Source organism: Leptonema illini DSM 21528, assembly GCF_000243335.1.
GTDB classification, from domain to species: domain Bacteria; phylum Spirochaetota; class Leptospiria; order Leptospirales; family Leptonemataceae; genus Leptonema; species Leptonema illini.
The window spans coordinates 4,253-61,284 of the sequence record NZ_JH597773.1; the positions used below are offsets into that span (position 1 = coordinate 4,253).

The 57,032-nt window shown below is 52.4% G+C and carries 59 protein-coding genes and 1 pseudogene (1 of these 60 cut by a window edge); 33 read left to right on the plus strand and 27 right to left on the minus strand.

Annotation, left to right across the window (positions count from 1 at the left end):
* Positions 1-85: 85 nt before the first annotated feature.
* Positions 86-370: a transposase gene (locus LEPIL_RS00030; RefSeq protein ID WP_002768699.1), complete on the minus strand. Its 285-nt coding sequence runs from the start codon at positions 368-370 to the stop codon at positions 86-88.
* 119 nt (positions 371-489) lie between these two features.
* Here LEPIL_RS00030 and LEPIL_RS24135 point away from each other — a divergent pair, with 119 nt between their 5' ends.
* Entirely contained in the window at positions 490-837 is a 348-nt protein-coding gene (locus LEPIL_RS24135) for an integrase core domain-containing protein (RefSeq protein WP_425528184.1), read from the plus strand.
* Here the strand turns inward: LEPIL_RS24135 and tnpC are convergent.
* The 6 genes from tnpC to LEPIL_RS00055 form a co-directional block, all read right to left on the minus strand.
* A complete protein-coding gene (gene tnpC / locus LEPIL_RS00035) occupies positions 738-2,330 on the minus strand; it encodes an IS66 family transposase (RefSeq protein ID WP_002768700.1) in 1,593 nt (530 codons plus the stop codon). The genes LEPIL_RS24135 and tnpC overlap by 100 nt on opposite strands.
* A gap of 39 nt (positions 2,331-2,369) precedes the next feature.
* Positions 2,370-2,720, minus strand: coding sequence for an IS66 family insertion sequence element accessory protein TnpB (tnpB, locus tag LEPIL_RS00040; protein WP_002768703.1), 351 nt, complete (start codon positions 2,718-2,720; stop codon positions 2,370-2,372).
* Positions 2,717-2,983, minus strand: coding sequence for an IS66 family insertion sequence element accessory protein TnpA (tnpA, locus tag LEPIL_RS24140; protein WP_425528183.1), 267 nt, complete (start codon positions 2,981-2,983; stop codon positions 2,717-2,719). The genes tnpB and tnpA overlap by 4 nt, the downstream gene beginning before the upstream one ends.
* Entirely contained in the window at positions 2,889-3,986 is a 1,098-nt protein-coding gene (locus tag LEPIL_RS21370; protein WP_002768705.1) for a hypothetical protein, read from the minus strand. The genes tnpA and LEPIL_RS21370 overlap by 95 nt, the downstream gene beginning before the upstream one ends.
* An 88-nt stretch (positions 3,987-4,074) precedes the next feature.
* On the minus strand, positions 4,075-4,875 hold the full coding sequence (locus LEPIL_RS00050) for a methyltransferase domain-containing protein (protein ID WP_002768707.1): 801 nt from the start codon (positions 4,873-4,875) through the stop codon (positions 4,075-4,077).
* Between the two features lie 52 nt (positions 4,876-4,927).
* Complete coding sequence (locus LEPIL_RS00055; RefSeq protein ID WP_002768709.1) at positions 4,928-6,232, minus strand: tetratricopeptide repeat protein; 1,305 nt, start codon at positions 6,230-6,232, stop codon at positions 4,928-4,930.
* 214 nt (positions 6,233-6,446) lie between these two features.
* On the opposite strand from LEPIL_RS00055, the gene LEPIL_RS00060 reads away from it, so the two are divergent.
* The 3 genes from LEPIL_RS00060 (at position 6,447) to LEPIL_RS00070 (ending at position 7,777) form a co-directional block, all read left to right on the plus strand.
* The gene (locus LEPIL_RS00060) at positions 6,447-6,803 is read left to right on the plus strand and encodes an ArsR/SmtB family transcription factor (protein ID WP_002768710.1); all 357 of its coding nucleotides are present in this window, start codon (positions 6,447-6,449) and stop codon (positions 6,801-6,803) included.
* Positions 6,796-7,242 (plus strand): SRPBCC family protein, encoded by a 447-nt coding sequence (locus LEPIL_RS00065; RefSeq protein WP_002768712.1) that lies wholly within the window; start codon positions 6,796-6,798, stop codon positions 7,240-7,242. The genes LEPIL_RS00060 and LEPIL_RS00065 overlap by 8 nt, the downstream gene beginning before the upstream one ends.
* Before the next feature lie 67 nt (positions 7,243-7,309).
* The gene (locus LEPIL_RS00070; RefSeq protein WP_002768714.1) at positions 7,310-7,777 is read left to right on the plus strand and encodes an SRPBCC family protein; all 468 of its coding nucleotides are present in this window, start codon (positions 7,310-7,312) and stop codon (positions 7,775-7,777) included.
* An 83-nt stretch (positions 7,778-7,860) separates the two neighbouring features.
* Here LEPIL_RS00070 and LEPIL_RS00075 read toward each other — a convergent pair whose 3' ends face one another.
* Both LEPIL_RS00075 and mfd read right to left on the minus strand, forming a co-directional pair.
* Positions 7,861-8,601 carry a hypothetical protein gene (locus tag LEPIL_RS00075; RefSeq protein ID WP_002768716.1) on the minus strand — a complete coding sequence of 247 codons (741 nt, stop codon included), beginning with the start codon at positions 8,599-8,601 and terminating at the stop codon, positions 7,861-7,863.
* Between the two features lie 139 nt (positions 8,602-8,740).
* Positions 8,741-12,310, minus strand: coding sequence for a transcription-repair coupling factor (gene mfd / locus LEPIL_RS00080; protein ID WP_157135000.1), 3,570 nt, complete (start codon positions 12,308-12,310; stop codon positions 8,741-8,743).
* A 198-nt stretch (positions 12,311-12,508) separates the two neighbouring features.
* On the opposite strand from mfd, the gene LEPIL_RS00085 reads away from it, so the two are divergent.
* Positions 12,509-14,224: a P83/100 family protein gene (locus LEPIL_RS00085; RefSeq protein ID WP_002768720.1), complete on the plus strand. Its 1,716-nt coding sequence runs from the start codon at positions 12,509-12,511 to the stop codon at positions 14,222-14,224.
* 150 nt (positions 14,225-14,374) lie between these two features.
* Here LEPIL_RS00085 and LEPIL_RS23845 read toward each other — a convergent pair whose 3' ends face one another.
* Both LEPIL_RS23845 and LEPIL_RS24085 read right to left on the minus strand, forming a co-directional pair.
* Positions 14,375-15,076 (minus strand): transposase, encoded by a 702-nt coding sequence (locus LEPIL_RS23845; RefSeq protein ID WP_343287599.1) that lies wholly within the window; start codon positions 15,074-15,076, stop codon positions 14,375-14,377.
* Positions 15,077-15,678: 602 nt separating this feature from the next.
* Positions 15,679-15,951 (minus strand): annotated as a pseudogene (locus LEPIL_RS24085) (transposase); the annotation flags it as partial.
* A 174-nt stretch (positions 15,952-16,125) separates the two neighbouring features.
* Here LEPIL_RS24085 and LEPIL_RS00095 point away from each other — a divergent pair.
* From LEPIL_RS00095 to LEPIL_RS00140, 9 genes are all read left to right on the plus strand, one after another.
* A complete protein-coding gene (locus tag LEPIL_RS00095; RefSeq protein WP_002768722.1) occupies positions 16,126-16,344 on the plus strand; it encodes an addiction module protein in 219 nt (72 codons plus the stop codon).
* Positions 16,345-16,833: 489 nt separating this feature from the next.
* The gene (locus tag LEPIL_RS00100) at positions 16,834-17,223 is read left to right on the plus strand and encodes a potassium channel family protein (RefSeq protein WP_040917984.1); all 390 of its coding nucleotides are present in this window, start codon (positions 16,834-16,836) and stop codon (positions 17,221-17,223) included.
* A 21-nt stretch (positions 17,224-17,244) separates the two neighbouring features.
* Complete coding sequence (locus LEPIL_RS00105) at positions 17,245-17,943, plus strand: hypothetical protein (RefSeq protein WP_002768726.1); 699 nt, start codon at positions 17,245-17,247, stop codon at positions 17,941-17,943.
* A 201-nt stretch (positions 17,944-18,144) separates the two neighbouring features.
* Complete coding sequence (locus LEPIL_RS00110; RefSeq protein WP_002768727.1) at positions 18,145-18,660, plus strand: SRPBCC family protein; 516 nt, start codon at positions 18,145-18,147, stop codon at positions 18,658-18,660.
* 274 nt (positions 18,661-18,934) lie between these two features.
* A complete protein-coding gene (locus tag LEPIL_RS00115; RefSeq protein ID WP_169314783.1) occupies positions 18,935-19,999 on the plus strand; it encodes a tyrosine-type recombinase/integrase in 1,065 nt (354 codons plus the stop codon).
* Positions 20,000-20,259: 260 nt separating this feature from the next.
* Positions 20,260-20,832 carry a hypothetical protein gene (locus LEPIL_RS00120; RefSeq protein ID WP_002768730.1) on the plus strand — a complete coding sequence of 191 codons (573 nt, stop codon included), beginning with the start codon at positions 20,260-20,262 and terminating at the stop codon, positions 20,830-20,832.
* A 203-nt stretch (positions 20,833-21,035) separates the two neighbouring features.
* Complete coding sequence (locus LEPIL_RS00130) at positions 21,036-22,775, plus strand: hypothetical protein (RefSeq protein WP_002768732.1); 1,740 nt, start codon at positions 21,036-21,038, stop codon at positions 22,773-22,775.
* 519 nt (positions 22,776-23,294) lie between these two features.
* Positions 23,295-23,858: a hypothetical protein gene (locus LEPIL_RS00135; protein WP_002768733.1), complete on the plus strand. Its 564-nt coding sequence runs from the start codon at positions 23,295-23,297 to the stop codon at positions 23,856-23,858.
* Between the two features lie 320 nt (positions 23,859-24,178).
* Positions 24,179-24,619, plus strand: coding sequence for a hypothetical protein (locus LEPIL_RS00140; protein ID WP_002768736.1), 441 nt, complete (start codon positions 24,179-24,181; stop codon positions 24,617-24,619).
* On the opposite strand, the gene LEPIL_RS22735 is transcribed toward LEPIL_RS00140, so the two are convergent.
* Positions 24,606-25,378, minus strand: a protein-coding gene (locus LEPIL_RS22735; protein ID WP_086004574.1) for an IS5 family transposase whose coding sequence is annotated in 2 segments (ribosomal slippage) — positions 24,606-25,030 and positions 25,030-25,378 — 774 coding nt in all. Because the reading frame shifts where the segments join, the coding sequence is not laid out codon by codon here. The genes LEPIL_RS00140 and LEPIL_RS22735 overlap by 14 nt on opposite strands.
* Before the next feature lie 260 nt (positions 25,379-25,638).
* Here LEPIL_RS22735 and LEPIL_RS00150 point away from each other — a divergent pair.
* From LEPIL_RS00150 to LEPIL_RS00220, 14 genes are all read left to right on the plus strand, one after another.
* Positions 25,639-26,217 (plus strand): hypothetical protein, encoded by a 579-nt coding sequence (locus tag LEPIL_RS00150; protein ID WP_002768742.1) that lies wholly within the window; start codon positions 25,639-25,641, stop codon positions 26,215-26,217.
* A gap of 146 nt (positions 26,218-26,363) precedes the next feature.
* Complete coding sequence (locus LEPIL_RS00155; protein ID WP_002768743.1) at positions 26,364-26,684, plus strand: low molecular weight protein tyrosine phosphatase family protein; 321 nt, start codon at positions 26,364-26,366, stop codon at positions 26,682-26,684.
* Between the two features lie 219 nt (positions 26,685-26,903).
* The gene (locus tag LEPIL_RS00160) at positions 26,904-27,269 is read left to right on the plus strand and encodes a cupin domain-containing protein (RefSeq protein ID WP_002768744.1); all 366 of its coding nucleotides are present in this window, start codon (positions 26,904-26,906) and stop codon (positions 27,267-27,269) included.
* A gap of 34 nt (positions 27,270-27,303) precedes the next feature.
* The gene (locus LEPIL_RS00165; RefSeq protein ID WP_002768745.1) at positions 27,304-27,828 is read left to right on the plus strand and encodes a GyrI-like domain-containing protein; all 525 of its coding nucleotides are present in this window, start codon (positions 27,304-27,306) and stop codon (positions 27,826-27,828) included.
* Between the two features lie 788 nt (positions 27,829-28,616).
* Positions 28,617-29,234 carry a peptide-methionine (S)-S-oxide reductase MsrA gene (gene msrA / locus LEPIL_RS00175; RefSeq protein ID WP_002768747.1) on the plus strand — a complete coding sequence of 206 codons (618 nt, stop codon included), beginning with the start codon at positions 28,617-28,619 and terminating at the stop codon, positions 29,232-29,234.
* A gap of 82 nt (positions 29,235-29,316) precedes the next feature.
* Positions 29,317-29,712: a hypothetical protein gene (locus LEPIL_RS00180; RefSeq protein ID WP_002768748.1), complete on the plus strand. Its 396-nt coding sequence runs from the start codon at positions 29,317-29,319 to the stop codon at positions 29,710-29,712.
* Positions 29,713-29,739: 27 nt separating this feature from the next.
* Positions 29,740-30,408, plus strand: a complete 669-nt coding sequence (locus LEPIL_RS00185) for an LIC13411 family adhesin (protein WP_002768750.1) — start codon at positions 29,740-29,742, stop codon at positions 30,406-30,408.
* A 149-nt stretch (positions 30,409-30,557) separates the two neighbouring features.
* Positions 30,558-31,658, plus strand: a complete 1,101-nt coding sequence (locus tag LEPIL_RS00190) for a TRAP transporter substrate-binding protein (RefSeq protein WP_002768752.1) — start codon at positions 30,558-30,560, stop codon at positions 31,656-31,658.
* Between the two features lie 10 nt (positions 31,659-31,668).
* Entirely contained in the window at positions 31,669-32,229 is a 561-nt protein-coding gene (locus LEPIL_RS00195) for a TRAP transporter small permease subunit (protein ID WP_002768761.1), read from the plus strand.
* Between the two features lie 30 nt (positions 32,230-32,259).
* Complete coding sequence (locus LEPIL_RS00200) at positions 32,260-33,579, plus strand: TRAP transporter large permease (RefSeq protein WP_002768763.1); 1,320 nt, start codon at positions 32,260-32,262, stop codon at positions 33,577-33,579.
* Positions 33,580-33,676: 97 nt separating this feature from the next.
* Positions 33,677-35,146, plus strand: a complete 1,470-nt coding sequence (locus tag LEPIL_RS00205) for an NADP-dependent isocitrate dehydrogenase (RefSeq protein WP_002768765.1) — start codon at positions 33,677-33,679, stop codon at positions 35,144-35,146.
* Between the two features lie 242 nt (positions 35,147-35,388).
* Positions 35,389-36,849 carry an NAD(P)/FAD-dependent oxidoreductase gene (locus LEPIL_RS00210; RefSeq protein WP_002768767.1) on the plus strand — a complete coding sequence of 487 codons (1,461 nt, stop codon included), beginning with the start codon at positions 35,389-35,391 and terminating at the stop codon, positions 36,847-36,849.
* 120 nt (positions 36,850-36,969) lie between these two features.
* The gene (locus LEPIL_RS00215; protein ID WP_002768769.1) at positions 36,970-37,158 is read left to right on the plus strand and encodes a hypothetical protein; all 189 of its coding nucleotides are present in this window, start codon (positions 36,970-36,972) and stop codon (positions 37,156-37,158) included.
* 164 nt (positions 37,159-37,322) lie between these two features.
* Positions 37,323-38,315: an SDR family oxidoreductase gene (locus LEPIL_RS00220; protein ID WP_002768770.1), complete on the plus strand. Its 993-nt coding sequence runs from the start codon at positions 37,323-37,325 to the stop codon at positions 38,313-38,315.
* Positions 38,316-38,420: 105 nt separating this feature from the next.
* Here the strand turns inward: LEPIL_RS00220 and fliF are convergent, their stop codons facing one another.
* The 4 genes from fliF to flgB form a co-directional block, all read right to left on the minus strand.
* On the minus strand, positions 38,421-40,109 hold the full coding sequence (gene fliF / locus LEPIL_RS00225) for a flagellar basal-body MS-ring/collar protein FliF (RefSeq protein ID WP_002768772.1): 1,689 nt from the start codon (positions 40,107-40,109) through the stop codon (positions 38,421-38,423).
* 195 nt (positions 40,110-40,304) lie between these two features.
* On the minus strand, positions 40,305-40,673 hold the full coding sequence (gene fliE, locus LEPIL_RS00230) for a flagellar hook-basal body complex protein FliE (RefSeq protein WP_002768774.1): 369 nt from the start codon (positions 40,671-40,673) through the stop codon (positions 40,305-40,307).
* 66 nt (positions 40,674-40,739) lie between these two features.
* Positions 40,740-41,204, minus strand: a complete 465-nt coding sequence (gene flgC / locus LEPIL_RS00235) for a flagellar basal body rod protein FlgC (RefSeq protein ID WP_002768775.1) — start codon at positions 41,202-41,204, stop codon at positions 40,740-40,742.
* Positions 41,205-41,220: 16 nt separating this feature from the next.
* On the minus strand, positions 41,221-41,604 hold the full coding sequence (gene flgB, locus LEPIL_RS00240; protein WP_245826895.1) for a flagellar basal body rod protein FlgB: 384 nt from the start codon (positions 41,602-41,604) through the stop codon (positions 41,221-41,223).
* 105 nt (positions 41,605-41,709) lie between these two features.
* On the opposite strand from flgB, the gene LEPIL_RS00245 reads away from it, so the two are divergent.
* From LEPIL_RS00245 to LEPIL_RS00255, 3 genes are read left to right on the plus strand one after another with little or no spacing between them, the layout of a single operon-like run.
* Positions 41,710-42,282: a hypothetical protein gene (locus LEPIL_RS00245; protein WP_002768779.1), complete on the plus strand. Its 573-nt coding sequence runs from the start codon at positions 41,710-41,712 to the stop codon at positions 42,280-42,282.
* Positions 42,279-42,680, plus strand: a complete 402-nt coding sequence (locus LEPIL_RS00250) for a hypothetical protein (protein WP_002768781.1) — start codon at positions 42,279-42,281, stop codon at positions 42,678-42,680. The genes LEPIL_RS00245 and LEPIL_RS00250 overlap by 4 nt, the downstream gene beginning before the upstream one ends.
* The gene (locus LEPIL_RS00255) at positions 42,677-43,669 is read left to right on the plus strand and encodes a hypothetical protein (RefSeq protein WP_002768783.1); all 993 of its coding nucleotides are present in this window, start codon (positions 42,677-42,679) and stop codon (positions 43,667-43,669) included. The genes LEPIL_RS00250 and LEPIL_RS00255 overlap by 4 nt, the downstream gene beginning before the upstream one ends.
* 316 nt (positions 43,670-43,985) lie before the next feature.
* On the opposite strand, the gene LEPIL_RS00260 is transcribed toward LEPIL_RS00255, so the two are convergent.
* Genes LEPIL_RS00260 through LEPIL_RS00295 form a run of 8 tightly spaced genes read right to left on the minus strand, consistent with a single transcriptional unit; the run spans position 43,986 to position 52,445 of the window.
* Entirely contained in the window at positions 43,986-45,434 is a 1,449-nt protein-coding gene (locus LEPIL_RS00260; protein ID WP_002768786.1) for an MBOAT family O-acyltransferase, read from the minus strand.
* Positions 45,434-46,675, minus strand: coding sequence for an LA_2490 family SGNH/GDSL-type esterase (locus tag LEPIL_RS00265; protein WP_002768787.1), 1,242 nt, complete (start codon positions 46,673-46,675; stop codon positions 45,434-45,436). The genes LEPIL_RS00260 and LEPIL_RS00265 overlap by 1 nt, the downstream gene beginning before the upstream one ends.
* Position 46,676: 1 nt before the next feature.
* Positions 46,677-47,657 (minus strand): polyprenyl synthetase family protein, encoded by a 981-nt coding sequence (locus LEPIL_RS00270; protein ID WP_002768789.1) that lies wholly within the window; start codon positions 47,655-47,657, stop codon positions 46,677-46,679.
* The gene (locus LEPIL_RS00275) at positions 47,654-48,535 is read right to left on the minus strand and encodes a transglutaminase-like domain-containing protein (protein WP_002768797.1); all 882 of its coding nucleotides are present in this window, start codon (positions 48,533-48,535) and stop codon (positions 47,654-47,656) included. Before LEPIL_RS00275 ends, LEPIL_RS00270 begins: the two co-directional genes overlap by 4 nt.
* Positions 48,536-48,540: 5 nt before the next feature.
* Positions 48,541-49,899, minus strand: coding sequence for a hypothetical protein (locus tag LEPIL_RS00280; RefSeq protein WP_002768799.1), 1,359 nt, complete (start codon positions 49,897-49,899; stop codon positions 48,541-48,543).
* Positions 49,900-49,940: 41 nt separating this feature from the next.
* Positions 49,941-50,333, minus strand: a complete 393-nt coding sequence (locus tag LEPIL_RS00285; RefSeq protein ID WP_040918002.1) for a DUF420 domain-containing protein — start codon at positions 50,331-50,333, stop codon at positions 49,941-49,943.
* A 52-nt stretch (positions 50,334-50,385) separates the two neighbouring features.
* Positions 50,386-51,414, minus strand: coding sequence for a flagellar motor switch protein FliM (gene fliM, locus LEPIL_RS00290; protein WP_002768803.1), 1,029 nt, complete (start codon positions 51,412-51,414; stop codon positions 50,386-50,388).
* Between the two features lie 47 nt (positions 51,415-51,461).
* Entirely contained in the window at positions 51,462-52,445 is a 984-nt protein-coding gene (locus LEPIL_RS00295) for a hypothetical protein (protein ID WP_143464764.1), read from the minus strand.
* Between the two features lie 160 nt (positions 52,446-52,605).
* Here LEPIL_RS00295 and LEPIL_RS00300 point away from each other — a divergent pair, with 160 nt between their 5' ends.
* The gene (locus LEPIL_RS00300; RefSeq protein WP_002768807.1) at positions 52,606-53,166 is read left to right on the plus strand and encodes a Uma2 family endonuclease; all 561 of its coding nucleotides are present in this window, start codon (positions 52,606-52,608) and stop codon (positions 53,164-53,166) included.
* A gap of 76 nt (positions 53,167-53,242) precedes the next feature.
* On the opposite strand, the gene miaB is transcribed toward LEPIL_RS00300, so the two are convergent.
* Complete coding sequence (gene miaB, locus LEPIL_RS00305) at positions 53,243-54,625, minus strand: tRNA (N6-isopentenyl adenosine(37)-C2)-methylthiotransferase MiaB (RefSeq protein WP_245826897.1); 1,383 nt, start codon at positions 54,623-54,625, stop codon at positions 53,243-53,245.
* 97 nt (positions 54,626-54,722) lie between these two features.
* Here miaB and LEPIL_RS00310 point away from each other — a divergent pair, with 97 nt between their 5' ends.
* A complete protein-coding gene (locus tag LEPIL_RS00310) occupies positions 54,723-55,382 on the plus strand; it encodes a hypothetical protein (protein WP_002768811.1) in 660 nt (219 codons plus the stop codon).
* Positions 55,383-55,491: 109 nt separating this feature from the next.
* Here the strand turns inward: LEPIL_RS00310 and LEPIL_RS00315 are convergent, their stop codons facing one another.
* Positions 55,492-56,445 carry a Gfo/Idh/MocA family protein gene (locus LEPIL_RS00315; RefSeq protein WP_002768818.1) on the minus strand — a complete coding sequence of 318 codons (954 nt, stop codon included), beginning with the start codon at positions 56,443-56,445 and terminating at the stop codon, positions 55,492-55,494.
* A gap of 126 nt (positions 56,446-56,571) precedes the next feature.
* A protein-coding gene (gene dnaJ, locus LEPIL_RS00320) for a molecular chaperone DnaJ (RefSeq protein ID WP_002768820.1) crosses the window boundary here: on the minus strand, positions 56,572-57,032 show its 3' end. 646 nt of this gene lie beyond the right edge of the window; only the last 461 of its 1,107 coding nucleotides appear in the window; its start codon lies beyond the right edge, outside the window; its stop codon occupies positions 56,572-56,574.

Sequence of the window (57,032 nt, forward strand, 5' to 3'; positions counted from 1 at the left end):
AAAACGGATTTAGAGACGCCTAACAGGGCTGCCATGCGATTCACTGAAAAGTCCTTTCTCCACGCCTTCATGAAGGCAAACTTCTTCAGTCGTCCCGGGAAAGCATGGCTGCATACTTTTTTAGGATCGTATTGTCCATTCGGAGGCTTGCAACCTCCGCTCGGAGGCGCTTCAATTCTTCCTCGGCACTACTCTTCTTGCGAGTTTCCGGTTCATTCTTCTGGGATTCCAGATACTCCCGACGCCAATCCTGAAGGGTCCAGTAGCTGATTCCGAGACCGGCTGCGATGTCCTTGATCGACTCGTCGCCGGTAAGGGTCTGTTTTACAGCCCGTTCCCGGAATTCTGGCGAGTGTTTACGTTTCCTCATGGTAACCTCATAGTATTAAGTTACCCTTCTGGGGTGTCCACTTTTTCCGGTACCGGTCAAAATACTCCGATCTACAGAACGAAGCTCTTGCCAAGTTCGCACATGCCCATGTTGGAACGATTCGTCGAGAACTAACCGACCATGTTATCCCTCTCTCGGAAAACCATCTGAGAAGTCTCGTCAGAGAATACATACGCTATTATAATGAAGATCGCACACATTCTTCGCTCGGAAGAGATTCACCGCACGGGCGACTCAGGGCAGAAATGCCTCCCGATCGACCGCTGATCTCCGTTCCGCGAGTCCGTGGACTCCATCACAGATACTTTCCAATGGAGAAAGTGGGTAAGCGGAGCAATAACCGCCTCTACTCAGCCAACAGGAAATCCCTGTCTTTCAATTTCAATGGCAAAAGCGCCGCCCAGTCGGATTCAGTTACGGCGACGGGAGCGTTCTTGAGCAAGTAATGCATATAGAGGGATGGATTCAGTCCGGCGGCTTTTGCTCCTTCGATCAACGTATAGAAAAGAGCGCTGGCATGGGCACCACTTGTGGTAACGGCGAACAGCCAATTTTTCCTGCCTACCACAAATGGTCGAATGCCATTTTCTACCTGGTTGTTATCGATAGGGATCTCTGGATTATCAAGGAAAGCCGTTAGCTGCGGCCATATATTCAGGGTATACTTTACGGCGTTCCCGTAACGACCGGATGGGTTATATGATGCATCCTGTTTACTGATAATATTTTTCAACTCAACCATGAGCGGCCTTGTTTCCTTGTCTCTGAGTCGCGCCAGCTCCTTGAGATCCGGATGACTTTCACGCCAGTCCGATTCAATTTTATAGACTTGCCTGTACAATTCCAGAACCGTATCGATGTCGGCATTACCTTTTACGACCTTGCCCGCCTCGATAAATTTTCTACGTGCATGAGCATTGCAACCTGCATGAACGATTTCGCTCCGGGATTGAAGAACGCCATAACCGCTGTAGCCATCTGTAATGATCGCTCCTTTATAATCGGATAAGATTTCCGTAAGAAACGCAGAGCTGCGATTGGAACGATAAAAGAAAAGAGGAACCGGGCCTTCGCGAGTATGAGCAAGAATATGCCACAGATAAGAAAGCTGATCCGCTCTTTTGTTGGGTTCCTTCAACACCTGAAACACCGTCTCATCGATTCCTATCACGGATGCTTCATTGATCTGTCTGTAAAGCAGAGACTGTAGCGGCAACAGAGCTTGCGCTACGCGAATGGCCGTCATTGCCATCGTTTTACGACTGATTTCAATACCGGCTCTTCTGAAAATCACCTCCTGCCTGTAGAAAGGAAGGCTGTCGGCAAACTTCGACACGATCATGTGCCCGAAGATCCCTTCTGACAGAATAGACTTGCCGAGCAGAGAAGGTTTTACGGGGGCGATTGCTACAGGTTGGCCTTCATCATCTGCTCCATAGCATTGCCGACAGGCATATTTGGGGCGGATAATTTTTCTGACAAAGACTTCGGCCGGTATATACTCGATTTTCTCGCAGACCTCTTCGCCGATCCTTGCTTTTTCTGACCCACAGCTACAGAGCTTTTCCGTTTCAGGGATATCGATGATTTCTTCTCTGCGTTCCAGATCGTCCGGGATTCTTTTCTTCCGTTTCTTGTTGCGCTGAGGCGAGGTTACAATGACCGGCTCCTCATCGAGCGCTAATTCCGGATGACTGTCGTGAAGCGTTTCTATTTCGTTGAACAAAAGAGCCTGTCGTTGTTCGATCGGTCCCAGCTTTTCTGATTTCTTTGAGAAGAGGCGCGATTGAAGAAGCGTAACTTTCTCTTTGAGGATCTTCACCTCAATACTATAGTCGCGAAGCGCCGCATTCCTCTCTTCCAGAAGGTTATTCTGGTTAGCAATAATGCGCTTCAGTTCTTCGATATCATCAGGAAGGCTTCCAGAATCGAAAGACATAACAATCCGATATTACAGACAGAGATACAGATCAAGCATTTATCCGAATTTTGTGTAATGAAGCGTTGAATGTGCTCGCCTGAAGTCGATCCCGTTGAGAAGCCAGTTTAACTGATCCGAAGTGATTTCCATAACCGCCTGTTCATCCTGAGGCCACGGAAATCGATCTCGCTCCAGACGCTTCTGCCACAGGCAGAATCCGTTTCGATCCCAGTACAGTATCTTCACCAGATCCTTCCTGCGGTTTCCAAAAACAAAAAGACTCTGCTCGTAGGGGTTCAGTCTCAGGTCATTCTGCACGATGCCGCCTAAACCATTTATGGATTTTCGCATATCCGTAGCTCCAGGCCTCAGAAAGATGCGGACACTTTGCGATAGAGTCGGAATCACAACCTTCTTCCAAAGATCAGATTGAGCCGCAGTCTGATCGAGAACGGCACCTGAAAGTGAACTTCAAGCAAAGGAGGCTTTTCAATACTGAGCTGCGGCATCGGAAAAGGGAGTTCTATCAGAGATCTGCTCTTTCCTTGACTCCGTGATTTCTCGTAAAAAGAATACCTATTCACCCGATTTTGCCGGCAATACTCTGCCTTGCTGAGTCCGGACGCTTGCCAGTCCTTGATATGCTTCTGCCAGTCGATCTTCGCCTTCATTAATTCCTCCTGATGGAGGAAATTTCGGCAAATCTATGATGCCACCGCAGAGGCGGTTAATGCTCCGCTTACCCTCTTTCACGTTCAGATCGACGAGGGCCGAGACGACAAAGCTCAGATTCCGTTTATGTTCGCCGTCTTGCAGATAGGCAAGCGGACCGTTCCGATCGCCTGTCAGGTACCAGAGCGCATAACGCGCACGCAGCACAAACTCATCGTCCGTATAATTCTCGCTGTAGTTGTCGATATACTGTCGGATGGAATCCAGCGGGCCGTCATAAGCAAAGGCCGTTATCGATTGCGCAAGATGCGAGGCTGCGACGTTCATCTCGTAGTTGCGTTCGTCGTCGCCGGCAAAGATAAAGGCCCGGTAGAGGACCCCGGCCGCCGACGGATCGCTCAGCTCGATCAACGAATGACCGAGCTGCACAAATACCATGTCGTTCACAAGTCCTTCTCCGTCATAGCCTTCGAGAGCGAGATCAAAGCCCGAAAGCAGTTCGGATCGGGCACGCTCCTGATATGCCTCCGTAGCGGCAAGATAGTGCATGCCCCGGAATACGGTAACATCGATGGGTTCATCGACATCAAGTTTCAGCTGTTTGCGATATTCAGCGAATACGTACTCTGCCATGTCATGGCTGAAAGGCGAAAGCCTTGCGATCATATCCCACCGCGGAGCATAACCGTATTTATCCATCAGTCCTTTAAACGGAGCGAGAAAGAACTCATACAATTCCGGCACATCCCCTGCATTGTGCCTCAAGCGATCGATGCGGCGCAGGAAGAGCTCATCCATTGCGCGGTCGATCATTCGGTATGTGGGCAGGAAGGCGTACCAGTCGAACTTTGCATCGGCCTTCTCAAAGGCCTCGCGGCGGCTGTGGCGAAACTGTTCAAGGGCAAATAGATCCTGGGTTTCAGGAGCAGTCTGGATGCGCAAGATCTGCCTTACGATCGTTTCGGTTTCTTTATGAAAGGCCTGTAGCTCCGCAGGGGTCATAAGCGAACAGGCTGCACAGAGCACAGTCTCTGTCAATCCGCGCAGATTCGAAAAAGCGAATCCTGACGGCGATTATCTCAAAATTATCCTATAGAGGGGACTCTCTTATGGTTCCTGACACCGGCTTTGATCTTCCCTTTACACAGAAGGTCATGTCGCTGATATAGACGACGCCAGGCCGCAGCTCCTGAACCATACGTTCTGTGAGATTGTCGATATCGATCTCGGCCTCCGTCGCAACCTCTGCTTTCACGATACGGGGCACCATCATGCGAACAAGATCGGCCAGCAGAAACTGCGTGCCCTGACCCTGTACGATGGCCTCGGCCGATACACCCTCAACGGAATAACCGGCGGCAAGATAAACAGACGGCAGATCGAATCCCATGTGAATGTTTGCACCTTCGTTTCGAAGGGTCTCGCGCAGCCACTCCATACACCGGTCGTGAAGCGGTAGAGATTCCTTGCTTCCGGGCACCATCGTCGTATCACTTTCCTCAAAGACTACAAGGCCCTGCGGCCGCAGCAGCGGCTTCAGGCGGCGTAGCACAGCTGCAGGATCGGGCAGATACATCAAAACACGTCGCCCGACAAGGGCGTCAAACTCATATTCCGCCAGTCCAGACAGGTCAGAAGACTCGGTTAACTCATTCACGTCGCGCTGCAAGAAGCTTACCGCTGTCAATCCGGCAGCATCGAGTCTATTTCGCGCCGCAACAAGCGGAGCCTCGGAGCGATCGACGGCAAGCACCGTCCCTGACGGGCCGACCAGAGAGGCAAGCACGGATGTTACCTCACCGTTCCCGCAACCGATCTCGAGTATCTTCATTCCCTCGTTGATACCGGCTTCGCGTAGAAAACGCGTCGTAATCGTATTGCTTCTCTGCATTCCAGCTCCTGCGCCTACGCCTGCGATAAAGGCCTCGTGATCGGGCGTACGGCTATTTCGATTCGATCGTTCTCATAATACGGCGCAGTTCAACAAGCAAACTCTCGCGGCGATCGTCGTTCAGTTTTTCCGTAAGATGAATCCCTTTTTCAAGTGCAAGCCGGGCTTCGACTCTTTTTCCCAGTTCGATCTGTGCGAGACTGATGGAGCGATACAACAAAACCCGCTTCAGTAAGTCAAGCTTCGCGTCCTCGGCTAACGGAGTGACCGCCGAAACAAAGGCGTCATGCCTGTCCAGATCGGCATAGGCCCGACGGATCAAATCGATTGCGACAGGTGGAATCTCACGATGCCGCTTCATGGCCTCCTGCAATTCCTTTGCAGCCCGGGCCGTGTTATCAGCGAACAGAAGAGCCGTGATCTGCCCTTCAAGATACCGCGGATTCGTCGCGTCGTATGTAACCGCCTTCCTATACAGCTCGGCCGAGCGTGCGTAGTCTTCGGTTTCAAAGGCAACGCTTGCAGCGAAACTCAGGGCCTGCGCTGCTCGCTTGCGGTCTTTATTCTTCTCGGCCGAACGCATGGCCTGAGAAATCGCCTCTTTCGGATGGCGCAGGCGATACTGATACAGGGCATCGTAAAGCAGTAGATCGGCATCGGCAGGCCACTCTTTCAGGCATTGCCGCAGCTGTGGCTCTTCACGTCTGGAATACTCGGGCGACGCTGATTTCAAAAAGCTCAGGTAACGCACGCAGCTCTGCGGCTTCGCCTCTTCCCTCAGGAGACGCGTATACAGACGATCGGCCTTCGCACATGCCATGCTGCGATTCAGATCGGGCCACGATTCTTTCGAAGCGCAGACAAGAGAATAATAGTCGGCTGCAAGACCAGTGAAGACGGCATCCGATGCAATCGAAGCTTCATGCCGCTCAAGCGTCGCATGCACGGGCCAGGCGAACGAGACAACGCCTTGTGGGAGATGCGCGCTTGCCGCCTCCCCTTCTTTGCGGTCGACGAAGCCGAACCGATCGCCTGCTTCGGGCAATTTCACGCTGCAATTCAAAGAGAGATCCAGCAAACGCCTCACCATCGCCGGATCTTTGAGCTCCGGATCAAGGCCTGTGATCTGTGAGAGGGCCGAGGCGCATTGTCCGCGCCGCATGAGATCGTCGATACGCTCAAAGGAGCCGTCGGGCCCGGCTGTAAGAGCTGCGGGCACCGTAATAAGAATCGCGATGACCAGCCGACGGGCGACGTCAGAGAGGCGCTTCTCGAATCCGACATCGCGTATCAGAAAGGCGGTCACGTCAACCGCCCTGCCCTTGATTTCCTCCGCTGTGAGACCTGTTCGAGGCATGAATCAGGATAGGAAATCCCGAAGAAACAGTCATGTCAAGGCGACTACACAGCACAGCCGCGCCTATCGGGACGGTATGCGAACGGTAGGCGTGTCGGCATAGCGTTCCAGCGCCGTCCGGAACGCTGGGTGACAGAAAAATTTTATTAAACCAGTTGGTTTTACAATTGACGATTATCAATCTTTACATTTACTAAACCAGAAGGTTGAATAAATGACATCCGCTAAAAAGAAGGAACAGAAGCTTGACCGAGTCTTTGCTGCTCTCGCCGACAGCTCACGTCGGCAGATGCTCGTACAGCTGCGCAAGCGTCCATTGACGATCTCTGAGCTGGCCGGGCAATACTCCATCTCCTTTGCCGGAGTCGCCAAACACGTCCATGTGCTCGAAGAGGCCGGTCTCGTGCACAAGGTTCGCGATTCCGAAGACGGACGCAAGACGCGCCTTCAGCTTGCGAATCAAACCCTGAATGAAGCGACGGCCTGGCTCGAATATCATCAGAAATTCTGGACCGACAAACTCAATCAACTGGAGGCCTACATTATGCAAAACGGAGCAGATCATGAATAGCGCCACATTGATCGTTGAGAAAAAGATAAGGGCCTCGCGTGAAAGGCTTTTCAGGGCATGGATAACGGAGCGCGATTTCGCAAGATGGTTTATCTCGGGAGACGGAGTGAGCATCGAGTCCGTTTCGCTGGATGCTCGCCCCGGAGGCAGGTTCTCTATCGTTATGCAGCTCGACGGACAATCACTGCCTCATGAGGGGGAATATCTCGTTATCGACGAGCCCGAGAAGCTCGTCTTCACATGGCGATCACATATGACGGCCGGAGAGTCCACGCTTGTGACCGTGCTATTTGAGGCTCTCGAAAGAGACGCATCGGGAGCGGCACAAACCCTGATTACGCTGACGCATGAGAAACTCGCAGAATCCGTCATCGAAGCGCACAGAGGCGGATGGACGAGTATCCTTTCAGGACTGGGCGCCTTTCATGGGGATGAATAACGAAGCCTGCTCCAGATGATAAGGAATATTTCTTGAACATCTATCAATATAAAAAGGGGAAACAACAATGAATGGGATATACCACAAAATAGGAATAAAGGCCGATGAAACGTCGGTCAGAAATGCGTTAACCACGCAGAAAGGCTTATCCGGATGGTGGACGACGCAGGTGTCGGGGCCTTTTGCAGACGGAACATCCAGTCCGGGAGAATCGATCCGCTTCGATTTTGGAATCGCCGCCTTCGATATGAAGGTCGTGAAACAGGAAAGCCGTTCGGTCGTATGGCAGTGCACCTCAGGCCCCGAAGATTGGGTCGGCTCTCTGATCGATTTCGAGCTCAGCGAGGCGAAGTCTCCGGCAGGAGAGCCCATGACACTCGTCTATTTTCGTCATAAGGACTGGAAGGCAGAAAGCGAATTCACGGCTCATTGCAGTATGAAATGGGCCGTATTTCTGCTCAGCCTTCGAAGCCTCGTCGAAACGGGCAAGGGGCAACCGGCTCCGCATGACCTGAAAATCGATGATATGAATTGATATTACGCCGTTCGACAACAAAAAAGGCAGGCTATGCAGCCTGCCTTTGCTTCATCTGGCTTTTCTTTCAGCCATCGCTCAGGTTACTTGCCCGGTGCGGGCGCAACGGGCGTCTGGTTCGCAGAAGGCTCGTCTACACATCCGCCGGTCTTGCGGATGTCGTTATAAAGCTTCATATCGTTTTTCAGGAAGTTATCACGATCGAAATCGTTGTTCTTCTTGATCTGAACGGATTCCTTGATGCCTTCGATGATCTTCGGATACTCACGCTGCACGATCTCCATCTTGAGGAAGCGCTCGGCAACCTTCAGGCACTGATCGAGAGTCAGTCCTGCCATCTGATCGGGACGTTCTTTACGCAGGTCGTTGCACTTCTGCTCTTTTTCGGTTTCAGAGATCTTGATCCTCTCCTGGATCTTCTCCTGAACGTAGAGATTCACGAGGGTTTCCATGTAAACCTGTTCGAGGATTTCCTTGATGACCGGACGATCCTGAAAGCTTTCACTGAGCGCCGCCTGCTCGATGATTTTCATGTCGCGGAACTTCTCGTAGTTATTCTCGGGAATAAGCCCTCCGATCAGCTCACGAATGGCCGGATCAGGCGGAATCTGATCGGGGTTACACATCAGCTTGTAAAGGGTTTCTTTATCGGCATTGGCAAGACGGGATGCCTTTTCGATATAGGTGGAATAATAGCTCTCGAATTTGTCGGTCGTGATGGTGTCTTTTCCGATCGTCTCAATAACCTTACCGCGATCTTTACAGGCGACCAGGCCTGCAACGACGGCGAAAAGCAGGATCGAAAGTCGCTTGAATACGAACATGCAGTTCTCCTGAAATGGTATTGGAACCGCTGCTGCGGATTCCGGGTGCTCAGAACGGTTTCTTTCTATTTAGCGGGAACGGTCAAGCTATTTTGCCGATGGGATTTTTCGGTGCCCTTGAGGCAGAGGACTCAGGCCGCTAACCGGCCTTTGCTGCCAGCTGCTCCTGTAGCGGAGCCGTCAGGGCCCGCATGGCGACCAGCAGCGACTGCAGAATGGCGTCATGAGATACAGGCTGCTTCGAGGCACCCTTCTGCGATGCCTGCAGAGCCTTAAAATACAGCACATTGTTCTTCCCGTCCCGCACAAAGAAGCCCAGGTTCTTCTTGAGAATCTCAATCATATGCTGAATGGGCACGCGGAAGCTCTCCCCGGCCTTGAAGTGGATCAGCTCGCCCTCTTCGTAGATATTCTCGAATCCGCAGAGCGAGCCAAGCGTACGGATGCGCTCCACAAGCACAAAGACCTCGCCGGCCTTATCGGGCGGCCCGAACCGATCCTTCATCTCGTCGGCAAGAGCGGCGACCTCTTCTTCGGTGCGAGCGGCCTCGAAACGCTTGTAAAACTCGATGCGCTGCCGCGTATCCTCGATGTATTCCTCTGAGAGAAAGAAGTCCGTATTCAGGTTCACCGTGCAGCGAACCTCGATCTCAAGCTCTTCGCCCTTCAGCCGTTTGACGGCGTTATCCAGAAGCTTGATATACAGCTCATAGCCGACCTGTATAATATCGCCCGACTGTTCTTTACCGAGAACGTTGCCCGCACCGCGGATCTCGAGATCGCGCATGGCCACCTTGAAGCCTGAACCGAGCTCCTGATATTCAAGCAGCGTGTTCAGGCGTTTCATCGCCTGCTCGGTCAGTACCTTGCTGCCCTGGTGAAAGAAATAAGCATAGGCCTGGCGGCTCGATCGCCCCACCCGTCCGCGAATCTGATAGAGCTGCGAGAGGCCAAACTGATCGGCGCGGTCGACGATGAGGGTGTTTACGTTGGGGATGTCGATTCCGTTCTCGATGATGGCCGTCGTTAACAGAAGATCGAACTTGCGCTCGGTGAAATCGAGCAGGATCTGTTCGATATCGTCTTCATGCATCTGGCCGTGCAGCGTCGTGAAACGCAGCTCGGGCAGCAGCATGCGCAGTCGCGCACCGACCATGTCGAGACTCTGGATGCGATTATGCAGATAAAAGATCTGACCGCCTCGCTCCAGTTCACGATGCACCGCTTCGATGAGCGCTGCGTCGGAATCCTCGAGCACGAAGGTCTGCACGGGCTTGCGATCGCGCGGAGGCGTCTGAATCACCGAAAGATCGCGGATGCCGGTTAACGAAAGATGCAGCGTTCGCGGAATGGGAGTGGCCGAGAGCGTGAGCACGTCGACCTGCGTTTTCAGCTTCTTCAAGGCCTCTTTATGCACGACGCCGAAGCGCTGCTCTTCGTCGATGACAAGAAGCCCCAGATTGCGGATCTTCACGTCCTTTGCAAGCAGCGCGTGCGTTCCGATGACGACGTCGACCTCGCCCGAAGCGAGAGACTCTTTGATGCGACGTATCTCGCCGGGCGTGCGAAACCGCGAAACCCAGTCGACACGCACGGGAAAATTCGCGAACCGCTCCCTGAAGTTCTTGAAATGCTGCAGGGCCAGGATCGTCGTCGGGCAGATCACGACGGCCTGCTTACCGCCCATCACGGCCTTGAAAACGGTGCGGATGGCCACCTCGGTCTTGCCGTAGCCCACGTCGCCGCAGATCAGGCGGTCCATCGGCCGCGGCGCCTCCATATCCTCTTTCGCCGCCTGAATGGCCATCAGCTGGTCGGGCGTCTCATCAAAAGGAAACTCCGCCTCGAACTCTTCCTGCCATACCGTATCGGCGGGAAAGGCATAACCCTGCTTCTTCGCGCGAGCCGCATAGATCTGTATGAGCTCTTCGGCGAAGGCCTCGATGTTCTTCTCGACCTTCTCGCGGATCTTCTTGAACGAGGCGCGGCCCAGATGATCGAGCTGCGGATTCGACTCGGGTGCCACATACTTCTGCACCATCGAGATCTGGTCGAGTGGCACAAAAAGGCGATCCTGCTCGGCGTATTCGAGCACGAGAAAGTCTCTTTCACGACCGGCCGCCTTCATGCGTTCGAGCTTCACAAAACGACCGACGCCGTGATTGATATGAACGATGACGTCGCCTTCGCGCAGATCGAGATACGAGTCGATGGGCGCCGATCCCGTCTTCTTGAAGCGCATCCGCTTCTTATAAGAGCGCCCGAAGATATCAGAATCGGTCCAGAGATACAACCGCTCTTCGGGAAGCTCGAATCCGGTTTCGCGAAGAGACTGCACAAGCACGATGCGCGAAGAGCCGCCCGAAGAAGCGACCTTTGTATCCGGTCCGCTCCATTCAACGGCCTCATGCGGCACCGATTCGGATTTCAGAATCCCCGAGATGCGCTGGATCTGCGCCGTATATGGAGACGTGATGATAACGGAGCCGCCGCCTTCAAGGATCTCAAGGGCGCGTTTGCGAAACTCCGTCATGCGGCCCGAAAAGGTCGACGGCTCGCGAATGGGAATGTCGGACGCCGCCACCTCGCCCGTATCAAGATCCGTATGATGACTGTGAAAGACGATGCGCTGTATATCCTCTTCGCTGGCCGCGTCGTTATCCCGATCGAGCAGGATGGCCGCGTCCCGAAACAGAAGATCATCGGGCGAAACGGTTATGCGAACCTCGCTTTCCCGTTCGTATAACGTGTCGTATTCGCGCTCCACGCGAAGAGCCCTGTCCAGGGCGGCGCCATCCGAATCGAAGGTTAACACCGGCGCAACGGAAAAGAGATCGATCACCGATCTGTACGGGCTGATCAGCGGAAGCAGCTCTTCAAGCCCCGCCTGGTCGCGACCGTTCGCCGCCTTTATCCCGCCATGCTCATCGTTCAGCCAGTCCGGACGACGCAGATCATCGGCGAACTTCGCCTTTGCAATCGCCTGTTTCAGTTTAGCAAGGCCTTTCTCATCGGCGATGGCCTCAGAGGCCGGCAGGATCTTCACACTATCGACGGGCTTCAGACTGCGCTGTGATTCTGGATCAAACTCGCGCAGCGACTCCACCTCGATATCGAAAAAGTCGACGCGCACCGGCCGATCGGATTGCACGGCGTAAACGTCGAGCAGCGAGCCTTTCAGACAGAACTCGCCAGGCCCTTCCACTCGTTCAGAGCGATGATAGCCTATGGCGACAAGCTGCTCCATAAGAAGGCGCGGCTCGATGGTCTGCCCTTTTTTCAGAATAACGGTTCGGCTCTGCCAGAGCTGCGGATCGGGCAGCCTGCGCAAAAACGCCCCGGCCGGAACGATGAGCAGAATCGGATCAGACGACAGAAGACGATCCAGCGCTCTAATACGTCGGCCTGACAGCACCATATCGTGCCGCGACCATTCATAGGGGATGCCGTCCATCTCGGGCAGCACGACGATCCGCGCCGGATCAATAAAAAGCGACGCCTCTGAGGCCAGCGTATCGGCCTCGGGCGTTCCCGTCGTCACGTAGACCACAGAACGGCCCGACGCCTGAGAAAGCTTTAATAGAGAGGCAAGGGCCAGGCTGCGGGAGCCGGGCAGGATACCAAAAAGCGTAGTAATCTCGGCCGGTCGCGCAAGCAGCGGGGCCAGATGGCGGGAGGCAAAACGATCGACAACGGGAGAAAGAGACACCCGGTTCCTGTTTTTTATGAACCGGAGATCGGTAAATACCTTTTCAGGGAGCTGAATCATCCGCTCACCCCGAAAAACCAGAAATCCCCTTGAATTTCAGCCTGTAAAGAAACGATAATAGAGACAGCGTCATCTCTGTGAAATTGAATTGACCGATCACGCAATTCTTCTATTAAAAGAGATCGAAAGGAGAATCGAATGTCCCGTCTGAGAATCATAGCCTCGTTGATGGCAGTCATGCTGTTTGCCGGCATCACCGGCCCCGTTTTCTCGCAGGAGAAGCCCAGCATCGCCGAAGAGGCGCTTACCGCTCCGACCGTGCGCTTTGAAAACCGCACCAATCGTCGGGCCACACCGGCCGCCCGTCAGTATGAACGCAACCTTGGCATCCGCATCGCCGAGAACGCCATTAACGACCGCACCGCCCCCGTCGCCGATATTCAGATCTTTCGCGTCTTCGACGCAAACAAAGAGAAGTACGGCGCCGACGTCATCGTGCTCGGTCCAAAAACCGATTTCGGTCATATCCTGGCAATCCAGCGCGTCATCGCCGGCTATCTCGAACGAGCCTTCGAGTTCAAGCCCGAGCAGGCCGAAACGATGTCTCTTTTCATCATCTACTACAATGCCGAGATCCGCTCGCGTCCCGAGCTGATCGAGAAGAGCTTCTCAGATGCCGTCATCGCAAAGCTTGATGCGAAGAAGGCCGGTATCGATCGTTCGTATAAGAACTGGCCCGGCAAGACGATGATTCTGATTCCGCTGCGCAAGAACGTGGTGCGCCCCGATAAGGCCGACATCGATCGCGAAGAGATCAAGAAAGAAACCGAAGACAACAAAGACGTAAAAAAAGACGAGAAAGACGCCCTTGATAAGGTCGACGCCGAGCGTACGAAAGACGATCAGACGAAACTCGATCAGAAGAAAAGCGAGCTTGATATAAAGCAAGAGCAGATCGACCAGCAGAAGAAAGATCTCGAAAAGGAAGAACAGGAATTCAAAAAGGATCTCGTCGACACAGGCAAGAAGCTCGAAGAACTGCGTAAAGATCCGGTCAAAAACGCCGTAGAGATCAAGAAAGAAGAGCAGAAGCAGCAAGATCTCGCGAAGAAGCAAGAAGAAGTCAAGAAGCAACAGGAAGAGGTCAAGAAGCAAGAGCAGACCGTAACGCAGGAGAAGAAAGAGGTTCAGGAACAGAAAACCGATACTCCCTCGCGTCAGGAAGAGAAGAAGGATCAATCCACTTCAACCACCGACACCACAAAGACTGAAGAACAGAAGAAAGAAGAAGTAAAGAAAGACGAAACGATAGCGAATCTGCAGAAAGAGAAAGAAGAGCTGCAAAAAGAGATCGAGAAGAAAGAAGAGCTGAGTGAGAACGTCGTGCTCGAAAAGATTCTCTTCATGCGAGTTCAGTCTATTGAGAAAGGCCATTACTCGAACGAACTGTGGTACGTAGACACAAACAAAGACGATACGCTCTTCAGAAGCCCGTTCACCAAGATCTGCAGCCGTGACTTCGTCGCCGTTCCCGATCAGGGTGTGATGGTCGCCGGTTATGCAGGCGACAGCCATGAGCAGAGCGACCACTTCCTCGTGCTGCTCGACCCCGAAAACCTCGAGTTCAAAAAGCAGAGCAACGAATCGGTGTTCTGGAATACTCCGATGATCCTGCGTGACGGAAAGATCTACGCCGTCGAAAGCTTCAACGGACAGTATTTCCTCTCTCGCTTCAATCCTGACCTGACGCTCGATGCCCGCTCTTCAGAAGGCATGAGCCCACATTCCGAGATCACATTCTTCAAAGACAAGATCTACGTAACGGGTCAGGATAAAGACGGACGACCGACGACCATTCAGGTCTTCAATCGATCCGATCTGAAGCTTCTCAAGACGATTACTCCCCCCAAATAAGGGCGCATCACTCCCATTCCCGAAAAACCACCTGCATCACGCAGGTGGTTTTTTTGTCTATTTGAGCACCAGGCGGGGTTCGGGTGGAGTCTGTCGAAAAACCTATCTCGTTAAGCGCGTGAGCTCCCGGTCGCCCGACCGGGCTCTTGCTCAGATATTGTCAGCCGCAATCGGATTTACCCGGACAAACCCGATCATTCGGGCAAGGTTATGGGCAATGCACCGCTCAGACCATTCAACTTGAACCCTTTCTCTTGTTCGCCGCAAGAACTGCCAGCCATTACGAGCACTTTTCATCACACCAAAGACGCCCTCGACAGATGGAAATCGGCGAGCATAGGTTTTCTTCCCATCTGGAGTTGCCAGCTTCTCTCTCATGAGAAGGGTAAGGGGATTGGAAATAGACCGCATCCCCGTTTTCTTTTTTTTGCTTCCATGATGGGGAGGTAAACTACGGACTTGTAAATCGGGAATATGTTTGGTCTGAATCCAGAGCTCTTTGCGCTTGCCTTCCGGGCCAATACATTGCTCTTTCATAGAGCACCGGGAACAGCCATAACGTCGATAGTGCCGGTAGAGGACTCCCTGTAGATTTCTCTCGCGCTGGAAGGTGAGGATTTCGCCGGCCGGACACTGAAAGCAATCGTTGTCTCGGTCGTAGTGGAATTGCAACAAGGCATGGCTGCTCTCAATCAGAGGCGGTTCAGCGGCAGCCTCATTTCTTTCCTCCGGCTTGATCTTACCGCCGGTCTTCTTGTGTGCCAGTTCCCGGTCTGGCATATAGAGGTCATGCCCTGTAAGCTCTTTGAGAATATTCTCGCTCGCATATCCACAATCGAGAACGTATTTGATTTCGTCTGTTTTTTGGGAAGGAACTCCGCCTTTACGCCCTCAACTCTGTTCACAAGCGAACTGGTGAATGTACTGTCGCTCTGTCCCGTAACAATTTCCTGATAAACAATCATGCCACTCTGGAAATCCACTGCATTCTGGGCCGAATAACCCACGATGAAGCTGTTGGATCCGTCTTTGTGCCAGTCTGCATCTGGATCTGTAAGATGAACTCGCTTTCGGTCAGGTCTGGATTTCAAGAACTCCAGCCCCAGAGACAGCTTCTCTTTCTGGACCTCCAGTTGTTGGATTTTCTTTGCCAGTAATTCCTGTTCTGCATCGTTCTGTGATGCCTCCCATTCATCGTAGCGTTTCTTACAGACAGATTCAAGATGCTCGTAACGCCTTTCAAGTTCCTCGCGAGTGCCTATATCCCGTCTGTTTGCACTGGCCTTGATCTTTGTGCTGTCAATGCTGACGGTATCCAGATCGATGAATCCCGATTCGATACCGAGGAACACTGTCTGCGTGAACAATTCCTGAATTGCTGCCGCATGCCTCAGCCGGAACTTTCCGAGGGTTGAATGATCCATCTCCATCCCACCGGACAGATACATCAAATCTGCACGCTGTCCGAGATCTCGCTCAAGGGCTCGCATGGAAAGGTTTCCATACAACAATGAATAGATGATGATAGCCAGAACTCGGTCGGGCGGCATGGCCGGGCGACCTCCCTGCTTCGAATCATTCCTGTAACTCGCATCAAAGCGGCTGAGATCTAGCCGCCGGACCGTCTCAAGCAGGCGGGAGATGGGATGATCCTCCGGAAACAACTCCGAGAAATTCAAGATAACGATCTGGCTCTGATCAGAGTCAGGCTGTTTGTAGCGTGCCATGCTCCCCGATAATCTACCCGGCCGGTAATTTCCAGGGGAATTCAGAATTGATTCAGGTTTTTCGACAGACTCGGTGGGCGAAGGTGTGGCGCAGCGGGCCACAGAGGGTGCGAGCGGGCCGAAAAGGACTGGACGGATGAGAGAGAAGATACAAGTTTATGAAGAGGGATAGCCATGGGCAAACTGACACTGGACGAAGTAAGAAACGCGATAAAAGAGCTGACTCCTGAAGAACAGGAGATCCTGTCGGCTGATCTTGCCCGGACGAAAGAAACACACCCAGACGTACTCGCCGCATGGACTGCCGAAAGTGAAAGGCGACTTGATGAATTCCTGGCGGGCCGGCAGGATGCATACTCTATCGACGAAGTGCTCGCTCGCTATAAGAAATGAAGCCTGTTCGATTGCTTGCAGGTGCCAGGAAAGAACTATATGCAGCTGTCAGTCAGCGGATCCGCTGCGCATCAACGGAGAGTTTTCCATATAACCTGTTCTATTCTGTCCTGAGCGACGAAATCCTCGTTATCTCGATCGCCCATCAGCGTCGTCGCCCCCGACGATGGGACGATCCCTCGCCTCACTGATATCCCAGTTACTCCCCTTCCAGCCCGCTCGCTCCCCCTGTGCAGCGAAGCAGGAGTGCGCAACGGCGGGGTTCGGGTGTGTGCACGTTTGACAGACTGGTTAGACGAAAAGTCCACTCGCAGCACCGGTATTCCATTTGCCCGAACTCCAGCCCCTCCGCTCTCGTCCGAAAGCGTGCCACGGATGGCTGAGCGGCCCGACCTGGCGTAGGAGGACGCCATCGTCGGGTGAGGACGAGAGCGGAGGGGCCATTGCTTTTTTACTTGCAGGTCTGCTGCCTGACCGAAGCCTGATCGGATGCTGCCCGACGTGAAGCAGGAGACTCGTGTTCACCGACTCCTTCCAGGCTATGGCTCTCTTATCAGGGCGGTGATTGTCTACTTCACTTTAATCGTTCTTTTTGCGATCGCCTATAATGCCCTTCTACCGGCTGTGACCGGCGAAGAGGCCCTTATCTTCAGCCAGAGCGGGCGCGGGTCGACGACGTTTTTGCATGCGCTCTATTTCAGCGTCGTTACACAGACCACCGTCGGTATCGGCGATATCATCCCGCAGGGGAATCTGGCAAAGGCGCTTGTTGCTCTGCAGTCGCTCACGGGTTACGGATTTATCATTCTTTTCGTGTCGTTGATCGTGCACCGTCGCATGCAGATACGATTCCGATTGAACGGCCCGTACTCAAATTAGGCGCCTGCGTGAGGGCTCTGTGTGGATATGAACAGAGGCCAGCTCTGCAACGACCGTATAACGCTGGCGGCCATATCGGCCTTCGCACTATTCTGCTCGACCATCGTGCTTCTTATCGATCCTGAGTCCTTCGAACGATTTCTCGGGTCGCTGCATCCACTTCTGGCATTCCTGGCCGCATCGTTCCTTGCTTTTTTCTGTTACGGGTTCTTTCTCAAGAGAGGATGGCTTGTGGTGATAAGACCGGTACCGGCCCGGTTGATCGGCGTACTGGTCGGATTAGCCGTTCTGTTCGCCGCGATGGCTATCGCCGTCGACGTTATCACTCCCTTTCCAGAAGAGATGAACGTTGCCTTTCCTGTTTCTCTGTTTTATTATCCCGCTATGGCATTCCTGGCCGAGACGGTCTTCCATCTTGTGCCGCTTGTCGTCCTGCTCCTTCTGTTGGGTAGGATGTCGGGCGACGGCCGATGGATCTGGCCTGCTTTACTGCTGGCCGCTATGATCGAGCCGGCCTTTCAGGTGGTCATTGCAGCTCCCGAGAACGCCGACCTCTCCCTGCGTGATATCTGGGTCGGATTTCACGTGCTGGCCATCAACCTCGTTCTGGTCATTCTGTTGAACCGGTTCGGATTTCTCGTTGCCTACTCCTTCCGAGTTGGCTACTATCTGCTGTGGCATGTCGCCTGGGGATTTCTCAGAATACAGGTGCTTTTTTGAGAGAGATTCGCTGAACCTCGCCCCCGAAACAATCGGGAAAAATCTACCGTCCCTCTGCAGAACCCATTGAAAATGATTGACGGCCGCCACACATAACCATTTAGTTATATAAGCAAATCTGCATAATATCGATACGGCCGTTGAAGCCCCCGGCGTACCGTGACCGAAGAACGGTCGCCGCCGCAACTACAAGGAGACACCATGAGAACCGACGAAAAAGAAGTAAAGATCGAACTCCGAGGCGAAACCGAAGCGGTGATCACCCGCTATTTTAACGCTCCGCGACCGCTTGTCTTTGATTGTTTTACGAAGCCCGACCTGATGCGACGGTGGCTGATCGGTCCGGAAGGCTGGTCCCTTGATTCCTGCGAGTTAGACCTGACCGCCGGCGGTAAATACCTCTATGTCTACGCCGATTCTCAAGGAAGTCGGATGGGCGTTTACGGAACATTCACCGAAGTTCGCGCTCCTGAGATCGTGGCCAATACCGAGAACTTCGCCATGGATATGTCGACCTTTGATCCCGATGCTCCAGAGGATCCTGCTGCGACGGTCGAGTCGCGGGTCTTCACCGAGGCAGGCAAGAAAACGCTCATGACGCATCATTACCGATTTGCCTCGCCCGAGATCCGCAAGATGGTGTTCGAATCGGGCGCCGACGAAGGCATGGAAGCCTGCTACAGAGAACTCGACAGGATTCTTTTGCAGATGCGCTGACCCGAGACAAAACGTAGAGCAAGGTCCCTGCTCGCTCACGGCAGGGGCAACCGGGCGTCAAGGAACGTTCCGTTCATCCAGAAATAACATTTGACAGAATCCGGCCTGGACTGTAGATCCGATTTGAATGGCTACAGTGCGACCAGATTTTCCAGTCTATTCAGGTCGCTTGGTACGAGCCTGGTCCTCAAAACGTCCTAAAATCGCAGCCTCTACCGCAATAAAAACGAAGAAAAAAAGCAGTCATTCCGCTGAAAACCGACCCTGTCTTTCCGTGAATGCCTATTTTGAATACCTGATCAGCACGCCCGATGGCGAGGTTCTGTCTATCCTCAACGAAAGCTCCCATCTCAAGATTTACACGCGTCGTTTCGGTCCTGAAACGGTCGCAAAAATCCGATCCATCCCCGGACGCCGGTGGGATGCAGAGCAAAGATGCTGGATGATTCCCTGTTCCCCGGAGCGGCTGAGGGAGATCCTGCATCTTTTTCGGGCAACGCCCTACTACCTCTCCGGGCAGATCGCTGCTCGACTGGATCAGGAGATGACGCTACAGGCAATGGGTAGAAACTCGCGCCGCGCCTACATGTTCTGGATTCAGGATTTCCTGTATTTTCTAAACCGTCCGCCCGGATCGGACGATGCAGAGGCAATCCACGATTACCTTGCGATTAAGGGAAAGTCGAGCCGCGTCAATACCGTGCTGTTGATCCGCGCCGCTCTGCGGTTCCTGTATAATAGAGCGCTGCGCACCGCCTTTCCTGATATTCCGGGATTGAAAAAGGACAGGATCCTCCCCACAATCATGTCAAAGCAAGAGGTGCTGCGAATCCTGAAGGAATGCCGGAATCCAAAGCACCGACTTCTCTTGATGCTTGTCTATTCGGCCGGACTTCGCGTAAGTGAAGCCGTGTCGCTACGTTCCATCGATATACAGATGGATCGCAATCTGATCCATATTCGCCGGGCAAAAGGAAGAAAGGACCGCTATGTTCTGCTTTCGAGAATCGTTCTGGATGATCTGAAGCGGGTATTTCCATCGCTTGAAGGAGATTTCTGGATTTTCCCGGGCCAGAAAAACGGGCGACATCTGTCGATCCGGAGCGCGCAACAGGTATTCAAGAATGCACTTGAAAAGGCGAAGATTCACCGAAACATTTCCATTCACGGTTTACGACATGCCTTTGCCACGCACCTGCTTGAAAACGGCACGGATATACGCGTGATTCAAAAGCTGCTCGGTCATTCCAGTCTGCAAACGACACAGATCTATACGCATGTAACGAAGCAGCATATCCATAAAATCATAAGCCCACTCGATCAGATGAACGAGCCGTGAGCTGCCACAGGGAGAAGAGGAATGCATGAATTCTACGAAGAATTTTGCCGGCTGTTGGAGGTTCGGGGGCTTCCAGGATTATACGCATGCGGGTAACGGGCGGCAGGGGCGGATTTTATGCATGCGGGAAACGGACGGGGATGGGCGGATTATATGCATGCGGGTAACAGACCGGATGGGCGGATTATATGCATGCGGATAACACGAGATTAAACGAATGCGTATAGAACAAGTTATGTGCAATTATCAAAGAGATTGTTATGACTATTCAATTTAGCGATAGCATTCAGTACGAATCCCACCTATACCATTTGTCGAGAAGCGTCCCATTGCTCTCTGCACCGGAAGCTGCATTTCCATTCTCACCAGTCTCTCATAGTTCTGCGAATGTAAAAGGATACTTGGCCGAATATGCAATACTTGATGGTCGACTAACGCTGTCCAATCTGAACATATCAGCAACCTATCTCGATTATCTTCGGAGTAAAATCAAACAGACCCATGGAAAAAACCATAAACAGTATATTGTTGAGAATGAAGACCGAAGCATTACATGCAAAAATCTGGGAACTTTTATCGACTATACGGGAATATTAATTATCGCCAGAACAACTTCAGATGCCACATTTGAATTAAAGGCCACGAGCCCAAGAGATGTATGGTCCGATCTTCTATTAATCGAATTTAAAGCTGGTTTAATAAATTCCGTCAAAGACTGCCTCTCAATGAGTATTGAACTGCCCGAAGTGGAGAAATTCGATTCCCTCCTCGTCGGGGCTCGAAGCAAGAGGTATATCGACCGCATTATAGAAACCCATGATAGCGGCACATAACTCAAAGATTACCCGCTCCGCTCAGGTCGCCAAAGGCGCCTTCGCTCCGGTCTTTGCGCTCCCCACTCCGTGGGGTCCGGATGTGCGCCAATTTGGAAGATTCAAATGGCGCACACCGGAACGCGCCGCAGACAAATTGCCCTGCGGGCAACTTCGGGTAATCCAGAACGTTATGCGTCATTTTCTAAAATATGAGATAAGAGATGAATAAATTACAAACAATACAAAATCAAATATATACATCTAGACTGGTCTATGGTATTGATTTTCTAATTTTCTTGTTATTTTCATTTCTATTACTAGGGCTTTACCATTCATCAAATAATGAGAATCTTTTTGCTCATCTTTCAGCATGGGGAACACTTGGAAGTCTAGTATTTGCTTCATATCAACACGTATTGCAAAGAATAGACAGAAGAAAAGTCATAGAATACTTCAAGACGGAATCAGAGTCACTTATAAAACCGATTGAGCTAATTATTGAAAAGCATTACCCTGAAATTGATCCCACGATCTTTACAAAATGTGAGGAATTAACCCTATCAGCTTGCCTTTCCGAATTTAGTCGAACAATGAATATTCAAAGTATTGAATATCAGTTTATTTCATCTTATATTGATTATTTACAGCTAAAAACAAAAATTTCTACCGCAGAACTTATATTCATTAAATACCGTATTATAACTTCTTTTTTCCAAAATAATTTCCCAAAATTCAAAATTGACCATATTGACTTAGGCACATTAAGGGACAATCCAGAGCTTGTTCGGTTTGGAAAGCTAATTTCCCTGTTTGAAGAAAACAGTTTATTATGTGCTCCATTTGATTTTGACTCTGTCTCTGACTCTGATGGTGAAGATTCACTTTTTAATTATTTTGAGTTGAGCAGTGCAAAAGTTAAAAAACTATTAGAAGATAACGAGAAAAGGAAAAAAGCAGAAATACTTCTAAGCAAGGCAATTGATAACGCCTATACCAATTTAAATCTGTTAAATATTTCCAAACTAGAGGAAAAGATACCAGCTCTATTTAAATACGACGAAAAGTACTCTGCCACCAAAACAAAATGGAAAGCTGAAGTAGAAACACATCTAAGAAAAAAAAATAAAATTCAAAGAAATGCTTCTGAAGAAGAAATATCAGACCATGAAAAATTCATTACGGAAGAATCGGAACGAATTCTTACCGATATTGATACGATTTTAGGAAGACAACCTTTTAGCAAGGCACTTTACTCATTCAAAAAAGAGATAAAGCAACTCGGAAAAGATTTTTTCTGGTATATAATATTCCCTGAGAATTTTTCTAACGAAGCTAGGGGGTGGACCCCTGAAAAATTTATCAAGGAGAAAGTTATAAAAAAAGCGCGAGAACTTCAATCAGAATTCAATGTTGAAATATTGAAAAAATATCCCTTCCTGAAGGGAAAGCTAAAAAGAAAATTAGATGCAAATTACTATATTATATATATAGATCCAACAACATTAAAAATCAATGCTGATTTGAGTACAACACCCAAACCTCTTAAAGAAGCATTAACAAAATCATTTTTTAGTTCAGAAGACCGAGAAGAAAATTTTCAATCACAATTAATTTATCTTAAGCAGGTTATAAATAGCTTGTCCTTATCAGGATTGCTTTTTACAGAGCCTTTCGAAATCCAAGATAAGTATGCAAAGATTGAAAAAAGAATTATTACACAGAGTGAAAAATTAGGACTAAACATTCGAAATGTGAATTCAATTGCTGAATTGGGAAATAAAAAAGATGAGTTGGTGAAAATTGTATACAAGATAATTCACAAAAAAAATCCACCGACCTCAAAAAGATCAATTCATCTAAAGACTATTAATTCAGAGGTAGAAAAGATTATTCAGAATGCAATTGATTTGGTTCAAATTATAAGTCAAATGCGTTCCAAGAAAAAAGAAAACGACGCATAACTGTTTTTTTCGCGCTACGTCCTCCCGTTCGGTCGTCCTTGGTCCTCGCCGGGTATGCTCCCATTCGGTCGCCCGGCTTCGGACAAAGCCAGCGGAGCTGGCCTTCGCGAAAAAGTATTCGTTAAGTGAAATCGCCCCGGTGATGAAGAAAGAAAGAAAAAATCAGAGTAAGAGAAGAATGGAAAAGAAAGGTTTCAAGAAAGGATTTGTGGTACTCCCTACTCTGGGTCGCTATAATATCTGGGATTGCCGAACGAAGATACAGAACTGGAATTAACCATTTGGACCATACATTCATTGTCACAAGAAGAAGTAGAATTATATGATAGCAAAAGCAAAGAGGGCGACTTCACTTAACAGCCGATTTCACGCGGCGGCTCCACTGGCGTGGCGCCTTGGTCTTCGCTCGGCGGTCGCTCCATTCGTCGCTGCTCGCTCAGACACATGCTCCTGTCGTCGCACGTCGTGAAATCTTTTACGTTAGCCAAAATGGCATGAATAGGAGATGTGAAATAATTTATGGATACGTTTACTAAATTTGGGCTTTATCACTTCAACGTTATCTCGATCTTTCTTTTTGCATTGTTTACTCAATGTAAAATCGAAAAAGATGTGGCCAATACCACAGGCCTCCAGACAAATAAATCCGGTGACCCCGGAAATATAGATGGGGTCATTCTATCTAAACATACTTTCAACTTCAACGATACTGTCCTGGGAAATATTAAATTCATACCGACTCAAGGGAACGATTATACGGGCTTGCATATCTACATTAAAGAAAATGAAAATCTCATCGAGCTTCCCCGTCCAAATATTGGCCAAAGGTTCGAAAATCTAAAGGCCGTAGCTTTCCGGGACATAAACGGCGACGGTTTAACTGATATTATTATTGTAGCAGAATATACTTCTGCGATAGGCCCGACTGGAAACATTCCCTTCTCCATGCCTCTTTTCTACATCCGGACAAAGAAAGACTGGCTTTTTGACGACAAGCAATCAATCTCTGTAAAAGAAACCTATAAAGAAGAAAATGTGACAATCGACAACGGCATTGAAAAGTTCAAAGCCCTATATCATTAATCATTCAGAGAAAGTTTCAATACATATGCCACTTCGGCTACCTCAAAGATTACCCGCTCCGCTCAGGTCGCCGCGGGCGCCTTCGCTCCGGTCTTTGCGCTCCCCTCTTTGTGGGGGGCCGGATGTGCGCCAATTTGGAAGATTCAAATGGCGCACACCGGAACGCGCGGTAGACAAATTGTCCGGCCATCCGGCCGGCCAATTTCGGGTAATCCAGAACGTTAGGCGAATTCCAATGCGATGCAGCTACGAATATTGCGCTTTCCGGCTCCCGCGCTCATAATGATTGACAGAATTCGCCCCGACGGGAGACTTAACCCATGACCTTCAGATATCGACAGCTCGTTCTTCTAATATGCTTCCCCCTTGCCGGTTGTTTTCCTACGCTATACCTTAAGGTCCCTGAATCATCGGCTGACGCCGATGTCGTACGCATCCCGCGTGGACAGGCGCGGCAGGTGCAAATACTGTCGATCGATGACCACCAATTTGACGGAATCAACAATGACTTCATTATCATCGCACCCGGAAGGCATGAGTTCCGGTTTACCGCTCCCGGATTCACGGAGCTTGAGGCGAAGCTTACGCGAGTCGTCGAAGCCGGTTCCGTCATTCAGCTATGCCCGGGTCTTAACCGAGAGACATACGGGGACTCGTCTCTTTCTCCCGATCAAAGATGGTCCCCCTTCATTCGCACAATCGACGTAACATCGATAAGTGAATCCATGAGTATGATTACAAGCCATCTCAAAAATGCCTGAGGAGGATAACGATACAGCCTAACCGGACAAACGAAAGGTAGTTCTCCCAGTACCTCTCGAATCGATTGAGTATTCTGCGAAAATTCTGGAGCCAGGCAAAGAGTCTTTCGACCTTCCATCTGCGTTTATATCGACGCAGCTCCCGCCCATCCTGTGTGCTCTCCTTTTTCCGGCCCCGTCTATGCGGGGCTATCATCTTGATTTTTCTCTTTCGAAGTTGTTTATCCAATTTATCGGAATCATAAGCTCGGTCACCGATAATCCTTCGAGGAGTTTTTCTTGTGAACTTATGATCAATAGTCTTCTCTACGAGAGTGACTTCATGTGGCGAAGCGCTTTCAATCCAGCAGGCGATAGGAAGACCGGAAGCGTCTGCCATTGCCATGATCTTGGTCCCTTTGCCACGCTTTGTTTTCCCGATTTTGAGCCCCCTTTTTTAGCCGAAACGAATGTTCCGTCTATGAAGCTCTCTTCAATGTCAATTCCACCACGTTCTTCAAGGTCTCTCGCCAGAGCCAGGAGAATCTTTTCAATTGTGCCGTTACGAGTCCACTCCTGAAAGCGACGATGACAACTCTGGTAAGAAGGATACCTATCCGGTAGATCCTGCCAGCGGGCTCCAGTTTTCAGAATCCACAAGATTCCATTTAAAATACTTCGGGGATCAATTCTCTCCCGCCCCCTCCCGTCTTCTCGTGGCTTTGGTTCTTTGATAAGCGGCTTTATGATCTTCCATTGGGCATCTGTGATATCCATGATAGAGCTCCTATAGGAGCTATCCTTGTACGAACCCCTCGGCAGTACAAGCAAAAAGTACTTGTCAGTAGTTTATATTTGAGATGGCTTCTAATCTCAACCACTGTCTGTGGGCGTACAGAGCCGACATTAAGAATGTCCTGGAGTAGTTCCTCCTCTGGCGGTTTCGCATAACTTCCGGATAACCGCGGCGTTTTTCTGTCGAGCCTCCCTGGGTTATCCTCTCCGTTATGCGACACTGGCCATACGACACGGGAGTATTTATGAACAACGAAGAACCTCTTCAACATCCAATCAAAGGCATCAATGCGCTGCTTGATCATATCAAGGAGCGCATCCGTCAGGGCGAATCTAAGAAATCCATACTCGCCGCTCTGAAGCCTTTTTACCCTAACACCGCAAAGCTGGCACGTATTATAGCGATGCTCCCGACCGAATCAGATCGGCAAAAATACCGACATGTTAACCTCGCCGTCGCCGGGCTCTTCCTGATAACGAACCTCTCTGGCTGGTTCTTCGTGATTTTGACCTTTAACGATCTGGGGATCATTGACAGACTCTTCAACGGGCTTGCCCTGCTCATTCAGCTGGTTTTTTTGTTTGGCGCTTTTCATTTCCATGGTAATTCTTATCCTTTCATGACTCAGCTTTCTTTAATTCGGCTCTGGTCTTTGTTTCCGGGCTTCAACGATTTACAGGCCGACGACTGGCTGCTGAACGGGTTGCTGCTACTGAACGGTGCCTGCCTTGCAGGAGGGGCTTTCATCTGGTTCAAAGTATTCCCGTACTACGGGCTTTCCGGGCCTCGCAAGGATGATAATGGTGAGATCAGAGTATCCTGAGCATCGCCCCCGGCGAGATCGCTCAGCTTCCGAGTTACGGCTGCGGCCTCGCTTACCGTTCTTACGCTGGACGCATATAGATACGCGATCATCACCTACCCCACCGAAGATCACTCACCATCGCCTATCCGAATCAATTCAATCCCATGAAGCACTACCTCTTCATCTGCAGTCAGAACAGGCTACGAAGCCCAACCGCTGAGAATATATTCTCGATTAAGAACAAGATCGAAACCCAATCAGCGGGAGTCGATCGAGACGCAGAAACGATCGTTTCTGAAGAAGAGATCCTATGGGCTGACGCAATTTTTGTAATGGAAAACCGCCATAAAGCGATACTGAAGCAGCGATTCCCCAGAATCATATCGAACAAAAAGATCGTTGTTCTGAATATTCCCGATGAATTCGAGTATATGGATCCGGAATTGATAACGATCCTGAGAAAGAAGATGAGCGCATTTTTATAGGCGGATCAGCGGCTTCGACAATCGGCTGTCGCGCCCGACCGTTGCAGAATAATACTCCCGTTGCGCCCGACCGTCGCATCCTGATACGCCTGTAACACCCCACCGCGGCATCTCAATACTCCCATGACGCCCATCCCGAAACCGGACAACGCCGGTCCGTGAGAATTAAGGTTGTCAGTTCAGCAAGGAACGCGAGAAACGGATTCCCAAGGATAACACATGAAATCAACGAGGACATACTGGAATCCACTGGCAGAACAGAACAGTGATCAATGGGAAGTCATAGACGGATCGGATGGCAACCTGCTTCAGCTTACCATCGCAGAAGATCCGCAAACCGGCGACTATACAAGACTGACAAAATTCAAAAGCGGATACTCTACCGACGCATTCGGGGCAAAAAGCCATGATTACCCTGAGGAAATATTTGTAGTCTCTGGCCGACTTTACGATAAGGCCTTTGACATGTGGCTCGAACCCGGTTTCTATGCAAGTCGACCACCGGGCGAGATCCACGGCCCGTTCATTGCTGATGGAGATGTGGTGATTCTCGAAATGTCCTATCCCGGCCAGGCGATAAAGTAAGCACACCGTTGATCCCGGCACAGGAGGCACGACGATGTTTCTCAATCTAATAGACAGATCAGAGCCACGAATAGTCAGATTAGAAGAACCGATAAGAATGATCGGCGTTTCTACGAAAACGAGTCTGAAGACTATCTATAAAGATACCATGAGGTTAGGCGAAGAATATCAAAAAGCAAAGAATCTAATTCGAAACAAAAGCATTCCCTGGGCCTTCGTTGCCATTAGCAAAGATTTCAGCGATAACAACAGTCGCTGGGAATACTTAATGGGAGACGTCGTCACGTCCTTTGACGACGGTATTTCCAAAGGGTTAGTCTCCTTTGAGATACCGGCAAAGACCTATGCCGTTTTCACAATACGTCCCCGATTCGGCTTTCTGTGGGGTCTGGCTATTGGACTGACGAAACGATATATTTACACACAATGGCTCCCTGATTCGAAATATGATTCCGACAACACCACCATAGGCGATTTTGAGTACCATGATGAACGTAGTGTAGCACGAAAGCCTTCAATAGATCTATATGTATCAATCAAAGAGAAGAATCAAAAATAGAATACGGGGACCAATCCAACAGAGTGTACTGGCCCGGCCGAATTGCGCCTAACCCTCCCGTGCCCGGCTTCCTTATTATGTCACATCACGCCCGACTGTGGCATCTTAATACTCCTATCTAACCCAGCGTAGCACCATAATACTCCCCGCCCCACAGCGGCATCCCAATCATCCTTTTGCACCGACCGTGGCATCTCAGCCTCCCGTTTCGCCCGACCGTGCCATCATAATACTCCCGTCAAACCCCGACGTGACATCCCAAGACTCCCGCTCCGCCCCACCCTGGCATCCCAATACTCCTGTCAGGCCCGGTCCTGGTAGATGGGAGCCTCCAGGAACGAGAGTCGGTTACAGTTTCACCGATTATTCTGAAAGATACGCCGCCACCGGCATGCTTGTGAAACGCCAGATTCCGTCTTTTTACAGAGTGGGAACCGGGACCGCAGACGATCGTTCCCTGCAATCCTGTACATCTATCAGGTATTTCAAACAGAGCAACGTAAAACCTTCCACATCTCTCTGGGCTGAGTCCGCCTTTACGGTATCGCCGATAGATTCGTAATAGGACTTTTTGTTCGCAGACTCACCGACAAGCCAGCAGGCAGTTTCATCTCCATCTCTGGCTAATTCACCGAGGCAATCCTGTCTCTCCGAAACACAGGTGGACAATGCTATAAGCGCGAAAAGGTTCAGAGCGAGCATCCTCATGTCCATCATATTCATCAGGCTCATGCTGAAAGCAATTCAAATTTCCCGTAACCTCCCCTCTTCCTCTGCGAACAATACACATGAAGCTGCGTTATCTTTTTTCCGCTCTACTCATCCTTATCAGCTGCGGACCTTCCTCCGAGACGACGGGTAAACCCGCAGGAGAAACGGTGCCTGCCGGTGCCTCTATCGCCATCTTTGCCGGCGGATGTTTCTGGTGTATGGAAGGGCCCTTCGAGAAACTGGACGGAGTCTATGCCGTCGAATCGGGTTATACGGGCGGCAAAGAGGTGAATCCCTCTTATGAAGAAGTATCGGCCGGCATTACCGGACACGTCGAGGCTGTGCGTATCTTCTACGATGCGAAGAAGGTTACATTCGAGCAGCTTCTTGATACCTACTGGATGCAGATTGATCCGACCGATAAAGGCGGACAGTTCGCCGATCGCGGCAGGCAGTATCGCCCCGTGCTCTTTTATGCAAACGAGAAAGAGAAGGCGGCCATTCTTGCCTCACGTGAGAAACTCGAAAAGAGCAAACGCTTCTCTGCTCCCATCGTCGTTGCGATCGAGCCCGCCGGTCCGTTTTATAGAGCCGAAGAGTATCATCAGGATTACTACAAGAAGAATCCCGACCATTACAACCGCTACCGCGAAGGCTCGGGCCGCGGACCTTTCCTGCGACGCATCTGGCAGTAAGCGGGAGTGCTCATCCGCTCTATCTCATCTGAAGGCCGTTTAGAAATGCTTGCATGTCACAGGCGTCGGCAAACGATCGCCTGTGACCGATGAGATACTCATCCTGCTTGCTCTGATGGGCGGCGCCTTTGCCTTCCTGATCTGGATGCTCTTTTCCGTTAAGGTCGGATCATCGGCCCGCGAGAAAGAGCCGATTCGCGGCTACTGCCCGATCTGCGGCCATGATCTTCGTAAGGGCGAGCAGATGCGCTCGAACCAATTGCAGATCGGCAAGACAGAGCTGCGCTCGTTCATCAAAGGATGTCCGTTCTGCCTTGGCGGTAAGGGAAAGCGTCTCTGCCCCGTATGCAAAAAGAAGCTGTCGTTGAGCGAATCGGCCGTAGCCTTCTCAAACCCCGTAGAGGACAAAAACCGGCTGAGCATACGCGGATGTAAGAAGTGTTATCCGCAGGCATACGAGGGGACGTCTTATGATTGAACAGCCCGCTATAAACCGGTATGATCCATGAAGAAACATCTGATAGTTATTTCGATTCTTTTGCCGTTACTTCTTGCGCAGTGCAGCTCGCTGTACTGGCATCAGCGCGCAAAAGATAGCGCCGATATCTTCACGCTCGAATTCCAGACGCAATCCTACGGAGCGGCGGTGCGTACCGGGCCGGTGAAGCTCGGTCTGAATCATAAGTCCCGCGACGGACGTTCGCTGGGTCTGCGCGGAGGCGAGTTCGGCGAGTTTGACGATCAGGACTTCTCGCTCTTTCTGCTTGGCAGCGACCTTCTTTTTGATCAGAAGCGCGAAAAGGCCAATCCGACAAAAGAGAGCCTGCGCGATCAGCTGCCGACGACGCTGAAGCTGCGTCGCAAGGACGTGCAGGCGCGCAGCCCGTTCGGGACGACGGTTCCGCTGCAAAAAGCTCAGCCGGTTTTCAAAGAATCTAAAACGAAGAATCGCTTTGCTCCGGCGCATCACCAGACGGGTATCGAGGTGTCGGCGGGGTTGTACTTCGGTATCAAGCTTGGCTTCAATGTGGGGGAGCTTTTCGACTGGGCGATCGGCTGGTTTGGCGGCGATCCCTTCGGCGACGATCTGCCGTTTAATCCGAACGAGCTTCCGGAAAAAATGCCCGAGAGCATACCCGGAGCTCAAAGCGACGACGGCGCCTCCTCTCAATAAGAAAGGAAATGCGTCCCATGCAAGCGGTCGTTCTGTTAGCCGGATTGCATCTTCGCGAATCATAAATTCCTGTAACTATTTTTCTGATTCGAGCCGGCGCACAAAAAATAGTCTTGTCATAATACTGAGACTCAGCATCGTACTGCCTCATGAACAGAAGAGAGTTCCTGACGAAAGTCATACCGGCCGCTGTGATCGGCTCCACCGTTGGATGCTCAAACAAAGAGTCCAGCCCCGCAGCCAATGCAGAAGGCCCTGAAATCCACTGGAGGCTTGCTTCCAGTTTTCCACGCAGCCTGGACATCATCTACGGCGCCGCCGAGACGATGAGCAAATACGTCGCCGCCATGACGGGCAACAAATTCCAGATCCGCGTGTATCCGGGCGGTGAGATCGTGCCTGCCCTGCAGGTGCTTGATGCGGTGCAGAACGGCACCGTCGCCATGGGTCATACGGCCTCGTATTATTATACGGGAAAGAACTCGGCCCTGGCCTTCGATACGAGCGTTCCGTTCGGTCTGACGGCCCGCCAGCAGAATGCCTGGCTGAGTGCCGGCGGCGGTCTCGAGCTGATAAACGAGGTGCTGTCTGACTTCAATATACGCAGCTTTCCGGGCGGCAATACGGGCGTGCAGATGGGCGGATGGTTCCGCAACGAGATCAAAACGGTAAACGACCTGAAAGGCCTGAAGATGCGCATTCCCGGCGTCGGCGGTCAGGTGATGAGCCGACTTGGCGTTTCGGTGCAGCTGCTTGCAGGCGGCGATATTTATCCGGCTCTGGAGCGAGGCGCCATCGACGCCACGGAATGGGTCGGGCCCTATGACGACGAGAAGCTCGGCTTCTTTCGCGTGGCGAAGAACTACTATTATCCCGGCTTCTGGGAACCGGGCTCTGAGATGAACTTCTTCGTGAATAAGGACGAATGGGCGAAGCTGCCGGCGAACTATCAGGCCATCCTCGAAGCGGGAATGGCGGCGGCGAATCTGTGGATGACGACGCAGTTCGACGCGAAGAATCCGCCCGCTCTCAAACGCATGCTCGATAAAGGCGTAAAACTGCGCCGCTTCAGCGATGAAATTCTTGCCGCCGGACGCAAGGCGACGGAAGAGTACATGAACGAAGAGTCGGCGAAGAATCCGGCCTATAAAAAGGTCTATGAATCCTGGAAGAAGTTCCGCGACGAGCAGCAGAAGTGGTTCGCCACGTCTGAACTGGCGTATCTGAGCTTCGTTTCGCCGCAAAGCTGAGGGCCGTAACGTGAAAAAACTGCTGCACTTCGCAAGAAAGGTGGACCGTATCAACGATCGCATCGGTCGTTTTTTGATGTGGCTCTGTCTGTTCATGGTCGTTATCGCAAGCTTCAATGCTCTGATGCGTTATACAAGCCGCTTCACGGGTATCGATCTTACGTCTAACGCTCTGATGGAATTGCAGTGGTATGCGTTCAGCGCCGTTTTTCTGCTCGGTGCCGGCTACGGACTCCGGCATCGGGCGCATGTTCAGGTCGACGTTCTGTTTAACCGCTTCTCGGAACGGACGCAGGCCTGGATCTACATCGTCGGCACCGTCGCCTTCTTGATCCCGTTCTGCATCTTCATGACGATCCTTTCGATTCCGACGATTGCGAACTCCTGGTCGGTGCTTGAGATGTCGCCCGATCCGGGTGGGCTGCCGCGCTTTCCTATTAAAACGCTTCTGCCGATTTCCTTCCTGCTTCTTCTGCTTCAGGGTGTCTCTTTTCTGATTGAGAACATCGCCCGCCTGCGCGGCGAATACCATCTGCGCGAAGAAGAGCCGGCCGTAGAAAAAACTATCTGATAAATCACCTAACCCTTTCAGGAGTACTCGATGACTGCTTCGTATCTCGGCCCGCTCATGTTTCTCGGCCTGCTTGTTTTCTTATTCAGCGGTTATCCAGTTGCCTTTTCTCTTGCCGGCGTCGGGCTTCTATTCTCGATAATCGGTATGGCCGTCGGAGTCTTCGAGCCGGCGCTCTTTTATGCCCTGCCCGAGCGTATGTTCGGCATCATGGCCAATACGATTCTTCTGGCCGTTCCCTTCTTCATCTTTATGGGCACGATGCTTGAGAAGACGAAGATCGCCGAAGAGCTGCTGACCGGCATCGGCAAACTGTTCGGCCCGCTGCGTGGCGGTCTGGCCGTCGCCGTCGTTCTTGTAGGAACGCTGCTTGCCGCCGCCACCGGTGTCGTCGGCGCCTCGGTCGTTGCGATGGGCATGATCTCTCTGCCCGTCATGCTGCGCTACGGATACTCTAAAGAGCTTGCCACCGGCGTCATCATCGCTTCGGGCACGCTCGGTCAGATCATCCCGCCCAGCGTCGTTCTTGTGATTCTTGGCGATCAGATGGGCGTTTCTGTGGGCGAGCTCTTTGTAGGGGCCCTGGTCCCGGGTCTGATCGTAGCCGGTCTCTTTCTCGTCTATGTAATCGTTATCGCCATGGTCAAGCCCGAGCTCGCCCCTGCTCTGCCTGCTGAAGAGCGCCCTGCAAATCTCAAAGCGCTTCTTGCCGATGTTGCCCTCGCCCTGCTTCCGCCTCTGTTTTTGATTCTGCTTGTACTCGGCAGTATCTTCGCCGGTGTGGCCACGCCTACCGAGGCCGGCGCTCTTGGCGCTATGGGCGCTCTGACGCTGGCCGCCGTTCGCCGCAAGCTGACGAAAAAGGCCCTGTTTGATACGATGGAGGGCACGGCGAAGCTGACGATCATGGTCGTCTTTCTTCTGATCGGTTCAACCGTCTTTGCCCTTGTCTTTCGCGGTGTGGGCGGCGACATCTGGATCGACGACTGGCTGCTCAATATTCCCGGCGGCAAATGGGGGCTTCTTACCGTCTCGATGCTTGTGATCTTCGTCCTGGGCTTCTTTATCGACTTCTTCGAGATCGTATTCATCGTTGTGCCCATCCTGGCGCCCGCCGCTGTGCGACTGGGCATTGATCCGGTCTGGTTCGGCGTTTTGATCGGCATGAACCTGCAGACGTCGTTTCTGAGCCCGCCGTTTGGATTCTCGATCTTTTATCTGAAAGGCATCGCTCCTCCCGAGATCCGCACGGAGCATATCTACAGAGGCGTGGTCCCCTTTATCGCTCTGCAGCTCATCGCTCTTTTCATTCTGCTTGCCTTTCCCGAGTTTATGGGTCATGCTGAGTAGCGAGCGGCGCGAATATTTTAGTTTTTTTATAATATGAATTTATATTAGAATTTGACGACATGGCCGCTCCGAAATAACCTACTCACAGGAACAGGCAATGTCAGGAAAAACACCCATTACCGTAGCACACGGGGACGGCATCGGCCCCGAAATCATGGAATCGACGCTGCAGATCTTAACGGCTGCCGGCGCAGAGATCGCTCCGCACAGAATCGACATCGGCGAAAGCGTTTATAAAAGCGGCTTCACATCGGGCATCAAACCCGAGGCCTGGAACACGCTTCGCGAGACGGGCGTCTTTCTCAAAGCTCCGATCACGACGCCGCAGGGCGGCGGATACAAATCGCTGAACGTATCGGTGCGCAAGACTCTCGGTCTTTTCGCCAACGTGCGTCCCTGCAAGGCGCTGCATCCCTACGTAAACACCAGGCATCCGAATATCGACCTTGTTATCATTCGCGAAAACGAAGAAGACCTCTATGCAGGCATCGAATACAGGCAGACGGGCGAGGCCTACGAATGCCTTAAAGTAATCTCACGCCCCGGTTCAGAGCGCATCGTACGCTATGCCTTCGAGTATGCTCGTGCCTACGGCAAGAAAGAAGTCACCTGCATGGTGAAAGACAACATCATGAAGATGACCGACGGTCTCTTTCATTCTGTCTTTCAGGAAATCGGCGCCGAATATCCCGACATCCAGAAGAAGTCGCAGATCATCGACATCGGCTCCGCTCTTCTTGCCGACCGCCCCGAGAACTACGAGGTCGTCGTCACGCTGAACCTCTACGGCGATATTATATCTGACATTGTAGCGCAGATCGCCGGATCGGTCGGTCTTTTCGGATCGGCTAACGTCGGTATGAACGCCGCCATGTTCGAGGCCATTCATGGATCGGCTCCCGATATCGCCGGCAAAGGCATCGCCAACCCGTCCGGATTGCTCAATGCAGCCGTCATGATGCTCGTTCATATCGGTCAGCCGAAGATTGCGGCGAAGATCCGCAACGGATGGCTGGCCACGCTTGAAGACGGCATTCATACAGACGACATCTATAAAGAGGGCCTCAGCAAGCAGAAGGTCGGAACGGCCGATTTCACGAAGGCAGTCATCGAGCATCTCGGACGCACTCCCGAGCACTTCGAACCCGTCGCCTATGGTGAGAATGCGAAGATCAATATCCCGGCCTACAAGCGTCGCACTTACAAGAAAGAGATGGTAGGCGTCGATCTCTACGTCGACGACACGGCACATACGGCTGAAGAGATCGGTAAGAAGCTCGAAGCGCTGGCCGGTCCTGAATTCCAGCTCAACGTCATCACGAACAGAGGCGTGAAGGTGTATCCGGGCGGATACCCTGAGACCTTCTGCTCGGATCACTGGCGTGTGCGCTTTATCGATAAAAAGGCCGAAAGCAAAGACGACGGCCTGAAACTTGTGCCCGTCAATTACGAAAGCATCATGGCGCTTCAGAAGCGCTTAGCAGATGCAGGCTTTGACGTAATCAAGGTGGAAAACCTCTATACCTACGATGGAGCTCTTGGCTTTACCCTCGCCCAGGGCGAATGATTCTCCAGATGAGACCGCTTCGGCGGTCTTTTTTTTTCCTCTGACACCTGCTTTGCCTCCTGAAGCGAGCGGCGCTGCCTGAGATATATTTTCAGTCTCAACTGATTCAGTCCTTAGACTCGATAACAACTGCCTCGACTGTGAATTTTGCTTGACCATATATTCAAGATTCTTTACTATTACAGCACATACCAGATACACATACCCGGTATAAGTTTTTTATCGCCAGGGAGGAGATTGTCATGGCAAGAATCGTAATCATGGGCGGAGGGGTTTCGGGCCATACGGCAGCGACTCTTCTGAAACGCTATGTGGGGAAGAAACACGAAGTCGTCGTCGTTACGCCCAACTCAAAGTGGAACTGGATTCCTTCAAACGTATGGGTCGGCGTGGGTGTGATGAAGCCCGAAGACGTGACCTTTGAACTGGCCCCCGTCTACAAGAAGGCCGGTATCGTCTACAAACAGGCAAAGGCCGTCAGCGTTCATCCGGAGGGCGACGCACAGGAAACGCAGCCCTTCATCACGATCGAATCGACGGCTCCGGAAAGCGCAGGTCAGAGCGAGCGACTTACTTACGATTTTCTTGTGAACGCCACAGGACCGAAACTGAACTTCGGCGCCACTCCGGGACTGGGCCCCGATCAGGGAAACAGCCTTTCTATCTGCACGTTCAGCCACGCCGCCGAGGCCGCCGAGCATTTCAAGCAGGCCATCGAACGCATGAAAAAAGGCGAACAGCTGAACTTCGTCATCGGCACCGGTCACGGAATGTGTACCTGCCAGGGCGCTGCCTTCGAATATATCTTTAACATTGAATTCGAGCTGCGTCGTTATGGCGTGCGTGATAAGGCCAATCTGGTCTGGATCTCGAACGAATACGAGCTCGGCGACTTCGGCGTCGGCGGTATGTCCATCCGTCGCGGCGGATACGTCACTTCCGGAAAGATCTTCGCCGAGTCTTTCTATACCGAGAAAGGCATTCAGTGGATCACTCGAGCCCATGTGAACAAGGTCGAGAAGGATCGCATCTACTATGAAACGTTAAGCGGCGAGCAGAAGTTTATCAAAAGCGATTTCACGATGCTCATTCCGCCCTTTGCCGGCGTCGGCCTCAAGGCCTTCGACAAAACGGGAGCCGATATTACGGGAACGATGTTCGCGCCGAACGGCATGATGCGCGTCGATGCGGATTATACGGCTCGCCCGTACGAAGAATGGTCGCCTGAAGACTGGCCGAAGACATACCAGTCGCCGCATTTCAAGAACATCTTCGCCATCGGCATCGCCTTCGCGCCTCCTCATCCGATTTCAAAACCGATGAGCAGCCCGAACGGAACGCCGATCAATCCCACTCCTCCGCGTACGGGTATGCCGTCGGCCATCATGGGCAAGGCCGTCGCTCGCAGCATCGCCGAGATGCTGCGCAAGGGCAACGACGTTCCGAAGCATACGGCTTCAATGGCAGAGCTTGGAGCGGCCTGTGTGGCCTCGGCCGGTAAGAACTTCTTCAGCGGAAGCGCCGTCGCCATGACGATGTATCCGATCGTGCCCGACTATCGCAAGTACAAGAAATTCGGCCGATCGCTGACGCATACGACGGGCGAGGTCGGACTGGCCGGGCACTGGATCAAGCATCTGTTGCATACGATGTTCATCTACAAGGCGAAGGTGAAGCCCTTCTGGTGGACGATTCCGGAATAATCGACCCGGAGTATTCAGGAGAGTCAGTGCAGCGAGCCTGAGTCCGTTGCACGTCTTTTAAGATTCATAACCGTCGACGCTGCGTCTCTGCGGCGTCGCAACCGATCAAGGAGCAGTATCATGTCAGAACCTACAGAGTTTATCCCGAAGTCCGAGAAAGACATCGTGAACGCCTACACACAGGGATCGTTCACGACCATCCCATCAGAGAAGGTCGTTTTTCTAAGACGATTCTTTCCGTGGCAGCTTTTCAGATTCCTCATGATCAACATCCGCATGACGATCATGATCCTGAAAAGTCATAAGTAACGGCCTGCTCTCAACGCCTCAGTTGAGAGCAACCTGTCACCTCTATTACTTTCAAGAGTCTCGCAACCCCTCAAGCGCCCGCCCGGGCGTTTTTTTTTGGCCGGATACTCTTCGTACGCTGAAATAGGACAGCTCCTGTCATACAGAGGCGCTACAATAGGCTCATGAACAAGCAAGAAAAAACCCAGGCCGATCCGGCTGAGCGACATGACGAGCCGAAGGCAGTGCGAAAAAAGCCGGGCAGCCTGAGCGGCAAGGTTGCCGTCGTTGCCGGAGCGACTCGCGGCGCAGGCCGCGGCATTGCCCGGGCCCTTGGCGAGCTGGGGGCGACCGTTTATTGCACCGGTCGCTCATCGGGAAAAGCGCGGTCAGATATGAACAGGCCCGAAACGATCGAAGAAACGGCTGCGTTGGTGACGGCAGCCGGGGGGCATGGCATCGCCCTTCGCGTCGATCACAGCGTTCGGGCCGAGGTGGAGGATCTTGCACGCACCGTAGAGGCACAATCCGGTCGCATCAACCTTCTGGTAAACGACATCTGGGGCGGAGACGATCTCATCGACTGGAGTATTCCCTTCTATGAATCTGATGTCGATAGAGGCCTGAGCGCCATGCATCGCTCCATCGATACGCATCTCATTACTTCGCGCGCCTTTACGCCGATGATGGTGCGGCAGGGACACGGACGCATCATCGAAATCACCGACGGCACCGATTACAGCTATCGCGGCAACGTCTACTACAGCATGATCAAGACGACGATCATCCACATGGCCTTCGCCCTGGATGCGGCGCTCATGGAAAAAGGTATTCGCGCATTGCCGGTCACGCCAGGCTTCTTGCGATCAGAGTGGATGCTTGACAATTTCGGCGTAACCGAGACGAACTGGAGGGATGGTGTGAAAAAAGAACCGCATTTCATCGCCTCTGAGACGCCTCTTTTCGTCGGTCGCGCAATCGCCGCACTGGCCGCCGAGCCCGACTGGAGTCCTTACACAGGCCGGGCCTGGGCGTCATGGACGTTATCTGACGTCTTTGATATCACGGACGCCGATGGTGAATGGCCGCACTGGGGGCGCTATTACGAGAAGACGTTCGCCAAGCAGATCGGTGTAGCAACGACGGACGGAGCAAAACCGCCGGCCACACCTCCATAGAACATGTCGAAAAACAAGAAAGAGGCCGTAGCCCCTTTCTCTCGCGAATTGCCTTTGCATTTTTAGCTTTCGCCTTTTTGATTTCGCCTCTATATTACTGGAGGCTTATTCTTCGTTCAGCCAGGTGCGTAGCAGTTTCGCCACTTCATCGGGCTTCTCGCGCGCCAGTGTGATGGCATTCTCAAGCATCTCACGACGGGCTTTTTCGTCCACAGAGAGCTCGACCTCGGCGGCGCCTTCATCGGCTACACGCAGAGCTGCCTCACGCATCAGCTGCTGTTGAGCGGCCAGTTCTTCTTCACGCAGTCGGCGACGTCGTGCGATCTCGTTCTTGATCGCTCTATACAGGAAGTACAGCAGCAGGAAGCCGACAAGGGCGGCCGCTGAGACGACAAGCAGACGCTGGATCATCAGCTTCTGGCGCAGATCGGCATCTTCGGCCTCGAACTGCGCCGTACGATCCTTCTGCATGTGCTCGACGGCGATCTGGTCTCCCCGTGATCCCTTATAGAGCATCGATGCCTTGAGAAGCTTCTCGAGTTTCTTCAGCTCTTCTTCACTCGGAGCCTTATACTCGCGCTCCCATCCCGATCCGTCTTCTTTCGGTCCTTTACGGATCCAGATGCCGTCGACCATGATGGCGACGGAGCGTGCCTGCTCTTCCCAGGGCTGACGGATGATGTCTTTGTCGATACGGTTGTAGTCATGGTTTACGATACGGTCGTTGTTTCCGTATTCCGAACGTTGATAGTCGAGATCCTGATATCCAGGCGGAAGCTGTTGCTCCGTCCCCGTCGGCCCGCCGGGCGTGAAGCCGTTGCCGCGAAAGCGCTCCTGGCGGTTGTTCTCCGAAACGACAAGTGTTCCGTTTGGCATCAGCTCGCGATCTGGATAAGGCGTTTCGGGGTTCTCCGGAGTTGCCTCTACGGGAGTTACAAGATGCTGCTTCTCGGTGACTTCATCCCAGTTCACTTTAAGGGCGACTCTCAGGATTGAAATGCGATCCTCGCTGTAAAAATCATGCAGCGAGCTCTTGATCTCACCGGCCCATTTGCGACGCTCTTTCTCTTCGAACTCTTTCTTGCGGTCGACAAGATCGAGACGTCGCTGCGCCTCGTCGATCTCGTCGGGTTCGACGAATTCGTTGCCGTAGTTGTCGGTGATCGAGATGTCTTCGCGCTTCAGATTCGGAACAGAACGATAGATGAGGTTCTTGATGCCCATCACCTGCTTGCGCGTTACCTTCTCCACTCCGGGCTTCAGCGTGAGCACAACAGACGCCTTTACGGGCTCTTCATCGGTCAGGAAGTTATTCCGCTGGGGGATGGCGAGCTCCACCTGCGCCTTCTTTACATAGTCAAGGCTCATAAGCATCTGTTCGAGCGAGCCTTTGATGGCGCGATGCAGCTTCACGTCCTTGTCGAAGGTCGTCTCATCCCATCTCGACATATTAAAAAGCTGCCAGCCTTCGACTCCGGCCGGAATCAGGTTATCCTGGGCAAGACGGGTTACGATCTCCTGGCGTTGCAGCCCGTTCACGTAGATGGCTGACGTTCCGCTGCCCGAGTATTCATAACCGCCTGCATCCAGGAACTTCGTGATCGCAGAATAATCCGATGCAGTCAGGTCTCCGTAAAGGAGTTCCTGTGCCGGCTTCTTAGAATAGCCGGCCATCAGGGCAAAGGCCACGATCACGACGCCAAGCAGAGCACCGACGATGATCTTCTTTGTATTATCCAGCCCACCCCAGAAATCCGTTATCTTACTCAGAAGATTGCTCAATGCCTCTGGCATACGTTCCTCCCGGCTTCCGCCACTGTTTCCCGCCTTCCGCTTCCTGTGTTGATGAACCCGTTTCTGGAACGGGTTCTAAGGCGACATCGCTATTATTATGTCGCTTCGGAGAAGTACAGAATTTTTTCTGCACTTCATCCGCTTTTTTCTGTTTTTTTAGCGTCAGGACTTAACGGCTGTACAGCGACTCAGGCGTTATCTCGGATTTGTTAACTCGCGGAAGGTGCGCACGGCGCCGTCTGCGATCGTTTTCGTGAGGTTCAGAGCGAATCGGGCCTTCTGGCTTGCGATGATGACCTCATGCGCTTCGACGGAATCGGGATCATAGATGGCCTTCGTCGTCAGATCCTCTGACTTCTTCGAAAGGCCTTCGACGTTGCCCAGCGCCTCGTTCAGGGCCTGCGCGAAGGTCGTCGTCATGTGCTCGGGATCTTTCGGAGCGCTGCCGATCTGCATATGACGCTCATCAAGCGTGCTCAGCTTGAGCGGGTTGGCCGTCGTCGATCCGAGCGGCTTCGGCATGCCCGAAGAAAATCCTACACCTGTTGTCGTGAATACGTTCATGTCGTTAACTCCTATTTTCTCTTTTTTCTATGTTATTGATTGGTGCTGTTATCTTTATAGCGCCCGTTATGCCATGCGGCCGATCTCAAGCGTCTTCATGAACATCTGTCGGGCTCCCTGGATAACCTGAGAGTTGGCCTCGTAGGATCGCGAGGCGGCGATCATATCGGTCATCTCTTCGACGATGTTGACGTTCGGCATCTCGACGTAGCCCTGCTTCGGGCCGATCTTGATGGCGTCCGGATGCCCGGGATCAAAGACAAGCCTTAAGGGCCGCATGTCCTTTTCAATCTTCTCGACCTTCACGCCCCGCCCCATGCCCGTTTCAAGACCGTTGGGATAGACGGGCGAGCGCCAGACGTTGCGCAGATTGATCGGTGTCATGACGACGCGATCGCGACGGAAAGGACCGTCGCCGTGAGCATTCCGCGTCGTGTTGATATTGGCGATGTTATTCGAGATAACGTCGAGCTTCAGGCGCTGGGCCGACAGGCCGCTGGCCGCAATATTCATCGTTGAAAACATTCCCATACTCTACCTCTCAGCGTCAGGCCATGCGGATGAAGCCGTTCCACTCCGAAAATTTTCCCGAGATGCGGTCGGCGATCAGGCTGAAATGCAGCTGATTGCGCACCATCTTCATGACCTCGTCTTCGATATCGACGTTGTTGCCGTCGTTGCGCATCGTGGAATTGTAATCCGTATGCACGACAGGCCGCACGTCATCGATGCGACGGGGCTGCCGGCGAGCGATGTGACCCGGCTGCGTCGTCTGAAGGGGCTCGTCCTCTTTTACGGAACGCTGTGACTCAATGGCCCTCTTCAACTCCGCCTCAAAGGCGACTTCGGAGCGCTTGAAGCCCGGAACATCGACATTGGCAATATTATTCGCGATGACATCCCGGCGTTTGACCGAGGCATCGAGGCTCATTTCGAGCAATTTGAGGTTTTGAAATCCGCCTAACATTCCATTCTTCGTATCGGCCGTTTTTGAAAAAGGATTGATGATAATTTCCCCGGGAGAAACTGTACGTTCGTGGTTCTCTGTACAGAAAAAAACTCATCCTCTGACCGGTTTTCGAAGAAAATCGTTCGATATCTGCCCCTGAAGGCTGCGAAGTCGCTCACCGGCGTAATCCTGCTGTTCATTCTGGCCTCCTGCCAGCTACTTCCGGTGATGACCGGACCCGGCAGCTCTGAGCGTCGCCTTTCCGGGAAATGGACCATTCACTACCTTCGGTCTGCGGAATCCATTCTGAAATCCAGGGGCGGTCCGCTTGATGCCGATCGCGTCCGCAACGCCGAGATTCATCTGAAGCAGAAATTCTACGGAGAATTCGAGTTCACCGATAAGGGTCAATGGGCTCTGCTCTACCGCGTAGAAGGGAAAGAAAAGAAGGGACGCGGCACTTTCGAGATTAAAGAGAGACAGGGAGAGCGGCTTGTGCTCACCGTTGTCGAAGAGACAAAAGGCGAACCCGAAACAGCGCCGTCGGGCGAAACCCTGTTGATCGAGTTTCTCGACACCGACCTCATCCTTCTTTCGAAGCAGGGAGATGCCGAGCTTCCCCCTCTTGTATTCCAGCGTGAAGCGGGGGCTCAACCGTGACCTCGTCAATCGGATATGCTATCAGACAGGATTGTAAAAAGGCTGCCCTGATTCTCTGGCTGCCCTTTACCCTGCTCTTAAGTTGTCAGGAGCTGACTGTAAGGCAGAATTACAGCGGCTTTCGCGCAGAAGAAGAGATCGCCGTCTTCGCTCAGCGCGGACATAAGTTCCGTCTTCAGGGAGACCTGAACCCTCCTGTCGATCGCCTGCAGCTTACTCCGGGCACGTATATGATCGAATATATGGATCAGTTCAGCAAGGTGCGAGGCGCCGCCTATTGCGACGTCAAGGCCGGCGTGCAGTACAACATCGAGCCACGTGGCTTCCGTGATTTTCCAGATCAGATGAAGCGCATGATCGTCGGCGGATGCGTGGCCCTGCCTGCTGAAAAGAAATGAAAAGATACTCCGTTCTCATTGCCGCTCTTATAGGATTGACCGTAGTTGCTCTCCTCATTGTTGAGTTTATCGTTCGTCGCAGCCGGCCCGACCTTGCCATCGAGCGCCAGTACCGATCGGCTCACTGCTTCGAGCAATCGTATCTTCTTCTCTGCCCTTCGGTTCAGGGAACGTTTGTGAGGCCGGACGGCTCTTTCTGGACCATGACCATTGATGATCGCGGGGAACGCATCGTGCCGGAGTCGAAGCCGGGTCAGCCCGAGATCTGGTGGATTGGCGATTCGATCAGCATGGGGTATTTGCTTGATGACGAGAATACGGCTCCCTTTGCTTTTGCCGCAGCCGGCTACAACGTGCGCAATCTCGGCTCGGACTCTCTTGGAACAAAAGGCATCGCCTTTCGACTGCATCAGGCCCTGAAAGCAAACGAGCAGGAACATCAGCCGGTTCCGCAGCATATCTTCTGGATCTACAACACGTCGGATTTTGTGGACGACGTGAAAGATCTGCGCTTCGAATCAAACCCTCTGTACCGCCTTGCCTTCAGGCTTCACTACGAGTTATCGCGAAAATCTGCTCTGTATCTCTTGATTCGTTCAAAGCCGGCTGATATGAATCAACTTCCGCCAGGATTCGATGCGGCGCCGCCTGATGATCATCCTACATTCGCAAATCTCAAATCTCTTTCCGGGGAGGTGGCGGCCAGAGGCCTCTCGTTAACCATACTTGTATACCCGGGTATGAATCCTGGAACGGGAGGTCCGGGTGTAGAAGATCCGACGACGGCAAAGCTTGTCGAATTCTTAACGGAGAATCGAATCGTAACGAATGGACACCCCGTATTCGACGTCATCGATTTACGCGAAGACTTTGTGCGTTTACAGCAGAGCGGACAATCCCCTTATATCAAGCTCGACGGGCATCCGAACGATATTGCAGCCCGGCTTTTTGCGGAAACGGCCTATCAGTATTTGAAACGACACCGATAAGCTCACGTCGGAATCCCCGAAAACGGAATAGTCATGCCCATGCCAGTCTGAGGCGGACCATCTGATCTCAGACCATCCTGTGAATCATTAACCATTGAATATTTAATATATGAATTATTTGGCCTGGAATTATTTGGCATGGAATAATTAAGCCCGCGGCAATTAATCCCAGAATAATTAATGGATTAACTATTGATTACTGAACCATTAACATCCGAATTATTCAGGGATTCTCGTTTCAAGCCCTGCTCATCCCGAGCGCTCATTCTTGCCCTGCTCCCAGGTTTCCCGGGCTGGATGTATGATACTGTCCTTTTCAGAACTGGAAATACACGAAAGGCTGACTGACCGTTACACTGTATACATAAAGGCAGACGATGAGCACGGCCGTTGAACCCGCATAGACATATACGGGGCGCTCAAGCAAGGACACACTTTTCTTACGCTCCTGCATCCACTCAAGGCCCATCAGCAAAGCCACCAGGGCTACCGCATTCCATGATAGAATCGCCTGCTGACCCGGGGCGAAAGTAAAGGCGCGCTCTGTCATGAACCACGCGACCTGAATCGGCGAAGCAATAACTTCGGGGTAATGCTGTGGATCAAGAGCAATGGGCTTGCATCGAAAGTAGAAAAAGGCGAGCGAGAAGACCGTGTAAACATAGAACATGCCCAGGACAGGCGGTAGGCTCTCATAGCGGCTCTTGAATGCCGGAATGGAAAGCACAAGGCGCTCCATCGCCACAAAGGCACCATGAATGGCGCCCCAGATCAGGAAGTTCCAGTCGGCCCCATGCCAGAGTCCGCTCACAACCATCGTAAAGAAGAGATTGAAATAAGCGCGACTGATACTCACACGTGAGCCGCCCATGGGGATATACACATAGTCACGCAGCCAGCTCGAGAACGATATATGCCAGCGACGCCAGAACTCTCCCACCGTTGTCGAGAAGAACGGACGCTCGAAGTTTTCGGGAAAGCTGTAGCCAAGCATACGCGCTATACCGATTGCGATATCGGAGTAGCCAGAAAAGTCGCAGTAGATCTGAAACGAGAAAACAAAGACGGCCATCCAGAGAGACAGAGAGTTATACTGTCCGGGATTCTTGAAAACCTCATCGACAAGAGGCGAGAGAGCGTCTGCAATAATCGTTTTCTTAAAAAACCCGACGGCAAGCTTACCAAGGCCCGACCGAAAGTTCTGCTCGTTGAACTTCTTCACCGTATCAAACTGGTCCAGAAGATCCTTTGTTCGCAGAATCGGTCCGGCCACGAGTTGTGGAAAGAAGCTCAGAAATAAACCGAATCTGAGTAGAGAGGCCGGCGGCTGTGTCGTCCCGCGATAGACGTCGACGGCAGCTGAAATAGCCTGCAGCCCGAAGAACGATATGCCCATCGGCAAAAGAAAGAGCGGTCCCTGAAAACGATTCGGGTCGCATACGCCAGCACCGAGCACGAAGTTTATCGCATCGTATACAAGATGCAGATACTTAAAAACAAGCAGAAGGGCAAGGTTTCCGAATACGGCAACGCTCAACCACGCTCGACGCTTCCACTCAACAGACGAAGCGACAATACGACGGATAGCAAGATAGGTGATGCCGATCGAATAGAGAAGCAGAAAGATAAATGTAAACTCAAAGACGGCATAGAAATAGAGGCTGGTCAAAAAGAGCCAGAGGCGCTGGGCCCGAAGCGGCAGCTGAAAGAAGACGAGGATAACGATCGGAGCAAAGATATAGAAATGGACGGAATTGAATAGCATCAGCGAGCCTCCGGATAGAGACCACGTTTTGAAAGCTCTGACATTAAAGCGTCGGCGGCCCAGCGATTACCTAACTCGGTCAGGTGCCCGTCTTCGCGCAAAAAGAAATCGCCGATACGCTGCTCCTTTTCAGGAACCTCAGTCCGGCACATCGACTTTGTGTAAGGCATGAGCTCAATTACATCGATGCCTTTTTCTTTAAAGAAGCGTCGGGCCTGAACGGCATAGAGTCCATTCTCATGAAACTTGCCATGAGCGGCGCATCGGATTTCTTCTTCCTGCATCGGCAGAAGAACGACGACAAGACGTATTCCCTTTGCCCTTGTGAAATGGATAAGTCGATTCAGGTTCTGCTGCGTGAATTCGGGTAGCGGCTCATAGTCCGGTTCGGAATCGCTACAAAGCAGGCCTTCAGGCAGCGGCTCCGGACAGGTCATTGAAGGGATAGTCTTCTGTTCACTACATCGTGACGGCTTTCGTATAAGCGCATCGTTAAGATGAGCCGTGGAGGCGCGCAAGGCTTCAGAAGGTGATCGTTTTCCCAGACTCTCTACAAAAGTAAGCAAATCGTTCGCAAAGATCGTCTTACGCAATTGCAGCTGTTCCTGTGAGAGCTTCAAGGCCTGTAGTGAATAAAACCATTCCGTGGCCTTGAACTGTGCACGAAAGAGATTCTTGTAGGCGGCATCATCCTTGCGCATCAGATCCTTTTCGTCGTCGGGCAGAATTCCACGTTCACGAAAGCGCTTCGGGATCCACCAGTCTGTCGGCGAGGGAAAGAGAAGCACGGTCTTCACCGAATCGATCTGTGAAACGACCTCTTCGGTGCGCAGGGCGTAGGCATAGGTTCCGAATCCGTCGACCGATGCGTTGAGCACCTGAAGAGATCCGGCCCTGTTCTTTAAAAGATGGCAGAAATTCAGGCCATCGCCGACGCCGTGGCCCATTGCCAGCGAATCGCCCAGACAGAGCGTCTTAGAGCGACCGGGTTGCGGCTCTTCAAGGTCACGCATACCGTACGAGTTAACCGTAAACTGCCCTTCCCAGAGGCCCGACGGATGATCGAGGTATTCGCTTGTAGAGGGTCGAAGAGAGATCGTATAGTCGGGATGATAGGCATGCACCATCTTTGAGCGTCGATAGTACTGCAGCCCCGGAGGATCGGCCAGACGCAGAAGAGGTTCGCTGAGTAGCAGACCGACGAAAGGAACCATCAGCCACAGAAGCAGTTTACGATTCATCTCAATCCTGAGTTACGGGCACAAGCAACGTAGAAAGCGTGGAGAGGATTTCATCGCGCACGCCCGATACGGGGAATGCCCGAACGTAGTTCATCAGCGCATGGATCTCTTCTTCGATTTCGATGGCAAGACGACGTTTTAATCCGGCCCTTGTAAAAAGGTCAGACACTTCTTCGACGGCTTCGTTCGCATCGCGATTCTTCCAGAGTGACTGCAGGCGCTTGCGGTCCTTCGCTTTCAGCTCTTCGCGAAGGCGAATCAGCGGATGCGTTACGAGTCCGCGCTGAAAATCGGCAAAGGGCTCTTTACCGAGCTTTTCCCTGGCGGCGAAGTAATCAAGATAATCATCGCGCACCTGAAAGAGCCGGCCCATTCGCAGGCCGAAATCTCGAAGGCGTGTTCGCTGCGCCGCATCCACACCGGCAAGGATGCCCGCCCCTTCAGTCATGGCGCCGAAAAGCGAGGCCGTTTTACCGAGCACGATGCGTTCATAGATCGTAGCATCGGTCTCGAACTTCGTCTCATGCTCCATCTGTAAAATCTCGCCGACAGAGAGATTCTTGATCACTCGAGTGAAGACGCCAAGAAGCTGAAAACCATGAGGAAGAGATTGCAGATGATCAAGACCGCAGGCCAGCAAGAAGTCGCCCGTCAGGATCGTTCGTTTGTTGCCTTCGGTAACATGGAAGGCAGGCAGTCCGCGACGGGAATCTGATAAGTCGATGACGTCGTCATGTAGAAGCGAGGCGGCATGGATCAGTTCCCCGATGGCGCCGACATCAAGCCACTCGTCTCCACTGTAGCCGAGCAACTGACAGAAGTAGTAATGCGTAAGAGGTCTGATACGCTTGCCGCCGCTTTTGACGACGAACTTTCGCGCATCTGTGAATACGGGTAGATCGTCGCCAATAATAGCGCCCAAACGACGATCGATTTTCTTGATGATGGCGGCGCGGCCTGTTTTATCGAGGAACGTTTTCACCGGCTTAAAGAATGATTTTGCAGAATTGCAAAGTGCCGGTTCAGTGTCTCTTCTTTTTTTGTGTCGCCGCAGGAGGAATAGTGATTCATGAGATTGCGATACATTCGCTTCATTATAGTGAGCGCATCGGCCGGAACGAAGTAGTCAGGCGCCGGCGTAATCCCCTGTCGCAGCATGAAGCGGACACAATCCTCTTCAGTGAGCAGAGAGCCTTCATTAAAGGGATCAAAGTATGTACTGTAGTTCCCGTCCACAAAACGAACGATGAAATGCCCCGGAAGATTGATACCCTCGATTGAGAGACCCGCTCGACGGCCGACAAGAAGAGTGAGAATAGAAAGACTGACGGGAATGCCAAGACCGGTTTTCAGGACAGAAGTAAGATAGCTGTTTTCAGGATCGTAATAGTTTTCGGTGTTGCCGCGGTAGCCTTTTTCGAAGAACAGATAGTCGATCAGCGTATCGAGTTTCTCTTCGGGCCTGCCCCTTGCCACTCTATGCAATCGTTCGGTAAGCGGCTCGGCAAGGCGGTCGAGATCGTGTGCAAATCCTTCAGGCGTGATCGTCTGGGAGTCGGAAAGCCTGGAAATGACGAACACGGCCGCTTCAATGTCGTTTCGCAGGCTCTCTGTGGCCACAAACGTTTTTAGATCATGAATGCGCTTCTGCTCATTCAAGTCTTCCATTGAATGGAGACGGAGCTGGCAGCGGCGATGCGGGTCTTCGATGGTTTCGATGAGCGGCTGCGGATGATGCCCGAAGGGAATAGAATCGAGCAATCGATCCATGATCTGAGATCGTATGGAATCATCTTCGACTTCGTTATAGAAGTCCAGAAGATACCCGATCTCTTTCGAGTCGACGCCTTCACCCTTCATCAAGATTAAATTAAACCAATACGCCTCATTCTGTCAATAAAAAGCAGAGCTGCGACATGCGCTCCGGCTACGAGAAAAAACGTCCCTTCGTGCCACCCCTGCCCTGCTCTGTAGTCGGGAATTACCGCATACCAGAGCAAAAGCATCGGAAAAAAGGCAAGAATCCTGTGTGCACCGCGCAAAATCATGAACGGCACGAACCACAGGAAATACCAGGGATGAAGTGTAATCCTCCATAGGAAGTATAGCGCAAGGAATATCATCCCGAGCGGCCACATCTCTCCAGGTTTTCGCACAGGCATGCGCATTCCCGGATGAAGGAATCCGAAGAATGTCAGAGCCAGGACAAAAACCGGAAGGAGGAACAGCCGGTAAAGGGCCTGCCCGTCATAGACCGAATAACCCAGTCTCTCCAGCACATAGACCGCCGGATGATAGGCCGTCCACCAGTTTGAGAAGAACTGCGTCTGTTTGAAAAAGCCGAGCGCATCCTCTTTCGTCGGCCACAGAATCATAAACGAGAATATGGCCATGAAAAACAGCGTTATGCATGCCGTTATATAGTAGGTCTTTCGGCTTTTATGAGTTCTATCAAGCCATGCCTGAAGCGTTATAAAGATGCCTTCGGGCTTGATCAGCGGCAGAATTACGGCAAGCATGCCTGAGCTCCCCGAAAGAAGAGCCAGGGCACCGAACATGCCCTGCACGTCTGCATGCAGAGATGCGCTGAAGACTAAGAATGGGGACGTTCCCATTACAGAAAGCAGCGATGCGCGATGACGCCGAGAGAGACGTCGCCATGCCAGCAAAAATAACGCTACGGTTACTGCGCTCCAGACCGCCGCAAAGATCACACGTGCCGGAACCACGCCCCCCAGCCAGTAAAACAGGCTACCGGCAAGCCAGGCCTGCAACTGAGTAAAAGGAAGATAGATCGTCTGCCTGTGCGCATGATTGGGAAGCAGATCAAATCCGGCAGGCGGCGGAAGATCGACTGGCGGTAATCGATACACCGGTCTTCCCTGCACAAGCTGCAGGCCGTCGTAAACATGCCTGATCCAATCATCTGAATAGTAAGTCAGCGGAAGAAGCATCCACAGAATAAAAAGAGCGAAACCGAGCAGTCTGAGGGTTCGTGCATGTGGATGCAGCAGAACAATGGCGGCTCTTCGACGCAGGAAAAAAAGATCAAGCCAGACGAGAATCGACAGGCACAGGATAAACACATTGGAAGAGACGCCAGGTAGCAGCCTCAGAAATAGCGCCATGCAGACGATGTAAGCGATGTAAAACGGCCAGATACTTCGCCGGCCTTTTGAATCCCTTTGCAAGAGGCGCCCGGTCATGATCTGCTCTTTGAACACGTCCCCCCTCCACATGCCCGCTGCTCGCAGAAGATCCCGGGCTACGATGCTTCGGTCGTGAAGAAAAGCAGGCCTGTGATATACGTAAAGAGATAGAGAACGATGAAGATGAGATGTAGCCGTACATGCCGCTTCCTGTCATGTCGCAGCCCCGTCCAGGCCATGACAAACATCAACAGAAAGGCCGTACTTGCGACAAAGCGATGCACGAAAATCCAGAATGGAGAAACCGTCGCGATAAAGCCCGCCGCCTCACGATCGCCCAGATACAGTACGTAAACAGAGAAAAGCAGGGCCAGCGCCGACAGTAGATTGGCGAATATGCCCATGATCATGAAAGGACGATGCAGCTTCAGTCTCTTTCGAAAGATATATCCGAGTGCGAAGAAAACGACCGAGGCCGTCATGCCGGTATTGACGATGATCAGAGTCACGGGTACAGTTTCACAGGCGCCGTTTTTGAAGCAAGAAGAACAGAGGTTAACCTCAGGTATCGTCGTCGTCCCGCGTCGAAGAAAGCAACTCATCAGGAATATCGTCGATGCCCTCGCCTACCTGAATCGCCAGGCGGTTGCCCACGCGTCCGGGAATGGCGCGGAACTTCTTACGGTCGCCCACTTTCACCGTGAAATCAGAGCTGATGCTTGTGTTCGTGAGTTTCACAACGTCGCCCATCTGAAGCTGCAGCACATCCTGCATGCTCAGATCAACCTCGCCCACCTCGCAACGAAGCGGAATCTCGACCAGGTCAAGACGCTGCTGGATGACGGCTCGGTTCTCGTCGGAATCGCCTTTACGAATCGAAGAATACCAGTGCTGCGCCGAAAGCTTCGAGATGATCGGCTCGATCGTAATGTAGGGAATACAGAGGTTCGTCATGCCGTCCACCTCGCCCACCTTCGTTTCAAATGAGATGAGAACGACCATGTCGTTGGGGTGAACGATCTGCGCGAACTGCGGATTCGTCTCGATGTTACCGAGACGCGGTCGCAGATCGAGGACCGTGGACCACGCCTCACGTAAGTTACCGAGAATGCGCACGATGATGGATTCCATTACCGAACGTTCGATGTCGGTGAGTTCGCGTGAGATCTTCGCCGGATCGCCTTTGCCGCCGAACAGTCGGTCGATGATCGTAAACGAGATGCCCGGATCGATCTCAAGGATGGCCGAGCCGCGCAGTGGATCCATGTTGATGATGGCAAGCGTTGTCGGGTTCGGAATCGATCGCGTGAACTCTTCGTAGGTCATCTGATCGACGGAACCGACGTGAACGCCGACCAGGGCGCGCAGCTGAGCCGAAAGCGCCGTCGTCGTGAGACGCGCAAACGTCTCGTGCATCATCTGGATGGTGCGGATCTGGTCTTTCGAAAATTTATCGGGACGGCGGAAGTCGTAGATCTTGACCGTTCGCGTATCGGCGCGAGTCGAAGAAAATTCTTCAGTCGCCTGATCGCCCGATTGAATGGCCGCCAGTAGCGAATCTATCTCATCCTGTGTGAGGATATCGGTCATGCCTTTGCGCCTTCTTTCAAGATCGTATTCATATACGGAATGTCAAATCATTTGTTCTGAACGGCTGCGACGACCGAAGTGATTTTCCACTGAGATCCCGGAGCACGATCAAGATAGTAGTTGTACATATATTCGACGCGATACGATCCGCTCGAACGAAGCGCCAGCACGTCGACGCGCATGCGATCCGGCGTCTCCTGCACGCCGCGAAGAATGCGAAAGCGGCGCAGCGGATCGGTGGGGCCCGATTTCAGATACTCGGCAAACCTCTGCAACACCACTTCCTGCTGCTGCTTCGACGAACGCAGATACTGGCGGGCAAACATATCGTAAGATAGGATGAACTTACGAAGATCGACGTATTTCAGATATTTCTCCGTTTTACCGGCCATCTCGGCGGAGAGGAAAAGATAAACGGTCTCTTCGGCGTCCGGACCTGCTTCTACGGCCGTATTTTCGGCCTCATCATATACGAAGGGCGACGTACGCTTTTCAATGCGCAGCTTCAATCGATTCACCGTGCGAAGCATGATATCATGACGGGCATCGGGCAGAAAGAGGCCCGATACGCGATACTCCCCCGGCTTCAGATCATAATGCCGATCGAGATACAGCCTTCTCTCAAACGTTTCGCCGGGCTGAAGCTGTATCTCTCGCGTCCGATCGCCTGCAAGGTCAACCGGATGATTCTCAAGCACATCATCATCGGGATCGAAACGCCGGGCCGGATCATCCCCCAGCTCGCGGCCGTTTCGGTCGAGCACCTCAAATTGAAAGCTACGCTCTTCGGGCGTAAAGGGATACAATCTGACCGTGCGGTGACCGGCATTCGTAATGCGAAAAAGGATGGCGATGGGCTCGTCTTCTTTAAAGACCGTCTTTTCGAGCCACAGGTTCACCTTGATGTTGCGATTGACGTCGTTTACGTTACGATCGCCTCGCGCATCGGTATCGACCTCTGCCATAAGCAAAGTCGGCAGGAATCCTGCCAGCAGCATAAGAATGAAATGCAAGAATCGGCGCGCGCCCATACCGATTACAATATCGGCCGGGACGAGCGATTCAAACCGAATTTTCCCGGCCCGCCCGGGGATTTTTGCGACATAATCGATGCCCTGCCACACGTCCCTGTGCGACCGATGCGGGTAAAAAAGGATTGCAAAGCGTTCGTTTCACCGCTTTCCTCGATTCATGGCAGCGTCCCGCTCCACCGGCTTGCAGCACTATGAAGGCCTCCGGGTTAGCCGGGAGCAGTATCTCGGCCTGCCTGACGACGGTCACAAGTACGACATGATCGATGGAGTCCTTCACAGGTCCCCTTCTGCGACACCGGAGCATGGATGGCGGCAATCCCGCTTTGTGCAGCTGTTGAATAACTATCTCGACGCCCACCCGGTCGGACGCTGTATGATAGAGGTCGATGTTCTTCTGCCAGACGGCGGCGATGTTCTGCGCCCCGACATCAGCTTCGTCGCAGCGGAGCGTCTGCATATTCTGCTCAACCAGATCCACGGAACGCCCGATCTCGTCTGCGAAATCCTGTCAGAATCGACTGCCGAACGCGATCTCGGCGAAAAGGCGCGGCGCTATTTAAAGAACCGCGTCGTCGAATACTGGATCGTCGACCCGTTGCGACGAAGTATCCAGCTCCTTGTATCGCAAGGTAGCGAATGGAAGCATAAAACGGGAAACGTTCTGCAGAGCGAACTGCTCAGCGGGTTTCAGATCAACGTAGAACGCTTCTTTAATTGAGTCACAGCCGGTCGCATAACCCGAAAACCATCGAGTGGTTCTGAGAAGTGTTCTTTGCTGAACGAATGGGCTCGTTTCATTGCACGAACGAAACGAAGCGTCCGCGAAGCGTCGCCTGGCTTGAGCTTTCCACAACGATGCGCGCCAGCCTGCCCTGAGCCTGAAGAAAATCCAGCTGCAACTCAGCCGGCACCGGCATGACGACGACCTTTCCCGATTCGGTGCGGCCCATCCACTCCTTATCTGAGCGACGGCTTGGCCCTTCAAGAAGGATGTCATACTCGCGGCCATGATCGGCGCGATTGCGTTCGCCCGAGATGCGCGTCTGAAGGGCGATCAGCCGCGTCAACCGCTCCAGCTTCACCTCTTCGGGTACGTCGTCGGCGTATTGTTTCTTCGCCGCCGTATGTTCGCGCTCCGAGTAATGAAACATATAGGCCTTCTCATAGCCGACCTTTTCTACGAGATCAAGCGTCTTCTGAAAGTCTTCTTCGGTCTCGCCCGGAAACCCTACGATGACGTCCGTCGTCAGCTCGACGTCGGGCACGATATCGCGGATCAACGAAACAAGATCCATATACTCTTCTGCCGTATAATCCCGGCGCATGCGACGCAGCACCTCAGTGGAGCCGGATTGCACGGGCATATGGATGCTTGAGCAGAAGCGATCGGTCTCGGCCATCAACCGGAGCAGCCTTTCGGGAAAATCATGCGGATGCGGCGACGTAAAGCGAATGCGTCGGATGGACGTTTCATCAAGCAGCCGCTTAACCAGATCGGTAAAGTCTCCTCCTGATTCATGTCGATACGAATTCACGTTCTGCCCGAGCAGAGTGATCTCGCGCACGCCACGTCGATCGATGAGGTTCTGCACCTCTCTGACGATGCTTCCGGGTTCGCGGCTGCGTTCCCGGCCTCTCGTATAAGGCACGACGCAGAAGGTACAGAAGTTGTTGCATCCGCGCATGATCGTAACGAAGGCCAGCGGACCGCTGACGACCTCAGGTTCGAGCTCTTCGTATGTCTCTGTCGATGAGATGCGCGTCAGTTGATAGGAACGGCCGGGTTCGTCGCGCATGCGGTCGATGAGCTCGGGAAGATTGCGATAGTTATCCGGCCCGAGGATCAGATCGACGGGCAGACCCATAGCAAAAAGATCTTCGCCGAGGTTCTGCGCCATACAGCCGAGGATGCCGATTACAAGCCGGGGATTACGCTTTTTCAGATAAGAGAGCGATTGCAGCCGACCGTAGACGCGCTCATGCGCCTTCTCGCGCACGGCGCAGGTATTGAGCAGAATGACGCCAGCCTCTTCTTCGCTGCGTACGGCGCTGTAGCCCCGATCTTTGAAAAGCGAGCGCACGATGCCCGAATCGTATTCGTTCATCTGGCATCCGTAGGTTTCGACAAAGATGTTGCGGTCGAGCTGATGGCGCTTTTCGCTCTCATCGCTTAGAATACCGCTCAGGATGTCGGGCTGAAGGGATGGCTGCTTCACAGGAGTCAGAAAAAAACCATTTGTCCTCCGGGGAAACCCTATTTTCCTGCCAGATTGTATGGCATCCCGCCCCCGCATCGATAAATCCCTCAATACCGAAGAAATCGCCTACCTCTTCAAGTTCCTCGACGAGCCGCTCACCTCTTACGATTGCGGCACGCTCTGCAAGGATCAGTACAATGGAGTCCCCTACTGCTGTAGCTCCGAGCATGCAGTGCCGCTCCTTTATAAGGCCGAGTTTACCTACCTGAAATCGCTCGGTGATCTGTGGCATGAATGGAAGCCTGTCACGGCCGACGATAAAGAGCTGAAGAAGTCAGAGGGCAAGGATCAGATCTTCTGTGAATGCAAGGGCGTCGCTCATTGTGTGCGCGACGAGCGCAGCATCTCCTGCCGAACCTTTCCTCTTGAGCCCTACATCGACCGCCGCGGCGTCTTTGTCGGCCTCACGTTCTTACAGGAGTTCACCGAGAAAGATCCCGACACGGGCAAGATTAAATGCCCGCTGACGCGGAAGGCGAAAGACATCCGTCAGGAAGCCGTCGACTCCCATTTTATGTTCTGGGAAAAGATCATGCTGCGAAGAGCCGACGAATACGAGACCTATGTCGATACGTCAAAGAAGCTCAGGCGAGATCGTGATCGCTCGGGTCGCACGTTCACCGTGCTTCTGCCCTCTCATCTGAAAGATTCGAAGCTTGTGAAGCAGTATATGTGAGTCACATAACCTTTCGCACTGACTATCCTGCAGACCATCTCACAAACGGCCTCCAATAAAAAAGCCGGAGCATGCTCCGGCTTTTTTAAACTCTCAAGCCATCTCGAGCTTACCCGTGAATCTGCTTCAGAATCGAATGGGCGATCTCGAGCGTGCGCACGTCTTTGTAACCCGGCACGATCGGCTCCTGCTCTCCTGTAATACAGGCAAGGAAGTGCAGATGTTCCTGACGCAGAGGGTTATCCTTATGCACGAAGATCTTCTCGACGAACGATTCCTGGCGATACTTCAGTTCTTCGCGCGTCATCAGGTAGGCCTGCGACGCCATGCGGTGAATGTCGATATCCTGTGTAGCGAAATCGAGGATGATGTAGGCCTTCTCCTGTGTGATGGTCAGCGTGCGGATCTTATTCTGCGTCGCCCGGCTGGCGCTGATGTTGGCCACACATCCCGACTCGAACTGTAAAACGGCGGCGGCCACGTCTTCGTGACGGGTAAAGGCCGACGTTCCCGCTGCAGAAACAGATCGAATCTCGTCGCCGATCAGGTTAGTCACGATATCGAGGTCATGGATCATCAGGTCGAGAACGACGCCGACGTCGGCGATGCGCGGATTGAACGGTGAAAGGCGACGGGCCTCGATCAGGAAAGGTCGCTCGACGACCTTCTTCAGCTCCATTACGGCGCCGTTAAAACGCTCGACGTGACCCACTTGAAGAACGAGATTCTTCTTCTCGGCAAGCTCCACAAGCTCACGTGCCTGCTCGACGGTTTCGGTCATCGGCTTCTCTACAAGCACATGCTTGCCGCGCTCGAGACACTTCTTTGCGATCTCATAATGATACACCGTCGGAACGGCGATGATCAATGCGTCGGATTTCTCGATCAGCTCGTCGATATCCCTGAATCCAGGAATATCGAAGCGTTTGCTGATCTCGGCCAGACGGTTCGGATCGGCATCAAAACAACCGGTCACCTCTGCCTGGGCAATATTTACGATAACGTTCACATGATACTGGCCCATGTGGCCTGTACCGATTACACCGACCTTCAGTTTGCTCATACCGGTCCTTTTTTTTCCCGGTGAGCATCGTTACAATCCTTTAACATTGGCTTTGCGAAGCGATGAGAAACAAAAAAGCAACGCAAAAGCGTTGCTTTTTTACAACAAGCTATCTCAACAGAGACGTTACGGCCTTGAGAAATTCTCCACCTTCTCGCCCATCTTTTCAAGCTCAGAATCAAGCTCTTTAATCAGATCCTTCGCTCGACCGTTCAGCGACTTCGGAATCAATACATGAATGATCACGTGTTGATCTCCTCTACCGCGGCCGCCCATCATCGGCATGCCCTTGCCTTTCAGTCTGAAGATCTGATTGCTCTGCGTTCCGGCAGGTATCTTCAGCTTAGCCTTCTTGCCGTCAATCAGAGGCACATCGATCTCGCCGCCGGCAAGCGCCGTCGTAACGGCGATATTGGCGATAACGACAAGATCATTCCCCTGCCGTTCAAACGTAGCATGCCTCTTGATATGCGTGACGACGTAAAGGTCTCCAGGAGGACCGCCGTTCGGACCGGTCTCGCCTTCGCCCGACACTTTCAGGCGGCTGCCCGTTTCGACGCCGGGCGGAATGCGGATGTTCAGCGTAC

What these genes read in the sequence shown, in the direction of transcription:
- LEPIL_RS00215 (WP_002768769.1), top strand. Translation starts at nt 36,970, where the DNA reads ATGTCAGAACCTACAGAGTTTATCCCGAAGTCCGAGAAAGACATCGTG.
- LEPIL_RS00265 (WP_002768787.1), bottom strand. Translation starts at nt 46,675, where the DNA reads ATGAATCGTAAACTGCTTCTGTGGCTGATGGTTCCTTTCGTCGGTCTG.
- LEPIL_RS00100 (WP_040917984.1), top strand. Translation starts at nt 16,834, where the DNA reads ATGCTGCCCGACGTGAAGCAGGAGACTCGTGTTCACCGACTCCTTCCA.
- LEPIL_RS00095 (WP_002768722.1), top strand. Translation starts at nt 16,126, where the DNA reads ATGGGCAAACTGACACTGGACGAAGTAAGAAACGCGATAAAAGAGCTG.
- LEPIL_RS00030 (WP_002768699.1), bottom strand. Translation starts at nt 370, where the DNA reads ATGAGGAAACGTAAACACTCGCCAGAATTCCGGGAACGGGCTGTAAAA.
- fliE (WP_002768774.1), bottom strand. Translation starts at nt 40,673, where the DNA reads ATGAACGTATTCACGACAACAGGTGTAGGATTTTCTTCGGGCATGCCG.
- LEPIL_RS00200 (WP_002768763.1), top strand. Translation starts at nt 32,260, where the DNA reads ATGACTGCTTCGTATCTCGGCCCGCTCATGTTTCTCGGCCTGCTTGTT.
- LEPIL_RS00075 (WP_002768716.1), bottom strand. Translation starts at nt 8,601, where the DNA reads ATGTTCGTATTCAAGCGACTTTCGATCCTGCTTTTCGCCGTCGTTGCA.
- LEPIL_RS00300 (WP_002768807.1), top strand. Translation starts at nt 52,606, where the DNA reads ATGGCAGCGTCCCGCTCCACCGGCTTGCAGCACTATGAAGGCCTCCGG.
- LEPIL_RS00220 (WP_002768770.1), top strand. Translation starts at nt 37,323, where the DNA reads ATGAACAAGCAAGAAAAAACCCAGGCCGATCCGGCTGAGCGACATGAC.
- tnpA (WP_425528183.1), bottom strand. Translation starts at nt 2,983, where the DNA reads ATGAAGGCGAAGATCGACTGGCAGAAGCATATCAAGGACTGGCAAGCG.
- LEPIL_RS00110 (WP_002768727.1), top strand. Translation starts at nt 18,145, where the DNA reads ATGAGAACCGACGAAAAAGAAGTAAAGATCGAACTCCGAGGCGAAACC.
- LEPIL_RS00255 (WP_002768783.1), top strand. Translation starts at nt 42,677, where the DNA reads ATGAAAAGATACTCCGTTCTCATTGCCGCTCTTATAGGATTGACCGTA.
- LEPIL_RS00060 (WP_002768710.1), top strand. Translation starts at nt 6,447, where the DNA reads ATGACATCCGCTAAAAAGAAGGAACAGAAGCTTGACCGAGTCTTTGCT.
- LEPIL_RS00055 (WP_002768709.1), bottom strand. Translation starts at nt 6,232, where the DNA reads ATGCCTCGAACAGGTCTCACAGCGGAGGAAATCAAGGGCAGGGCGGTT.
- LEPIL_RS21370 (WP_002768705.1), bottom strand. Translation starts at nt 3,986, where the DNA reads ATGACCCCTGCGGAGCTACAGGCCTTTCATAAAGAAACCGAAACGATC.
- LEPIL_RS00210 (WP_002768767.1), top strand. Translation starts at nt 35,389, where the DNA reads ATGGCAAGAATCGTAATCATGGGCGGAGGGGTTTCGGGCCATACGGCA.
- LEPIL_RS00120 (WP_002768730.1), top strand. Translation starts at nt 20,260, where the DNA reads ATGACTATTCAATTTAGCGATAGCATTCAGTACGAATCCCACCTATAC.
- LEPIL_RS00160 (WP_002768744.1), top strand. Translation starts at nt 26,904, where the DNA reads ATGAAATCAACGAGGACATACTGGAATCCACTGGCAGAACAGAACAGT.
- fliF (WP_002768772.1), bottom strand. Translation starts at nt 40,109, where the DNA reads ATGCCAGAGGCATTGAGCAATCTTCTGAGTAAGATAACGGATTTCTGG.
- LEPIL_RS00165 (WP_002768745.1), top strand. Translation starts at nt 27,304, where the DNA reads ATGTTTCTCAATCTAATAGACAGATCAGAGCCACGAATAGTCAGATTA.
- LEPIL_RS00130 (WP_002768732.1), top strand. Translation starts at nt 21,036, where the DNA reads ATGAATAAATTACAAACAATACAAAATCAAATATATACATCTAGACTG.
- LEPIL_RS00140 (WP_002768736.1), top strand. Translation starts at nt 24,179, where the DNA reads ATGACCTTCAGATATCGACAGCTCGTTCTTCTAATATGCTTCCCCCTT.
- fliM (WP_002768803.1), bottom strand. Translation starts at nt 51,414, where the DNA reads ATGACCGATATCCTCACACAGGATGAGATAGATTCGCTACTGGCGGCC.
- LEPIL_RS00155 (WP_002768743.1), top strand. Translation starts at nt 26,364, where the DNA reads ATGAAGCACTACCTCTTCATCTGCAGTCAGAACAGGCTACGAAGCCCA.
- LEPIL_RS00295 (WP_143464764.1), bottom strand. Translation starts at nt 52,445, where the DNA reads ATGGGCGCGCGCCGATTCTTGCATTTCATTCTTATGCTGCTGGCAGGA.
- LEPIL_RS00205 (WP_002768765.1), top strand. Translation starts at nt 33,677, where the DNA reads ATGTCAGGAAAAACACCCATTACCGTAGCACACGGGGACGGCATCGGC.
- LEPIL_RS00150 (WP_002768742.1), top strand. Translation starts at nt 25,639, where the DNA reads ATGAACAACGAAGAACCTCTTCAACATCCAATCAAAGGCATCAATGCG.
- LEPIL_RS00070 (WP_002768714.1), top strand. Translation starts at nt 7,310, where the DNA reads ATGAATGGGATATACCACAAAATAGGAATAAAGGCCGATGAAACGTCG.
- LEPIL_RS00260 (WP_002768786.1), bottom strand. Translation starts at nt 45,434, where the DNA reads ATGCTATTCAATTCCGTCCATTTCTATATCTTTGCTCCGATCGTTATC.
- LEPIL_RS00135 (WP_002768733.1), top strand. Translation starts at nt 23,295, where the DNA reads ATGGATACGTTTACTAAATTTGGGCTTTATCACTTCAACGTTATCTCG.
- LEPIL_RS00315 (WP_002768818.1), bottom strand. Translation starts at nt 56,445, where the DNA reads ATGAGCAAACTGAAGGTCGGTGTAATCGGTACAGGCCACATGGGCCAG.
- LEPIL_RS00190 (WP_002768752.1), top strand. Translation starts at nt 30,558, where the DNA reads ATGAACAGAAGAGAGTTCCTGACGAAAGTCATACCGGCCGCTGTGATC.
- flgB (WP_245826895.1), bottom strand. Translation starts at nt 41,604, where the DNA reads ATGAGCCTCGATGCCTCGGTCAAACGCCGGGATGTCATCGCGAATAAT.
- LEPIL_RS00185 (WP_002768750.1), top strand. Translation starts at nt 29,740, where the DNA reads ATGAAGAAACATCTGATAGTTATTTCGATTCTTTTGCCGTTACTTCTT.
- LEPIL_RS00275 (WP_002768797.1), bottom strand. Translation starts at nt 48,535, where the DNA reads ATGAAGGGTGAAGGCGTCGACTCGAAAGAGATCGGGTATCTTCTGGAC.
- flgC (WP_002768775.1), bottom strand. Translation starts at nt 41,204, where the DNA reads ATGGGAATGTTTTCAACGATGAATATTGCGGCCAGCGGCCTGTCGGCC.
- LEPIL_RS00065 (WP_002768712.1), top strand. Translation starts at nt 6,796, where the DNA reads ATGAATAGCGCCACATTGATCGTTGAGAAAAAGATAAGGGCCTCGCGT.
- tnpC (WP_002768700.1), bottom strand. Translation starts at nt 2,330, where the DNA reads ATGTCTTTCGATTCTGGAAGCCTTCCTGATGATATCGAAGAACTGAAG.
- LEPIL_RS00085 (WP_002768720.1), top strand. Translation starts at nt 12,509, where the DNA reads ATGTCCCGTCTGAGAATCATAGCCTCGTTGATGGCAGTCATGCTGTTT.
- LEPIL_RS00310 (WP_002768811.1), top strand. Translation starts at nt 54,723, where the DNA reads ATGGCATCCCGCCCCCGCATCGATAAATCCCTCAATACCGAAGAAATC.
- LEPIL_RS00050 (WP_002768707.1), bottom strand. Translation starts at nt 4,875, where the DNA reads ATGCAGAGAAGCAATACGATTACGACGCGTTTTCTACGCGAAGCCGGT.
- msrA (WP_002768747.1), top strand. Translation starts at nt 28,617, where the DNA reads ATGAAGCTGCGTTATCTTTTTTCCGCTCTACTCATCCTTATCAGCTGC.